Origin of the sequence: Marinitoga sp. 1154 (assembly GCF_013363285.1) — a bacterium.
Classification (GTDB): Bacteria; Thermotogota; Thermotogae; order Petrotogales; family Petrotogaceae; genus Marinitoga.
Map to the genome: position 1 here is coordinate 1 of NZ_LBFB01000022.1, position 41,827 is coordinate 41,827.

A 41,827-nucleotide genomic window follows, 5' to 3' on the forward strand; every position below is an offset into this window, starting at 1 on the left:
AAATAAGATATTATGCTCCTTTACATGATATAGGAAAAATAATGATACCAAAAGAAATATTATTGAAAAAAGGTCCTTTAACAGAAGAAGAATGGAAAGTTATGGAAAAACATACAATATATGGTGGTGTTTTAATTGGAGATTCTCCAAAATTCAGAATAGCAAAGAACATTGCAATATATCACCATGAAAAATATAACGGTGAAGGTTATCCATATGGACTAAAAGGAGATGAAATTCCAATATGTGCTGCAATTGTTTCTGTTGTTGATGTTTATGATGCTCTACGTTCAGAAAGACCATATAAACGCGCATTTTCTCATGAAGAAGCTATAAATATAATATTAAATGGAGATAATAGAACTAACCCTCAGCACTTTAACCCTGAAGTTTTAAATATACTGAAAAAATACGAAAAAGATGTTAAAGAACTCTGGAATATTATTGATAAAAAATCTTCTAAACTATTAGAACTTTTAAAAAATATTGAAAAAATATGATATAATCCCATGTTAAATAATATTAAAAATTGGACGCTAAAAAAGGAGGATAAAAATGAAAAAAATCATAACACTTATTATTATTATCTTAACTACTTTAAGTTTTGCAACTATATCAGATATTTCAAAAGTTCGGGAATTAAAAGACTTACAAACTGTAACAATCAGGGGAATAGTAACCGTTGAACCTGGCCCTTTTGATGTCAACATCATTTTCTTACAGGATAAAACAGGTGGAATTAATCTTTATTTTAGAGGTGGCCAGTTTGAAAACGTAGAAAGAGGCGATCTTGTAGAAGCAAAAGGTTACTTATGGACACACAGAAACAATAAAGAACTTGTTTTAGAAAAAGATAATTCTTCACACTATTATAAAATAATATCAAAAAATAATCCTTTACCAGAACCAATTAAAATAAAAACTGTTGATATTAATAACGAAAATTATGAAGGAATGTTTTTAAAGGTTAAAGGAAAAATTGTTGAAATTGATAAATTCGATATGAGAAAAATATATATTGATGATGGTAGTGGTAAAGGTATGGTATTTATTAGAGAAAATACTGGAATAAATCCATCATTTTTTAAGGTTGGAATAAACATGGAAGCTGTTGGAGTATTAGGACAATACATGTCGTATTATGAACTCTGGCCAAGAAATATGAATGATATACATGTTGATGATGTATTTCCACCTGAAGTAAAAACATATGCAATTAAAGATAATTATATTTATGTTGAATTTAACGAACAAATTTTTGAAAATAGTATTATCTTAAACAAAACAGTTAGAGTTTTAAAATCAAATATTTTAGAATATGAATTGAGTATGGATAATAAAATTCTAAAATTAAAATTAGATTCATTAAATAATGCTTCAAAATTGGTTTTAAGATCAATTTCAGATAAAAATAATAACAAAATGGGAATGAAAATTATAAAGTTGAATTTAGAAAAAGATTCATATGCAAATAGAGTATTATTTGACAACAACCATGGTCAAACAGCAGGAAATGCAGATTGGGTAATCAATGGTGGATATTCAGATTTTGCAGATGCAGCAAAAAATCTTGGTTTAAAGGTTGAAGAAATAAAAGAAGATTTCAATGAAGATATTTTAAATATGTATAAAATTCTGATAATTCCAGAACCAAACAAACCTTTCAAAGATTTTGAGATATCAGCTATACTGAAATTTGTAAAAAATGGTGGATCATTATTTATAATATCCGATCATGGAAATTCAGATAGAAACGGAAATGGATGGGATTCGCCAAAAATTTTCAACACATTCGTTGAAAATTTTGGATTTAAATTTGCTGGAGATGATTTAGAAGAAGCACCATTAGCTTATGTTTATAATCATGAAATAACAAAAGGAATTAAAAAAATAGGTGTATGGAATGGCTCATCAATAAAAGTATTAAATGACAAAGTGAAAGTGTTAATTGCTAATTCTGAAAACAAACCATATATGGTTGTTACTACATATGGAAAAGGAAAAGTGGTTGCAATTGGAGATAGCTCTCCATTTGATGATGGAACTGGAGATACCGGCGACTTGCTCCACAATGGCTGGCAATGGGGAGATGATGCACAACTTGCTATTAATACAATTAAATATCTAACAAAATAACAAAACAAAGTTTCTCCAGTTCGCTTGAAGAATAAAACGTATAAATTAAAGATATAATACAAAAAATCCCCGTTTTCGGGGATTTTGTTATAAGAATTTATCAATAATTTCATCAATTAACTTTCATCAAAAATGTTTTCAATTAGCTTTTAATACAGCTAATGCCAATGATGCTAATTTTGATTCTGCGGTATCAGCCCTTGATACTATAACAATAGGCGCTTTTGCACCAAGAACAAGTCCAGCTATTTTTCCATTTGCCAAATATACTGCAGATTTTCCTAATACATTTCCTGCATGTATATCAGGAACAACTAATATATCAGCATTTCCGGCAACATCACTTTTTATCTTTTTAATTTTAGCTGCCATTTCACTTAAAGCATTATCAAGGGCTAATGGACCATCTACTAAACATCCTTTTATCTGCCCTCTTTTATTCATTTGAGTTATTATTGCAGCCTCAAGCGTTTCTGGCATGTCTGGATTAACTACTTCAACAGCAGCTAATAAAGCAACTTTTGGAGTTTCTATTCCCATGGAATGAGCTAATTCTACTGCGTTATTTATTATAGCAACTTTCTGATCTAATGTTGGTTTTATTATCATACCACCATCGGTAACTAATTTTAACGAATTCAATGCGTCTGTTTCTATTAATGCTACGTGACTTAATACACTACCTGTTCTTAATCCCCATTCTTTGTTTAATACAGCTTTTAATAATTTAGAAGTTTTTATTAATCCTTTCATTACTATATCAGCTGCACCAGAAGATACCAATCTTACTCCTTGTTCTGCAGCTTCTTCTTCTGTTTTAACATCAACAATATCAAATTCTTTATTTAATTCTTTTAGATGTTTTTCAATAATTTCTTTTTTACCTATTAATACAGGATCAATAAATCCCTCATCATATGCATTTGACACAGCTATTAATGCTTCTTTATCTTCTGCACCAACAACCACTACCTTTTTTTTACTAACAGTTTTTGCTTTTTCTATTACATCCTGTAATGTTTTCATTTTTTTGCCCCCTTTTATTCACCAATATATAAATTTATTGTTGTTATATTAGAATTTAACGTAGTTGAACTTTCAGAAATTAAAACAGAGCTGACATCAACATTTTGATTATCATCTAGACCAACATTAGTGTTAGACTGTAAAACCCCTATTTCTAAATTTTTTAATGGATCCAACTTTATTTTATTAAATTTGAAATAACCATCTTTATCTGTTATCGTTGAATATAATAATAATATTTTATTTAAGTCCTGTTTTTCCATAATTGCTACAACTCTATTGGGTTGTCCAATTTCAGAATCTTTATTGTTATATACATATCCGTCTATATCTTTATATGCTGCATTAGAATCTAAAACCATCCAGGTTCTAAAGAAGGGTGTGAATTCAATATTACCGTTAAGAGATACGCCCAAATCAAGATCTATAATAATATTATACTCCCTACCAGAAAGGACGTCTGTTGTATCTAAATCAATAGAAATTCGTGTGGAGTTTACTGAAATTTCTTTATTTCCTATATCTATTGTTGAATCCAGAGTTATTTCTATCTTTGAATTTTTTAACACACTTCCTTCATAAATTGAAATTTCTTTTAATTTTTTCAAATTTCCAGCAAGTGTTAGAAAGTCTATAGTTTCATTATTAAGTAAATAAATGGTTGTTGAATCTGAAGTTAATTTTATTTCTTTTACTAATATTTCTGCTTTTGAAATATTTTCATCTGGAGAATCTGTTAAATAGAATGTTATTTTTGATATTTTATCATTTGAATATGTTTCAAAACATGCTGTTAAAACAAAAGAAATTAATACTAACAAAATTATGAACAATTTTTTCATAAAATCATCCCCTTATAATATTAAACTGGTTATTATATTAAACTAAATAATATTGCTAATATTAATACTAATATTATTATAACATTAGCATATTGTGTATAAAAAGTTTTTGTATTTTCTGTCTGAACATAAAAATTTTCATTTGAATATGTTTTAATAGGAAGCGTTTTGACGATTCTACCATATTTATCGATTATTCCAGTAATACCAGTATTTGAAACCTGAATAAATGTTCTTCTATTTTCAACAGCTCTAAATATACTCTTTGAAAAATGTTGAATTAATGCTGTTTTATGACTGAACCAACCATCATTTGAAATTGCTATTAGAAATTGTGCACCATTTTTTACAAAGTTCCTTGATATTTCAGGAAAATAAGTTTCAAAACAAATTTGAACACTAAATCTTTTATTTTTTATATTTAGTGTGGAAAATTCCTTACCTGGAGTATAATAATTTACCAGTTTAAAGAATGAAAATATTCTAAATACACTTTCATATGGCAAAAATTCTGCAAATGGCATTAGTTTTATTTTATTATATATCTTTTCTATTTCACCATTTTTATTTATATATAAAGCACTATTATAAAACTCTCTTTTTTCAATATCAACAGTTGGAAAACCTATTATCCAATTTTTATTTGAAATTTTTACAGCTTCCTGTATTATTCTGAATATATCGGAATCTCTAATATCTCTTATAAATACGGCTTCGGGCAAAATTAGCAAATCAGTTTTATCATTATTTTCCTGTAAATAATTTGATATTTCAACATATGAGCTCCAAGTATTATCAGAATATTTTACTTCCTGTGGAACATTTGTTTGAAAAACACTAACCTTTATGTAGTTTTTATCTGTTTTTATCAATGGTAGTTTTTCGTTTATAGAAAAATTTATTATATATAATATACCTATTATTACAATTGCATATTTTTTTCTATTTCTATTGGGAATAAAGGCTATTATAGAATTAACAGTCAGTATTAAAATGGTTAATCCGATTGTACCTGTATATGGTAAAATTTGTAAAAATCCAGTATGTAAATACAAAGCATCCGAAAGGTTCCCCCCTGTAAAAGCAAAATCACCAAATTCTTTTAATATTTCTGCTGCTGCATATGAAAAAACTGAAAACAATATGAGCGATTTAAATTTTATAACTCTCGATTTTCTAAAATATAATTCACCTAAAAACCAGATAATATAATATGGCAATGTTAAAATAAATATCATTAGAAGAAAAGAAAGAAAACCTATATATCCTGGAAATGAATTAATTACCTCTGGAATATTTTTTGTCAACACAGGTATTTCCCACCATAATGTGGAAAACATTAAAGAATATGAATATAAAAAAACTTTAAATAATCTTTCAAAGGTACCTTTAGATTTTGAAAATGAATATAAAAATGGGGCTACAGAAAACCAGATAAAAAATGAAAAAAGGTTTCCGGGCATCGAAAGACCTGTTAATATACCAGAAATTAGTGGTAATAAATAATTCAGAAAAATCACTCCTCTATAAAACGAAAATCCGCAACATGAAATGTAGATAATCTATCATTTTTAGATTTTTTCCATAATATTTTTATTGGAGCTGCGAATTCTGGTTGCAATCTTCCTTTTTCTATCCAATATTTTGACTCTTCATTTCCATATATTCCTGGATTTGCAATAACGGTTAATTCTATGGGTTTATTTACATAATATACTTCATCTATGCTTTTTTCATTTTTTAAAATCTCTACAATTTCATCATATATTTCTTTAGGAGGATGTGGCTTGATGTTTATTAAAGCTATATTTTTTGATAAAGGTCCTATTATTTTTACGTTGGCAATTTCACGTTTATAATCATATTTATCTAAAATATCATGAATTATTTCATTTGCAAAAGAAACGGCTCTTCCATGATAGTCCATATTAACCAATAATTTCAATAAATGTTTTAATTTACAACCCTCTCTGTGAGCGTTTTCACCAACACGTCTTATATTTAAATTATATTTTTTCACTATCATTCTCAATTCATCTTTTGTTAATCCAATAATAGGTGAATATAGATTATTCATAACTTTTATGCACGTTTTACCCCATGAGTCTGATTGATTTGCTCCGGTTGCAACCAGATTATTTTTTGCAATATCCTTTACGCCAGACATTTTTAACTGTTTTGTACATTGATTGCAATTTGGCCCCTTTTTCATTATTTTGTATTGAGCCTGATGTTTGTCTGAAAATTCTATTTCTAATCCTAATTCTTCAGCGGTTTTTAATACAGACTCAACACTTTTTGAATATGCAAACGGACCAAACAAAACGTTTACCAATTTAACTTTTTCTGGGCCAAGTGCTTCTTTTGCTAAAAAAGCTGCTATGGTACTGTCCATTCCTCCAGAAAAAGCTACATATAAAGTATTGTCTTTTACAATTTCTTTTATTTCAGCTTTAATCTGTTCTATTTTCAAATTTAAACTTGCATCCATTTTAATGATATCTCATCACTCCTTATATATAAATTTGCATAACTCATTTCACAAAAAGCACCTGGATTTATACATCTTATCCCATTGATAATTATATCGCTTTTTCTATGTGAATGACCATAGATAAGGATATCAATTTTTTGAAATCTTTTTATTAATTTTTCAGGATCGCCCCAACCAGCTTGATGACCATGAATCATACCTATATTATAATTTCCTAATCTTATAACCCTTTTTTCCGGTAAAGCATATTTTATATCATAATAATCAACATTACCAAAAACTCCATAAAATATGGGTTTTTGTGCTTGGAAATAAAACAAAACATCTTCCTCTACAAAATCACCTGTTGCTATTACATAATCATATTCAGAAAAATTAATTTTCCCTAAATTTTCGTATCTATTTCTTGTTGGAATATGTATGTCGGAAATCAATAGAATTTTTATCATATTATCACCCATAGCTATTATACCAAATTTATTTAAAAAAATCATTCATATTTTGAATAAAATATAAAAATTTTTCTTAGGGACTTGATTAAAATACAATTTTAAAGTATAATATATGTTGAGACGCACCTGTAGCTCAATTGGATAGAGCGTCGGACTTCGGATCCGCAGGTTGGGGGTTCAAATCCCTCCAGGTGCGCCAATTCCACTAATACACGTAGAAATAGTAGTAAAAAAAGGGAGGTAAGATTTATGGCAGAAGTAGAAGTATTAAAAGTTGCTGCGAACTCAAAACCTATAGCTATAGCAGGAGCATTAGCCGCAATTATAAGGGAAAAGGGGAAAGCCGAAATTCAGGCTATTGGTGCAGGAGCAGTTAACCAGGCAGTTAAAGCTGTGGCAATTGCAAGAGGTTATGTTGCGCCAAGTGGTATTGATTTAGTATGTATTCCAGCATTTGTAGATGTTAAAATCGATAGTGAAGAAAGAACTGCTATTAAATTTGTTGTTCAACCAAGATCATAACAATTAAAAAAAGTGCCAGCTGGCACTTTTTTTAATTGGAGACTTTAATATATAAGATACAAGGTCATTCTTGTTCTGTTGTATTTTCTTCAAAGAAAAACCTTGTAATTTTTTGTACAGTTTCAAAAACATCTGCCTCTTCTTTTTCTAACTCAGTATCTCTTGATATAACCAGAATATATTCTAAAATGCCATTTTTTAAATATGGCATAATATATTTTATATTAAATACTTCATAATATGCTTTTTGCTCATCTGTAAAATTAAATATATTAAAAGCCTTTCCATCATTTAAATTCTTTTCCATATTTTCGAAAAGTTCTAATTCATCTGGAAGGCTTAATTTTCCGAATTTTTTTAGCAATTTTTTATCAGTAGAGTATAAACCGGCTGTGGAAAAAAATATTTCAGAAATACTGCTTAATAATGTATCCATAAAAATTTTTTCGTCCATTTTTTTTGATAGCATTCTTACAATACTTTCTATACCGGATAATTGATATGAGAGTCTGTCAACAACCATTTCTAGTCTATATTTTTCATATAATTCTTCTTCTTTATCAAATAGCATACTTATCATTCGTATCATATTTTTATCCTTAAATTTTCCATCAAAAAGAAGATATGTGTTAAATGGGAATCTTAATATATTAACTTCTTCAAGTTTTAGAAGTAATTCTTCAAATGTATCATAAGACAATTGTTCTGGATTATATCCTTTTGAATCAAGAATAATCCATTTATCCTTTTCTGAACGTACAATAACCATTTTTGTACTTTTTGATTCTTTTAGTAACAAATCCCCAAGTATATTATAAAATGAAGGTGTTCCAAGATATATGGCTAATTGATATACAATATTATTCATCAATATTCCCCCTTTATATATTTATACCCTCAAAATTATCATAAAGAATTTTTATATAACTACCGATTTTATCAACCTCTTCTAATATTTCTTTAGTATTGATTAAAAAGTTTTGTATTGAAGCACTTATTTCCTGTGCTGTTGCTGCACTTTCTTCAGATATTGCAAGTAAGCTTTCTATATTTTGTGTGGTGTTTTCTAATTTTGATTCTTCCTCTTTTAACCTGGATATTAGTATGCTCATTTCAGATGAAATTCTTGAAATTTCTTCACTTGCAACTTTATTTTCAGTTGAATTATGTTTTAACATTTCCGATTGTTTTTTCATTTCATTGAATTCATTTGTAAGTTTTTGGGTTAAATCGTTTATTCCTGCTGAAACAGAACTTAAAAATTCTGATATATTATTTGCTGATTTTTTCGATTCTTCTGCTAATTTTCTAATCTCATCAGCAACTACAGCAAAACCTTTTCCTGCTTCGCCCGCTCTTGCAGCTTCTATTGCAGCATTTAAAGCTAATAGGTTTGTTTGTTCTGCTATACTCATAACAGCTCCGGCAATTTCTTTTATTTGTTCGGCTTCATTTTGAAGTTTATCTCCAAGATCAACCAATTGTTTAAATCTATCACTCATTTCCAATATACCATTAGAGGATTCTTCAACGTTTATAGATGAATCTATTATTGACTTTACAGCATTATTCAAAGAATTTACCATTTCGTTCTCTTTCTCTACTATTTCAGATAATGTTTCAACATTAGAATTTATAGCTTCAGATACATTTTCTGTATCAGAACTAATCTGTACTGATGTATCTGCGACCTGTTGTGCAAGGTCCTGCATAGTATCAATTAAGTCCTTTAAATTTTGAGCAGAGTTTGTTACAGAATTTACAGAACCCTCAATTTCCTGAACATCTCCGGTAACTCCAAGTAAAATTTTTCTTAATTCATCGGTTAATACATAGAATTCATCGGTAATTTCAGAAATTTCTTTTGCACCTTTTACTACAACAGGATAATCAAAATTTTTATTTTTATAATTTTTAAATATATCTTTTATTATATTTCTACCTTTTCTATAATCAAAAACACCTAAAAAAGTTAAAATTCCCATAATAATAGCTGTAAATAATCCAGCGAATAATTTATTATCAATAAATGTAAAAGAAAAATAAGATATTATAAATGCAAAAATAGGCATTAATACCACGAACAACTTTTCAAATGTTTTAAAAATACCTAAAGATAATATATTAAAAATAGACATTTTTTCAATTTTTACATAAGGCTTTTCACCAATAATTTTAACCTTTAAAACATTTAAACCCTCTTCCTGCTTTTCTTCAACTTTGATTACTTCAATTTTTTCATTAAAATAATCAGATACTCCTTCAATTAGTCCAAGAAAATACGGAGAAAAATCCCTTTTAGATTTATAGGTTAAATAAGCACTTTTTTCATTTATTGGTTCATAAATAATGCGTGGAGGAACTAATCCTTTCAATCTTCTTGTTAGTAATAAATGGACAGTATCCATTGCTGCTAAGAATGATAATGCAGATGGTTTTTTAAAGAAAAGAGGATACCATCTTGAGAAAGTATTTATATTTTCTCTACCGGTTTTTTTCATCATTTCAAAACGAGATATTCCTACTGAGTCTGCAATATCTTTAATAATCTTTTCCAGTAAATTTTCATCAAAATCAGCTAAAGGATTTCCTTTATCGGTTTTATCAATATTATTTTTTTTCAATACTTGTTCTATTTTATCTTGACCAAAAAGATTTTCCCATGTTTCAATCCATGTAAAAACTAATAATTTTTTCATGGTATCAACTCCTATTATAAAATTTAAATTAATTTTCATATTAAATTATACCACATTTTTTATTTTATGTTATAATATAATTTGTATATCGGGGAGTAGCGCAGATGGTAGCGTGTCAAATTCGGGATTTGAAGGTCGCCGGTTCGACTCCGGTCTCCCCGACCAAAATGGCCTGGATAAAATCCAGGCATTTTTAATATAAAAGATAAAACCGGAATTACCCGGTTTTATCTTTTATACCCAGTTATATTTCTTAAAAATTCATATCTTTTCTTTTTATCTTCTTCTCCTTCAACTCCTAATGGCGATTGTCCATCAACAACTCCAATGACACCTCTTCCTAAATCTGTTTCAGCCACCAATACCTGCAGAGGATTTGCTGTTGCTGCAAAAATATTTACAATTTCCTGAATTTGTTTTAATCTCGAGAGTATATTTATAGGATACCCGTTTCTTATTATCAAAATAAAAAAGTGTCCTGCTCCAACATTTTTAGCATTTTCTATAGCAATCTCTATTAATTCTTTATCATTTCCATCAAATCTAACCAATCGTGGTCCGCTTGCCTCATTGAAAGCAAAACCAAATTTCATTTGTGGAACTGTTGTTACGATAGTTTCATATATATCTTCAACCGTTTTTATAAAATGAGATTGTCCAACAATAACATTACAATCAGATGGAAATTTGATATCAACAGCCTCAAATTTTAAATTCATTAATGTCACCTCCGAATTTATTTATTTTTTCCCAAATATTATTTATTTCTTTATTATGTTTTTCAAATAATTTTAATATTTCTGGAAGGAAATGTTCAGGCATTGTTCTATTATCTCCTTTTAATATAATTTGAACAGTTTTTTCGTGAGAAAAAGCTTTTTTATAGGGTCTATTATCCCTTAAAGCATCATAAATATCAGCGACTTTAACTATTAAGGCTTCAATAGGGATTTGATCACACTTTAAACCAAATGGATAACCACTACCATCACAATTTTCATGGTGATATAAAGCTATATTTAATGCTTCTTTAAAGTAATCGTCGCCAGATAATAATTTTTTTGAGTATAAAGGATGATTTTTCATCTCTTCCCATTCTTCATCGGTTAGTTTATCTTTTTTAGTAAGAATTTCATATGGAATATATACTTTGCCAATATCATGAAGTGGTGCAAATTTTCTTATTTTGTTGATAAAATTTTTGTCGTATCCCATTTTTTCTGCAATAAAAGCGGATATTTCTCCTACTCTATATATATGTTTTCCTGTGATATCATCGTGTCCTTCAGCTATAGAGGCTAACTTTTCTGCAAATTTAAAATAAATATTCTCTATTTTAGTCATTTCAAATTTTTTGTTTAAAAATATTTTTGCAAGATTTGCATAAGCTTTAAATATTTTTTTACTTTCATTTGAAAAACCTTTTTCATCGGGTGTTTCCAATGAAATAAGTAATAAGCAACCTTCTAATTTTGAAGAATATAACATTGCATATTCAAATTTTTTTGTAGCTTTTTTTAAACTATTATAAATTTCTGTATCAATATTTTCTTTGTCTATTTCAAATATTTCATTGTAAGTTATAATTTTTACTGCTTCATAGAAATCAGAAAAATCAAAATTATTAACAGGTATATTTAATGATTTTAATATGTTAATATCATGTCCAACAGCAGCTATATATTCCCATTTATTATCTTTTAAAATTGACATACTCCCATATTTTGCTTCTTTTATATGAAGAATTAAATGTTCTAAAACAGATTTGAAATATTCATCTATATTTAAATTTTCATTATCTATTTGATTTATTAAAGATAAAAAATTATAAAAAGTTTTATTAATCTTTTCATTAGTGGAATACATCAACTTTAGCTGATTATTTAGCATTTTTAAATTTGTAATAGAAGCTGTTACGCTACTCAACAGTTTGCTATAAGATATGCTTATTTCATTAATTTCTTGGAGATTTGATGTAGGTAAAATAAAGCCTTCAAATTTTTGTTTATTAAGATTTAATGTAAAATCTTTTATTATTTTGGATAATGCGTTTATAGGAGATATAACTTCTTTTATTAAATACCTTTTTAAAAGATAAAGAATAATAAATATTATAATGAGAAAAGATAAAAAGTACGAAATTGATCTTATAAAAGCCTTTTTAATAATATTTTTATCATCAAATTGATAGACTAAATAAATATTATTTATTTTAGCATAATAAAAAGTTTTTCCATTTTCCTTTATTGAGCCAAAATCATTTATCAAACCTTTTTTTATTAAATCATTCATTTTTTTTACATTTGAATTATTAAAAATAACTTCCCCATCATTATTTATAATATATAAATTTTCATTTTCTTTTAAATTAAAAGTTTTTAATATTTTAAGTAAATTATCATATTTTAAATCAAAAGCTAAAACACCAATTAATTTTTTGTTTTCATTAAATACAGCTTTAGATATAGTTATAACTATTTTTGTCTTTTCAATATCAGCATATGAATTTGTAAGAGAAAACTCTTCTTTTAAAGCATATTTATACCATTTTTTATCTTTAAAATTAAAATTTTTTGGAATACTGATTTCAGGATAAATATATAACTGTCCAGATTTATCGGCAAAAAATATGTATTCTATATCTGCTTTATAAAATTCGTATGTTGTTTTTAATATTTCATTTATATTAACATTATCGCTGCTTTTTATTTTATCAGAAACTGTATTTAATAAGTTTACTTTATTTTGAAGGTTTAAATTTATTATTGATTTTAAATCTATTATTTTTGTTTTTATTAAGTTGGTTTCATTTCTAATATTCATATAATAAATTTTTGCAGAAAAATATGTGGATAATAGTAAAATAGGAATTAAAAAATATATGAACCCAATTTTTATAAAAGCTTTTTTTATATTATTCATTACTTTCACCACCAAGATGTTTATTACTTTAATTATAACATAAAAAATGCTTTTATAATAAATATAATTTGAACAAGCTGAAGTTTATTAAAATAAAAAAGCTCCCTACGGGAGCCTTTTTATTTAATCTTCTAATTTTTTATAAACAAACCACCAATCATAACCTTCATAATTTTTAAGTCTTTCTTCTGCTGATTTCATATTAGAAGCAGGTGGAATAATAACTTTCTCTCCTATTAATTCATTATTTGGCCAATTTGCAGGCATTGCAGCTTTAGATTTATCAGATAATTGAAGTGCTTTTATTGCCCTTAAAATTTCATCCAGATTTCTACCTAATTCTGGTGGATAATAAATAATTGCTCTTACAGTGCCATTTGGATCTACAATAAATACAGCTCTAACTGTGTGTGAAGCTGAAGCGTGAATTAATCCTAATCTTTCTGCGGCCTTTCCCCTATCATCAGCTATTACAGGATATTGAATTTCTACACCAAGTTTTTCTTTTATCCAGTTAATCCAACTGATATGAGAAAAAACCTGATCAATACTTAAACCTATTAATTCTGTGTTTAACTTTTTAAACTCATCATATCTTTTTTGGAATCCTACAAATTCTGTTGTGCAAACAGGTGTAAAATCTGCTGGATGACTAAATAATACAAACCATTTTCCTTTAAAAACTTCTGGTAATTTCATCTTTCCATGTGTTGTAACAACTTCTAATTCTGGGAATTTTTCTCCTATTAATGGTATATTTGCCATTTAAAACACCTCCATGATATTTTTATAAAATTATAATGATTTCATTTTTATTATAACTCTTTTTTTGGTTTAAGTCAACTATAAAATATTAAAAAACATTTGCAAGTATATTAAAAAAAGCAGCTGATTTCTCAGCTGCTTAATTATAATTATTCTGGTTTATTATTCAATATTTTTTCAATTTCTTCCATTATTTCATCTGTAAGTTTTTCTTTTATTTCAACTGCCTTCATATTATCTCTAACCTGTTCTACTCTGCTTGCACCAGTTATTACAGTACTTACATTTTTGTTTTTCAACAACCATGCTAATGCTAATTGAGCCATAGTTGCATCTAAATCTTTTGCAATTTCAGATAACTTTCTAACTTTTTCAATATTTTCATCTGTTAATAGTCCTTTTTCTTTTAAATGTGAAGCTAAATGAGAAAATTTTGACAATCTGCTATCTTCAGGTATTCCGTTATTATATTTACCTGTTAATATACCGCTTGCCAGAGGGCTCCAGGTTGTCAATCCAAGACCATATTTTTCGTATAATGTTTTAAACTCTTTTTCAACCTTTTCTCTTACAAACATATTGTATTGAGGTTGTTCCATGGTCGGCGGAATACAATTTAATTCTTTAGCTGCTTCAAATGCTGCCTCTATTTGCTCTGCACTCCATTCCGATGTTCCCCAATACATAGCCAAACCATTTCTAATTATGTAATCCATAGCAAAAACTGTTTCTTCTATAGGAGTTTCTGGATCAGGTCTGTGACAGAAAATTAAATCTACATAGTCTAATTGTAATCTTTTTAATGAATTCCATGTTCCTTCTAATAAATGTTTTCTCGATAATCCTCTATCATTTGGTCCATTTCCACCCCAGAAAATTTTTGTAGAAATTACTAAATCTGTTCTTTTATATTCTTTTAAAGCCATACCCATTAGAGATTCAGATAATCCATTTGCATATGCTTCAGCATTATCGAAAAAGTTAACTCCGTGATTAAATGCTTCTTTCATACAGGCTTTTACATTTTCAACATCTAACTGATTGCCAAATGTTAACCATGAACCAAAAGATAATTCACTTACCTTTATTCCAGATTTTCCAAGTCTTCTATATTCCATAAAATCTTCCCCCTTAAATTTAGTTTGTTATACTAATTATAACATATTTATTTTTAATATCAAAATATTTTAGGAGAGCGATAGCTCAAAAGTTTTTTATTAAAAACCAATTTTTTAATTTGAGACTTTTTTGACATCCCATATTTTATGATTATAGGTATATTATAAATGCACCAAATATTAATAGAATAGTTCCAAAAACTCTGATAGCAACTTTTTCTTTAAAAATAACTTTTGCAAAAAAAGCTGTTATTAAAGATGAAGTCATTGATATAGGTTCGGCAATGCTAACATCAATATATTTGAACATATTTAGCAAAGCAATATATGAATATGCATTTGAAATACCGCCGCTTATTAGAGAAGAAAATTTTTTATTAATTATAGAAATGTGAGGTTTTATTGATTTGTATTTTATTATTGTTATAATGAAAAAATATACGCTTACTATTAAGTATATAGAAATAGAATAACTTAAAGAATTTGTATTTTTTATAAAATATCCATCAATTGTTCGACCAATTGCCATTAAACCTGAGGATAGTAACATGGCAACAGCGCCTTTACTTTTAAGAATATTTTTATAGGATTCTTTCAAATTAATGTCCTTTTTTAAATATGAAACGCCATATAGCATTAATAAACTACCTGAGATTTTTGTAATTGTAATTTTTTCATTTAAAAATATTGAGGTTGTTATTATCAGGAAAATAACATTCATATTATACAGCGGTGCAATAACAGAGGCATCTTCATTTGCCAATGCATAAACGTATAAGAAAAAAGATAAAGAATATATGCTGCCACTAAAAATAGCAGCTTTTAAAGAAAATAACGTTATATAATTAAAAAACGGGAAAAAAGATAAAAACGAAAAGAAGAAAAATGCCCATGAAGAAAGGATTGCATCTTCATTATCAGCTATTTTTTTTCCTGCTATTCTTTCATATCCAAGCAAAGTTATTCTTATAATCATCCATAAATAAATCATACCTGTAACACCATCACCACATCTTATCCAAGAGCATTGTCAAGTGTCATCATTACAAGAAAACCAATGATTAACGAAAAGGTTGCAGCTCTTTCATAACCATGAGAATGTGTTTCTGGAATAATTTCATCACTAATAACATACAACATAGCCCCCGCTGCAAGAGCAAGGAAAAACGGTAATGCTGGTTTCATTAAAACAATAAATCCCGCACCGACTAAACCTCCAATTGGTTCAACCCATCCTGAAAAAGCAGAATACCAAAAAGCCTGCTTTTTAGAATATCCTGCTTTCAAAAAAGACACAGCAGTTGCTGTTCCTTCTGGAATATTTTGAACACCAATGGCTGTAGCAACTACAATACCATTTTTTACCATTTCAGTAGTACCTCCACCGAAACTTACGCCAACAGCCATACCTTCCGGAAAATTGTGAAGTGTTATAGCTATAACAAAGAGCCACACTTTTTTTACAATTGCCATATTCGAACCTTCATGTCCTTTTAAAAAATGTTCATGTGGAGCAAACGTATCCATTAATTCTAAAATTATCGCTCCTACTATTATACCGATGACAGTAATCGTTACACCACCTAAATCAATAGCCGGAACTATTAAAGAAAACATTGTGGCAGCAAGCATTACTCCTGCTGCAAAGCCTAATGCCATATCAAGTTGTTTTTCTGTCATTGTTTTTTTCATAAAAAATATGGGTAATGCCCCAAGTGCGGTAGCACTACCGGCGATAATACTAGCCAAAACGCCATATGTGAAAATCTGACTTGACGTTAATTCCATATACTCACCTTCTTTCTAAAATTAGTGTTATATTTAATCTATCAGATTATTTACAATTATACGATGTCTAAAAAGTAAAACAATCGAAATAGACATTCTATTTTATTGTATTATATCATATCTAAAAATGAATTTTTTATTTATTGATTAAATTATGATATAAATTAAAAAAATGAGGCTTTCGCCTCAAAACTCATATTCTCCCAGAATAAACGGAATTGGATAAAATTTTTTTCTTTCATAGGCTTTTTTACCTGCACTTAATGGAAGTATAAAATTACCGGATAATGCAATATTAAGTTTATAATTAGTTATGGGTATTGAATATTTTGCACCAAATCCTGCTAGATATAATTGTTCATTTTGATAAGGAAAGACTATTATTGCTCTAATGTTTGTTTGGAGTAAAAAATCATCAGTTAAATAATATCCAATATTTATTGATGGTGAAAATAAGAAATTCCATTGTGTGGAAATTTTATCATTTTTAGCACATATAAATCCAAGAGATCCACCTAATTTGAGTTTATCCATATTATAATAAACACCTATGAAGGGATAAAAAGTTCCTGAAAGTTCTAAGCCAAATGAATAAGTGAAATTGTTGGAAAAAGAATAAAGAGTTATAAATACAATGACAATAATCAATAAAACTTTTTTCATTTTATTCACTCCTTTCGAAAAGTTTGAAATCCCATAAAAATTATGGGAGTACCCACCAGTGAATATGTTAGAATTCTTATGTAATCTATTTTATTTTTAAACATGATAATTGTGAAAAATATCGAAGCAATAAAAAATAATATTGAACCTATAAACCTGTATTTAATAGCTATATGAATTATTATTAATAAAAATAACCATGGCAACATTTGAATTATCATATTCTTTGTAAAACCATTTGAAAGCAATGTAAAAACAGTTAAAACAATAAACATTGTATAACCTGTTCTTTTTATAACTAAATCTCTTTCATATAAATATCCAATATAAAGTAGATTTTTTAATAGTAGTGGAAACAATGTATAAAAGAAAAATATTTCTTTTATAGGAATTTTTGAAAGGGTCAGAAAAAAAATAGAAATAATTATAGATGTGTATAATGTAATATTTGAAGTTTTATATCTTAAAAAACGTTCCATTTCATCTATTTTTTTTGAAAATATATCTTTATATATTTCTATTCCTATTATTATTATATATAAAATACTGAACCATTTGTTTATTGCAACTAACTGAGTAATGAAAAATATTAAAAATATTTCAAAAATAAAAAAATATTTTTTCACTTTAATTCACTCCTTTCGTTAAAGTGCTTTCATTTAAATCTTCTTTTTCTAAAACAAATAAATCCTCCACTTTACAGTTAAAAAAATATGCTAATTTTAAAGCTAATGATACTGATGGAGAATATTTACCTTTTTCTATATAATTAATTGTTTGTCGTGAAACCCCTATTTTTTTTGCTAATTCCTCTTGAGTTATATCAAACATTGCTCTATATACCTTTAATTTATTTTTCATAAAACTCCCTCCTATTGTAATTATAAAACTTACTTGACAAAATGTCAAGTTTTTTTGATATTTAATATTAATATTGCATTTCTAAATAGATACAATTTTGTTTAGTTATAGATAAATATGATTATTTTACAAATGAATTATCGAGTTTCAATCTTGAGTTATTCAAAGATAGTGTAACATTTTTTCTAATTATAAAAATGAATTAAATACATTTTTATATTAATATTAAGCAATAATTACATGTCAATTCTTTACTTTTGATTTACTATAATGTAATTTAATTGAAAAACTGTTTTTATTTAATTTTAAAAAAAATTAACATTTGAGTTAAAAAAATTCATATATCGAAAAGAGGGATGTTAGTTGAATTATAAAATAAACTATCTTTTATTTATTATATTTTTTATTATCACAACATCCTTTTCTGAAAACTTAATAATAGGAGTATACAATAATCCACCTTTAACTTATTATGAAAATAATGAGTATAGCGGGTTTGTTGTTGATTTAATATCAGAAATTTCAAAACGTGAAAAATGGAAAATTACATATAAATTTGATGCTTTTGATAGTTTATATAAAGATTTAAAAGAAGGGAAAATAGATATTCTTGTTGATATTGCGTATTCAAAAGACCGTGAAAAAGATATAACATTTAATAACGAGACTGTTTTTGCAAATTGGGGTATTTTATATACTAATGATGGTAACTTTAATTCAATATTGGATTTAAGATATAAACCGATAGCCGTTGTAAAAGATGATATTTATTATACAGGAAAAGATGGAATTAAAAACCTATCTAAAAACTTACGTTTACATATAAATTTTCTTGAATATTCTTCCTATAAAGAAGTTTTAGAAGCAGTAAAAAGGAAAGTTGCTTATGCTGGTGTTGTTAGTAGAACTTACAATGGAAAAGTTTATAATCTTCAAAAAACTTCAATCTCTTTTTTTCCTGTTGACATAAAATATGGGTTTAAAAAAGGTATAGATCCGAATATTATACAAATAATAGACCATTATTTAAATAAATGGAAAGACGATGAGTCTTCTATTTATTATAAATTATTAAATAAATACTTTTTAAATATTACAAATGAGATCCCTCAGTGGATTTTTTGGATATTATTTATAGGAATTTTTATTTTATTTATAACCCTATTAATGATTTACATATATAGAAAATCATTATTAAAAGCTACCAAAGAATTAAGAGAAAAGAATGAAAAATTAGAATCAACAAATGAAGAATTAATAGCAATTACCGAAGAGTTAGAAGATTTGTATAAGAAAAATGAGGAATTTTCAAATAATATTATGAAAATGATAGAAATTATGTCCAATTTGAAACCATCAAATTCAATAAATGAATTCTACAAACAAATTTTAGATGTTGCAATAAGTATAATACCTGAAGCAGATTATGGAAGTATTATATTAATTGATATAAAAAAGAAACAAACAAAGTTTATTGCTGCTCGAGGGCATGATATTAATAAATTAAAAAAAATAAAATCGTTAATAGGGAATATACCAAACAAAGAAAATATAAGGATTGTTAAAAATATTCTTTATACTGAAAAAAGTGAATATTTTTCTGAAAAAGATATTGAACTATTGTTAAAAGCAACTGTTCCCATAAAAGAAACTTTGGTTAAAGAAATACAATTAAACAAAGATTTATGGATTAAAATTTCATTGGATATTGATAAAAGTAGCAATAAACATTTTTCTGAAAATTCATTTAAACTTTTAGATGGATTTGGAAATTTAATAAAGGCTTTTTGGATGGAAAAATCTTTAACAAGAGAAGTAAAAAATGCGTATTTAAGATTTGCAACAAAACTTTCAATAATAGCAGAAGCACATGATGATATTACAGGTAATCATATATACAGAGTTGGAAAAATTTCAAGATTTATTGGTGAAAAATTGGGATTAAATGAAGAAAAATTGGAAGAAATAGAAAGTTTTGCTCCTCTTCATGATATCGGAAAAATATTCACAGATAGATCGTTATTAAGAAAAACAGAAAGTTTATCAGATGAAGAGTTTGAAGAAATAAAAATGCATACAATATATGCCGTTAAATTATTAGATGATCCATATTTTGAAACAGCAAAAAATATAGCTCTTTATCATCATGAAAAATATGATGGAAGTGGTTACCCATTTGGATTAAAAAATGGCGAAATACCAATAGAAGCTCAAATTGTTTCATTAGCTGATATATACGATGCTTTACGTTCAGAAAGAACATATAAAAAAGGATTTTCACACGAGACTGCTTATAGAATAATAACAAAGGGTGATGGAAGAGTTGAACCATCACATTTTCATCCGAAAATTCTTGGGATTTTTAAACAATATCATTTGGAGATTAAAGAAATCTATGATAGTTTATCAAGTAAAACCCATTTTCATAAAATTCATTCAAAGGGGGAAGGAAGATGACATTAAAAGCAAAAATTTGGTTGTTAGTTTTTGTATTATTAATATCTCAGCTAATTATTTTTTTAATTAGCAATAATGCTTTTTCTGTTGTTCAAAATAATGAAAATATTCTAATGAGAGCTTCGGATAACATGAAAAATATTGGACAATATTCAACAGATTTTATGGAAGCAAGAAAAAATATAGCAGAATATTTAGCATTTAATGATAAAAATCTAAAAAATAATGCTCAAAATAAATTAAAAGAGATTATTGATAATATATCAAAATTAGATTTGGATGAAGATTTGAAAAAAATACAAAAAGAAACAATTGAAAATATTAATTCATACTTAGATTTATTGAAAACATATGCTTCTGTTGAAGCAATAAAAAAAGATTCAAAGAATTTTAAAGATGTTGGAAATAAAGCTATTCTTTCTTTTGAAAAACTTCAAAAATCTATAGATGATAAAACTGAAGAAATTGTAATAAATAACGAAGCGATGATTGAAAAGTCTAAGAAATTTGGTATAACAGTAATTGTAATTTCCTTAATAATTGGCATATTATTCTCTATAGTATTGATAATGTCTATTTTAACTCCGCTAAAAATATTAATGAATTATGCAAAGAAACTTTCTGAAAAAGATTATACAGTTAAAATTACAGATATTAAAGATAAAAGTGAATTAGGCCAATTGATAAATATGTTCAAAGAAATGCATAAACAACTTAAAAAAGATATGCAAGACTTAAAAGAAGAAAGCATCACTCTTATATCTTCAATGAAAGAAATTACAGATACGTTAGAAGTATCAGCAGAAGCTACTCAAGAAACAACAACAGCAATTACAAACATTGCTTCAGAGATGGAAAATGTTACAGCATCTATAGAAGAAACAACAGCATCGGTTCAAGAAATTTCTTCAACTACAAAATTAATTGCTGATAGTGCAACAGAAGCTGCTCAATTTGGGCATGAATCGACAGAAGAAGCTGAAGAAGCAGGAAATACTGTAAAGAAAGCTATAGATAAAATGGCAGAAATCACAGAAACCACCTTTGAAATTGAGAAGGTTGTAAGGGAATTTAATGATAGTGCAATAAAAATCAAAGATTTTGTTGATACAGTTACAAATATAGCAGAACAGACAAATTTATTGGCATTAAATGCTGCGATAGAAGCGGCAAGAGCTGGCGAAGCAGGTAAAGGTTTTGCGGTAGTTGCAGATGAAGTCAGAGTTTTAGCAGAAGAAAGTAGAAAAGCAGCGGATGAGATCAGAGAAGTAGTAGAAGGTGTTCAGGTTGTTTCAACTGAAGCGATGAAGGTTTCAAGTGTTATAAATGAAAAAGTAAAAGAGGGCTCAGAACTTTCAAATGATGCAGGTAAAAATTTAGGTAAAATATTAAAATCAATAAAAGAAATTACCGCAAAGTTAGAGAGCATAGCTGCCAGTGTTGAGGAACAAACAGCATCTGTTGATGAGATTGCAACAGCAATGACAGATTTGTCTGAAAATGTTACGAAAATAAATGCATCTGTGCAACAAATAAATGCAGCGACTGAAGAACAAACAGCAAATATAGAAAACATTTCATCTGAAGCCCATCAAACAACTGAATTAGCTAAAAGGTTAGAAGATATTGTTGAACAATTTAAATTAAATTAAAAAATGTAGTATAATGTAAATGAGTAAAAAAGTAAATAAAATTTAAAAGGTGATGAGAAAATGCCACAATATATAAGTATTATTTTAGATAAAGAAAAATATGCAATACCTATGATTAATGTTCAAGAAGTTGTGAAATATGAAAATATTGTAAAAGTTCCGGGTTCTGATAATTACATAATAGGGGTTATTAATTTAAGAAATAAAACTATACCTATAATGAATCTTAAAGATAAACTTAATCTTGGAAACACTATTTTAAGTGATTCAAAAATTGTTATTTTAACAAAAAAAGGAAGTAATTTGGGCATTATAGTTGATGATACTTCTGAGATAATAGATGTTGAAGATCAGGAAATAGAAAAAATAAATAATGATAAATTTTCAACAGTTATTAGAAAAAATGAACATTTGTATAAAGTTATAGAAATAGATAGACTTTTTGAAGGTGATTTTAAAGATTATAAAAAAGAAACATTAGATAAACATATAAAATATAAACATGAGGAATTAATTCAAATTTTAAAGTTTAAATTAGGAAATGAAATAATGGCTATTCCAGTAGAAAATGTGCAAGAAATAGTAAAAAAACCGATGATTTACTCTGTTCCAGATATGCCTAATTTCGTAAAAGGAGTTATGACATTAAGAGGTGAAATAATACAAATTATAGATTTAAATGCGTTATTTAAAAAAGATAAATTAGATTTAAAAGAATTAATAATTATAAAAATCAATGGTATAAAATTTGGACTTCATGTAGAGGAAGTAAAAAATATTACAAGTGTAGAAATAGGGTCTATAAACAAATTGCCTGTAACTTCTAAAAATTCAAAAATTACAGGAGTAATAAATTTAAATGGTGAAATAATTACACTTTTAAATTTAGAAAAAATTTTTGATGAGTTGGGAATAGAAATAGAAAAAATTGTATTAGACGAAAATGAAAAAGACGAGGAGACAATTGATGAGTCAAAATTGTTTTTAATTTTCAAGTTAATTGATGAAGATTATGCAATAGAGATAGAAAAAGTAAGAGAAGTTACGGTGTTGGAAAACGGGAATATTAACGATGTTGTGAACATTAGGGGTGAAATAATACCTCTGATAAATTTAAATGAAAAGTTTAATAATAAGAATACCAATTCAAAAAATATAATAATAATAAGAGGAAAAGAAAAAGATTTTGGATTAATTGTAGATGAGGTAAAGGAAATTACAAGAATAAACAAAAGTAAAATAGAAAAGGTACCTGATGAGGTTATTTCAGATACTTCTGCAGGGGAATATTTAAAAAATATTATCAATCAAAATTCCAATTTGACTTTTATTATTGATACTGAAAAACTGGATATTTAGGGAGATAGTAGTATTGAAAAATTTTTTGAGAGTTATTTTTATAAAAATATATCTTTGATTCAAAAAACCAAATATCCAAATAGGATATTTGGTTTTTTATTATTCTAAAACAATATTTTAAATTCATGTTGATATTAAGATAAAAAAATTAAAATAAAGATATTATTACGATGTCTAAAAAGTCAAATTCACTCAGGCAGCTCGATTATCCTTAAAATTATTCATTCTCAGCCGTCGCTCAGATTTTTCATCCATGAAAAAGCTTCACTCAAAAAAAACGTCCTGTTTTTTTGACGGCTTCCATTTACGCTTAGATTTTTTAGGTATAAAAAATCTAAGGGAAAAGGCGAGCGATAGCTCAAAAGTTTTTAATCCAATGCCCTACCGAAGGTATGTTATATGGAGGTGAGCCATGAGAAAAAAAATACCATATGGGGAACAAAATTTTGAAAGAGTAATAATGCAAAATTATTATTACATAGATAGAACAGAATATATAGAAAAATTAGAATCATTAAATGAAAAAAATATAGTGTTTTTAAGGCCAAGGAAATTTGGAAAAACATTGTTCTTAGATACACTTGCAAAGTATTATGATATCAATTATGCAGAGAAATTTGAAGAATTATTTAAAAACTTATACATAGGAAAAAATCCAACACCATTAAAAAACAGTTATTATATATTGTATATGGACTTTTCTGGAATACAAACAGAAAATAAAGAAAAATTAATAAATAGTTTTAAAAATAAAGTTATACGTTCTCTTGATAATTTCAAATATGAATATAATATAAAAACCAAAATAGAAAAAGAACTAACAGAACCAGCAGATATTCTTGGTTCATTTCTTGATGGAATAAAGAATGAAATAAGAAAACCAATATACTTATTAATAGACGAATATGATCACTTTGCAAATGAATTATTGAGTTTTAACCTTGATTTATTCAAAGACAGCGTAACGAAACATGGATTTGTAAGAAAATTCTACGAAGAAATAAAAAAAGGAACACAAACAATAATAGAAAGACTATTCATGACAGGAGTAAGTCCAATAATGCTCGATTCATTAACCAGTGGATTTAACATAACAATGAATATAACATTAGCACCAGAATTCAATGAAATGCTTGGATTCAAAGAAGAAGAAGTAAAAGAATTATTGGAATATTATGACATATATTCAGAAAAATTATTAAAAGAAATGCAGGAAAATTATAATGGATATAGATTCAATATAAAAGCCAAAAACAGGGTATATAACCCAGACATGGTATTTTATAATACAATATCTAAGAGAACAGATGCCACCAGAAAAAATAATAGATGATAACATAATGAGTGATTACAAAAAAGTACAGAATCTATTTAGTCTTGGTGAATTACTTGGAGTAAAAATAGACAAAGAAGAAACCAAAGAAGAAAGAGAAAAAACAACATCAAAAAAAATAATAGGAGAATTATTAAATGAAATACTATTAACAGGAAAAACAGAATTAACAGAACTCACAACAATGTTCAATCCAAGAAAAAGGATAGAAATAAAAGATATAAAATCATTATTATTCTATCTTGGGTTCATGACATTTGAAAAAAAAGGAATAATAACATATTTAAAAATACCAAATTACTCAATGAAAAAAATATTCTCAGAATACTTCACAGAATACATAGAAGAAAAACTAACAGAATACATAGACCCAGAGCCAATAGAGATAGCAGTAAGAAAGATACTATCAGATGGAGAAATAAAAAGCTTTGCCAAAGAAATAGAAAACCTATTAAGCAAAATGGACAACAGAATATTCATGGGATTAGATGAAAAATACATAAAAGCGATAATGTATAGTTATCTAATACTAACGCCATATGCAATGGTAAAAATGGAATATCCAGTAGAAAATGGGTATATAGACATAGCAATGTTCAAAAGATATGAAGAAGTGCCATATGAAGCGATAATAGAAGTAAAATACATAAAGCAAAAAGAATACACAGAAGAAAAATTAAAAATGAAAATAAAACAGGCAAAAGAACAAATAGAAAAATACAAGAAATCATATAAATTAAATACAAAAAATGAAACGATGAAAAAGTATATAATTGTCTTTGTTGGAAAAGAAGCAAAATAAAAGTAATAACCGAACGGAACTATCCAAAATTCTGTGCAAATTGATAATAGTTGATTAATGGAGATTATTATAAAATATTACTAAATATAGAGTTTTTTCTCACATTTTCAAAAGTTTTATATGTTTTATTAATTTTTAATAAAAAGTTAAAATTTACACTGAAATTATTTTATAATAGTTTTTTTCATCAATACCAAGTGCTGATAGTTTTCCACCATACACACATCCTGTATCTATATCTATACTTATAATTTTATTTTTTTCATTTTTATGAAAATATATTTCATATTTTCCTGTTATATTGAAGGTTGGTGTGTGTCCATGAATTATAATATAAAATTCATATCTTTTATTTTTCATATAAAATTCATCTCTTATCCAGAGTAAATCTTTTTCATTTTGATCTGCTAATTTTATTCCATATCTAACTCCACCATGAACAAATAAATATTTTTGTTTATTTATTTGTTCCATATGATATAATTTTAAAGATTTTATAAATTTAATATATTTTTCTTCTATATTATTATTAAAACTTTTTAAGGTGGCTGATGCCCCATTTCTAAACCATACACCTTCTGCATATTTTCCTTTTTTTTCTATATAATCAATCATCATATCTTCATGATTACCTTTTAAAAAAATGGCTCTATTTTTTAATTTCATCAACAAGTCGAGGACCTTTTTTGAATCAGGTCCTCGATCAATATAATCACCCAGGAAAATTATCCTATCATTTTCCGATATTTCATTTAATATACCAAGCAAATTTTCATACATTCCATGTATATCTGATATTATCCATATCATCTTAGAAAATACCTTTCATAATCAACAGCCAGATAGATGATATTATAACACCATAAACAGGTGAAAAAATCCATTCTTTAGATTTTTGTTTTACGATAAAAAATCTATATAATAAACCAGCAAATATTGAGATTAATACCCATTCTATTTTAAATTTACTGAGAAATATATATATTGCCAGTCTTTCAGAAGCACCTGCTGTATCTTTTATCTGTTTATCAATGATATTATATGTTCTTTCAATAAATGAACCAAAACTTGTGGCAACCATCATTCCAATTAAATAATATATAAATTCATTTGAAATATATGAATTCATATAAACTTTATAAAATATTAGATTAATAATCAAAGCACCTATAAGATATAAAATTTCTCTTTTTAAATTTGTTCCTTTTATTCTATATATATCAATAAATATATGATATGTGATTAAAACTAAAAAAGCTATTATCCCAAAAGGATTTTTTAATGAGTCAAATGTAAATGCTAAAATAGATATAATACTCCACGCTATATGTGTTGTTAAATTATTCTTTGATTTTAATTTTTCAGAATATACATTAGAAAATGCATGATCTGCAACAAAATGAGATAAAAATCCATGTAAAGGTATCATTATTTCACCTGCTTTTTTGCCACCATTTGTTCTATAAAATATTGATGAACTGAAGGGTCATCTTCTATTTCTGGATGAAATGAGGCAACTAAAATATTATCCTGTCTAACAAGAACTGGTGCATCCTTGAATTCTATTAATCTTTCAATATTTTCTCCATATTTTACTATTTTTGGAGCTCTTATAAATGTAACTTTTATATCTTTTCCTTGAAAACTTAAAATCTCCTCAAAAGAAAATACCTGTCTTCCATATGCATTTCTTTCAACATATATATCTATTAATCCCATTGTTTCTTGTTGGGGATAATTAGCTATCCCCTTAGAAACAACTATCATTCCTGCACATGTTCCAAAAACTGGAAATCCATTCATGGCTTTTTTCTTTAATTCTTCCCATAAACCAACTTTTTTCATCAGTTTTGATATAGTAGTACTTTCACCACCAGGTATTATTAAACCAGCAACATTATTTAAGGTTTCTATAGATTTAACTCTAACGGGTGTATGTCCTATTTTTTCAATCATATTTGCATGTTCACGAATATCTCCCTGAACACCCAATACACCAATTTTCACCTTACCAACCTCTTTCCTGTAAATGAACATCCAATTGGTCTATTTCCAATCCCTCCATAGCTTCACCAACATCTTCGCTTATTTTTGCCAATTTCTCTGGATCATCATAATGTAACACGGCTTCAACTATAGCTTTTGCCATTTTTTTAGGTTCTTTTGATTTAAAAATACCTGAACCAACGAAAACCCCATCTGCACCTAATAACATCATTAATGCAGCATCTGCCGGTGTTGCTACACCACCTGCTGCAAAATTAACTACAGGTAGTCTTCCTAATTTCTTAACCTCTGCAACTAAATCAACAGGAGCTCCAATTTGTTTTGCATAAGTTACCAATTCTTCCTCTGGCATATTTTGAACTAATCTTACTTCATCCATGACCTGTCTCATATGTTTAACCGCTTCTACAACATTTCCTGTTCCAGCTTCACCTTTTGTTCTAATCATTGCAGCACCTTCTGCTATTCTTCTTAAAGCTTCACCTAAATTTCTTGCTCCACAAACAAATGGTACTTTATAATCATGTTTGTTTAAATGATATTTATTATCAGCAGGAGTTAAAACTTCTGATTCATCTATAAAATCCACACCTAAAGCTTCTAAAATTCTTGCTTCAGCAATATGGCCAATTCTAACCTTTGCCATAACTGGAATTGAAACTGCTTCCATTATTTCTTTTATTTTAGAAATGCTTGCCATTCTTGCAACTCCACCAGCTTTTCTAATATCTGCAGGAACTCTTTCAAGTGCCATAACGGCAACTGCACCAGCTTCTTCAGCAATTTTTGCTTGTTCTGCTGTTGTTACGTCCATAATAACACCATTTTTAAACATTTCTGCAAACCCTTTTTTTACCACCCATGTACCTTTTTCCATTTTATATGCCTCCCTTTTCTTCCCAATATTTTTTTGAAATTGTAGTTAATCGGGATAAATCACCTTTTTTTCTTCCAACCTTTGCACAATGTTTTCCGTTAACCTCAACGATATCTGCTGTAAAATCTATTTTTTCTTTTAATAATTTTGAACCAACACCATAACTATCTACGGGAACATCTAACGTTTCAAATAATTTAATTTTTTCAGCATCAAATCCTCCAGAAACAAGTATTTTTAGATTTTTTAACCCATTGCTATCAAAAATCTGTCTTGCTCTCCATACTAATTCCGGATTTACTCCTAATGATGATCTATCTTTTGGTATTACGCTTTTATCCCGGAGACTTCCAGATGTATCAAATCTAACTCCCCATATTTTATTTTTCCCTTCACCTATTATTATAGATGGATCTGTAATACCTGGCTTAAATGTTTTTCCAGTAATATATTCATAAAATTTCGATACTAACTTTAATGTTGTTCCAATAACATCATTATCCCAATCTACAAGTACTATTCGATTTACCTTTTCATCGATATGTTTATCAAAAGCTATAGCTGCTTCTGTTGTATCGCCGTCATATGATGCAATTAATGCATGAGGAATTGTTCCCATTGATTCAACACCCCAATAATCTGCATTAGCATCTGTTGACACACCAAATGCACCAGCTTTTAAAGCGGCGTAACCATCAGTAGCTTGTACCCAGAAATGGTCGAATCTTGCACTGAAAAATAGTATAGGCTTCCCATTCGCAACATCTACGACTTTTTTTACAGCTGTTGCGGTTGATGTAGCCCTTGCAAGTACTCCGAGTAATATTGTTTCTAAATATCCAAAATAAGCTGGATCTCCTTCTATAGTAAGAATTGGTTCCATATTATTTGCAATATCGCCATCATATAAGGCTTTTACTTCTATTTCATTCCATTTATCTACCCATAAATCATTTAGCATCATTCTTAAATCCCATTTTTTTGATGTTATCTTCAAAAGTTCATCTTTATCCATATTATGTGCTGCATTTTGAAGTGCTTTTTCCAGATTTAAAATTTGGTTAAATAAATCATTTGCTTTTTCTTCATTCTTATAATATCCTGTTCCAAAACGTAAAATTGCTAATGCTTCATCAATCCCAACCACAACACAGTCTTTTCTTGGAAAATATTGGTAAAGCACGTTAACGTGCTTTTTGTCTTTTTTCAAAACCTCAACATATCTCGTAAAATATTTATCGGAATAATACCCCATTCTTATTCTATCAATAGGGACTTTAAAAACTTTTGGATGTAGTCTTTTTGACAATTTAATCACCTCAAATTAATTATATATTTAAATTTATTCTTAAATGTTTTATATTCGTTAAAGTTTGTTATATGAAATTATTCTGTCATTTTCTATTATTAAACCTTCAAGTCTTAAAAAATATTTTTTTAATTCAGATTTTCCGCCATAATTTCCAAGAATACCTTTATTTTTTATTACACGATGACATGGAAATATTAAAGGTAAAACGTTTTTAGCCATAATACTACCAACTGCCCTCGATGCGTATGGATGGCCTGACATTATTGCTAACTCTTTGTATGAAACAACATTTCCAAACTTCACTTTTTTTAAAGCGGTAAGAACATCTTTTTCAAAATCACTTTTATAATGTATTTCATATGGAATTTCATTTAAGACATCTTTTCCGGACAAATACTCTTTAATTTTATAATAAAAATCTTTCGTGTATGCATCATAATACTCTTTAGCTGCTGCAGAAAATTCTATTTTAAAAATTCTATTGTTTTTCACAAATCCTATTATACTACTATAATTAACATTTATAACAAATTTATTCATTTTATCATCTCCATTGTATACTTTTATTGTAGTATACCAAAAAATCTTTGATATTCATATACTAATATATTTCAAATATAGACAAATAATCCTTAATATTAATTAAAAATTTTTAATTATGAAATTTTTTTCATGGTTATATATTTTAATTGAATATTAGTTTTTTAAATGAAATAATGTTATAATTACAATAATAGAATTATTTAAAAGGAGGAGTTTTATGACTACAGGATTTTTAGGTACCTTATTATGGTGGATTTTTATTTTCTACATATTAATGGGACCACAAATGAAGTTTGCACAATTAATCGCCGGAAGAAAAGCATTATTATCCTCTTTATCAAAAAAAAGAAACTCTACTGTTATTACTTTAATTCACAGACAGGAAAGTATGGGTTTTTTAGGTTTTCCTTTTTATAAATATATAAATGTTGAGGATAGCGAAGAAATTTTAAGAGCTATTAGAAAAGCACCAAAGGATAAACCTATTGATTTAATTATACATACTCCAGGCGGACTTGTTTTAGCAGCTACACAAATAGCTAAAGCTTTACATGATCATCCAGCCGAAACAAGAGTTATTGTTCCACATTATGCTATGAGTGGTGGAACATTAATTTCTTTAGCTGCAGACCAAATTATTATGGATAAACATGCTGTGTTAGGTCCTGTTGATCCACAATTAGGTCAAAACCCTGCACCAAGTATTGTTAAAGTTGTAGAGCAAAAAGGTGTGGATAAGGTTGATGATCAAACATTAATATTAGCAGATGTGGCAAAAAAATCTATATCTCAAGTTCAAAGATTTATTTTTAATGTTTTAAAGAATAATATGGATGAAGAAAAAGCTAAAGAATTATCTCGAACATTAACTGAAGGAAGATGGACACATGATTATCCAATAACAGTTGAAGAAGCTAAAGAACTTGGATTAAATATTTCAACAGATATGCCTGAAGAAGTATATGCACTAATGGATTTATATTCACAACCAATTAGACAAAGAGGAACTGTAGAATTTGTATCTTATACAAATAAAAAATAGAACATCTGGTTTTAACTTTGAATAATAGGTTTTAATCACTGCAATTATAATAATATAGTATTAAAATTTTAAATATATATATGTGTAATATGTAATAATATAAAAGTTCTGAGGATATCCCTCAGAACTTTTCGGCATAGTCGACAACTTCGACAAGTTTCGACTATCTTCGACAACTTTAATTTATATACAAATATTTACTTTTTCCTGAAAGTCTGTAAATTCCATTTTGTTCAATTATTATCCCAGTTTTTAATAATTTATCAAAAATAGAATATGCTGTAGATCGTGGAAATTTTATATTTTCTATTGCTTTTTTTAATATTTCTTCTTTCTTACCTGGAAACAAATCTTCGTCTATCATTAATTTTTGTTTTTCTGTCAAAGAAATTTCATTTAAATATTCATTTACAATATTCTTTATTGTTTCTTCAGCAAATATTTTGTCAATTTTACTTAATTTTTTGGATAATGCTTCAAAAACTAACTTTTGAGTTATCCAAAAAGCATCTCTTGGATTACCATCAGAATAATCTACAATTAGGTCTATTACACTTTCATTAAAATAATAAATAAATTCTTTTATTCTTTTTATAAGAATTTCCTTTATTTCGCTATTAGTAAATTCTCTTAAGTATATAATATCTTTTATCACATTTTCTAAATTTCCGCTCTCATTTCTATGTATTCTATCAAATTTATATTCTCTATAAATAGAATATGGTAATGAAACCATAACAACAAAACCTTCCTTTTGTAATTCCAATTTTAAATTATCTAAAACTAATAAAACTTCTTTTTTGCTTTCTTTATCGAGTTCATCAATTATTAAAACAACCTTTTTATATTTTTTTATCAACTCATCAGTTAATTTATTCAAATATTCTTTAGCCTTAAAATAATTAAACCTTGGAGTTTTCTGTTTTTGATTAGATATATCACCATTACCAAAAAATTTAACTCCTATTGCAAATCCTTTTATATAAGATATTTCCTCTAAAATCCATTCTTTTATTTCACTGGATATTTCTATATCTTTTTCTGTTTTTGCAGATATATTATATAAAATATCGTATAATATTGTATCCTGACTTTCTCTTTGAGATAAAGAAATTTTTATAGTATAAAAATCTGTATGTATGTTATTTATAACTGTGGTTTTGCCAATACCAGTCTCTCCACATATTCCATATATTCCATATGGTTGATAATTTATAATCAAATTAATCAACTCAAATTCTTTATCTCTATTAACAAGTAAATTTTTATTTTTTTCATCTAAAGGTTTATCTATAAGTCTTTCTATTATTTTTCCTAATTCCATTATTACACCTCTTTGTATAATATTATAATTTATTATTTACATATATTATACCATATTATCTTCGACATAGTCGACAACTTCGACAAATTTCGACTATCTTCGACAATATAAGAAACTCTCAAAAATGGAGTTTCAAATTTTACTGTATCATATAAAAAATAAATAAGACCAGGAAATACCTGGTCTTATTTATATATCTTATGAATTTATTGAGTTATTTTCTCAGGATCAAGAACAAAAATCAATAAATCTTTTTTATTAATAATATTTTTTAAATACTTGCCGCTTGATGTAGATGATTGAATTTCTTCTGGAACAGATTCTATCTCATGAATTTCTGCCCTTTTTATTTCATCAACTTCATCCACAATTAAACCATAATCTTTATTCTGCCCTTTTATTATCACTACGTTTTTAGAATTATTGTTTTTTTTATAAAATATCTGGTTTAAATCTATCAGGTGAATTACTTCACCTCTTATATTTACAACATCTGTTGTTTTTTCGACTACCGTAACTTCCCTTACTTTTTCTATTTCTATGGCATAATGCTCTTTTAAAAGTTTGAAAATTAAATATAATTTTGATTCTTCACTCTTTTCAATAATTTTTTCTTCTTTTAATAAATCTTCTTTTATTGTTAGTCCAAGTTCATCAAATATTTTTTCTAAATTTAATAGAGCAATTATTTCATCACGTAAATTTATTACACCAATTATTTTAGAATTTTTTGAAGTTATGGGTAATTTGTTTATATCTTCCTCTTTTATACTTACGATATTTTTAATCTCTTCAACGTGCAGTCCAAATTTTATCCCATTTATTTTCGTTATTATTAACTCTTTTAAATTAATATCCCTTTTTTTAAATATGGAATTTAAATCTATTATCTGTATAATTTCTCCTCTTAATGATGTAACTCCTTTTATAAATTCTGGCATATCTGGTACTGTATATATTTCTGGTTTTTTAACTATTTCCTGTACATTCTCCACAGGTATTGCCATTATCTCATTTCCTAATTTGAATTTTAGTATCTGAATTAAATTTTCATGAATTTTTTCTTTATCCTTTTCATCTTTTTCTACAAGATTTTTTAAATTAATATCAAATATTTTATCAATATCTATAACCTTATATACATTATTATTTGCTCTAATAACATTTGAATAAAATTCGGAATTTTTAAGTTTTTCTATATTCTGTTTTTCTACATTTATTATTTCTGTAGTATCGTCTACTATAACTCCAAGTTTATTTCCTTTTTTTGTTAAAATTACAATTTTATAATCATCTGTTATAACGCCTTTTAAATTTAATTTATTTTTTAGATTCATTATAGGGATTGTTTTATCTCGAAGATTTATTATCCCAATAATATAATCATCTGCTCCTGGAATTTTTACAATATTATACTTTTTTATGACCTCCTGTACATTTTCCATATTTAACGCATATTTTTCTTTGTTTAATATTATCGTTATATATTGTGGCATCTCTTCACCACCTTTCATTCAATTTATTAATCTTATATTTATATTATACAACAAAATTTGTTATTTTTCATAATATAAGTTATAATATTATTGAGATCAGTATTGGGGGGAAATTATGATTGACATGATTAAAAAGTTTATTGTAGAAAATTTAAAAAAATACAATTATAATGGAGTTGTTATAGGCATTAGTGGAGGTATAGATTCAGCAGTTGTTGGAAAACTCTGTGTAGAGGCCATTGGAAATAGCAATGTGATGGGCTTAATTTTGCCAGAAAGGGATTCATCACCTGAAACTGTTAATGATGCAAAAATGGTATGTGAATTTCTTGGTATAAAATATAAAGTCATAAATATTTCTCCAATATTAAAGAAAATTGGAGTTTATAATTTAGAACCTTCCACATTTTTTATTCCAAGAAAAATTCAGGAAAAATATGTGAGAAAGGAATTTAAAAAAAGAAACTATACAGATGATTTAATGAATAAAGGTGATAAGGATTTTTTGAAAGGATTGGCTTATTATAGAATAAAACATAGAATAAGAATGGTATTATTGTATTTTTATGCAGAGCAAATTAATTATGCTGTAATTGGTACAACAAATAAAACGGAATTAAAAGTAGGTTTTTATGTTAAATATGGAGATGATTCTGTGGATATAGAACCAATAATGCATTTATATAAAACACAGGTATTTGATTTGGCAAAAGAATTAAATATTCCAGAAAAAATAATAAGCAAGTCGCCATCGCCAGATTTGATTCCCGGAATTACTGACGAATACGCCATAGGTATATCTTATAAAGATTTGGATAGGATTTTGTTAAAAATAGAGAACAATAAGGATTTATCTGATGAAAATTCAGATATGGTAAAAAAGGTGAAAATGATTTTAAAAGCTGCAAAATATAGAGAAATTAAAAATATTCATATGGATTTTTATTAAATATTTATAGATAGCATGTCTAAAAAGTCTAAAATGAAATGAAGGCTCGAAGATTGCCCTTACACGCTACCGCTCTCCTTTTCCCTTAGATTTTTTATACCTAAAAAATCTAAGCGTGAATGGAATCCGTCAAAATTACATGGATGTAATGCCGCGAAACAATACACGATGTATTGTTTGAGCGACGGCTGAGAATGAATAATTTTAAGGATAATCGCTGTCTGAGTGAATTTGACTTTTTGGGCACTCTTATAATAAAAAATTAAAATGAGTTTCTAAAAGCGTTTCTCCATCTTTCTATTTTTGCAAATGAACATTTTAAAATTTCTTCTATTTCTTTTGTTGAAAAAGGTTTTAATATATAATCATCTGCACCAGCTTCTATGGCTTCAACAACTCTTTCCATTGTAGAATTTCCTGTAATCATTATTATATGAATTAAAGAGTTTAAATTTTTTACTTTTTTTAAAAATTCAAAAGCATCTAATCCTGGCATTACAATATCCAATAAAACAACGTGAAATTGATCTTCATTTATTTTTTTTAGAGCAATATCAGCATTTTCTGCAGTTTCTATTTTTGTGTGTTCGAAATTCATTTCAATATAGTCTTTTAAAACTTCTCTTATTCCAGATTCGTCATCAACTATTAAAATTTTCCATGACATAACTATTCCTCCTTTACTTTTGGAATTTTTAAAATAAATTTTGTTCCCTTTTTAAAATTACTTTCAACATTGATTTCTATATTATGCTTCATACAAATATTATAAACAAAGAATAATCCATATCCCATACCTCTTTTGGATTTTGTAGTGAAAAATGGTTCAAAAATTCTGTTTATATTTTTATCTGAAATTCCAATGCCATTATCTTTTATTGTAACAATATAAAATGTAGGTAACTTTTCAAGTTGAATATTGATAATTCCATTTTTATTTGTTTCTTGTATAGCTTCAATTGAATTCTCTATGAGATTTGAAAAAACTATCATTAACTCCTGTTTATTTCCGTATATATAATATGAATTATTTTCGTAGTTAAGATTTATTTCAATTTTTGAACCGGCTTTGTATCTCATGAATTTCACAACACTTTTTAGTATATCTATTAAATTAAGTCTGGATTTAATTTCAGTTCTTTTTACAAGACTTCTGAAAAGATTTGTTATTTCAATTATTTTGTATAGATTATCAGAAATTAATTTAATATCCTTTTCATATTTTTTATCAATATTTTTTGAAAGCATTTCTGTTTTCATTAAAATTACAGATAAAGGATTATTTATTTCATGAAACATCCCAATAATAAGGTTATTTGCTATATTTAGATAATCAAAATCTTTTTGATGATGTATATGTTTAAAGGTGTATTCAAGTATTGATGAGTGTGTATTTATCATTTTTATAATATATTCTTTTATATTTGTTGGAATATTGTCATCTATATTATAGTAATATTTGTGTCCAAATATATTAAATTGATATTTTGATTTTTTATATATCGAATAACTGGAAATAAGTTTATAATCAACTAATAAGCTGATAAAATTATCAATTATTTCACTCTTGTTGAGTGTATTTAAAGAAATATAAAGTGAAGAAATTTTTAGTGAAAAATCGAGTAATGACTGAAGAATCTCCGAATTATTATTATTTTTTAAATTCATAAAAATCACCTTTATTTTGAAAAATATAGTATATAATTTGGAGTTTCTATGTTCTAATTTTTGTGATATAATTTAAATAAAGATTAATAATATATATTATATTATACTATTTTTCAAATAAAAAGTAAAATTTATATCCGGTATAATCATAAGTTTGGTATTTATAATAATAGAGGTGACTTTTATGGAACTTCATACTATGCTTTATTCAAAGGACAAAAATGAAGTTTTAAAAGCTCTTAAAATTATAGAAAATGAAAAAAGAGATGTCTTTGCAAAGGAACTTTTAGTTATATTAAAAAATGAAAACGATATCATCATACAAGAATCCATTATTTATACTTTAAAGCATTTAAATTTAGACAGTATATCGGATGATATCTTTCTGGAATTATTGAAAGAGGAAAATTTATTACTTAAAGAGCTTATGCTCTCTCTTTTAAGTTTTTCAAAAAAAATGAAGGTTTTAAGTAAATTGTTAGAATCGGAAGATAAGGATTTTAGAAAATATGCATTAGATGGTTTATATAGAACAGATGCAAAAGAAGCTATTCCATTAATTGCAAAATGCCTCGATGATTCTGATATAAATAATCAAATAGCAGCTGTAGAATATCTGGGATTGCTTGGAGCGAGGAAATATGCAGAAAAAATAGCATTAAAATTGTCGAATACAAAAAATTTATTTTTGATTTCTACAATCTTAGAAACGCTATCTATTATTGGTAATGAAAATACAGATAGGATAGTAAGCGAAAAGCTTAAAACCATTAATAGTACATATTTGTATATTCCATATGCAAAATATATATTTAAAAGAAAAGATATGTATGAATGTGTGGAGTTTTTCAAAAGATCAGAAAAAAAGGAGTTAATATTAAAAGAATTTTTGGATTTTCTTTCAAAACATGCAAAAAAAATCTACATTTACTCTAAATTAAAAAAAGAAATATTAGATATTTTATCGGAACTCTTAAAAGAAAATATTCCAGATGAATATAAATATGATATATTGATAATTTTAAATAATCTTTTAGAAGATGAAATTGTTGAGATATTAAAGAATAATATAGTGCATTTAAAAAATGAGGGATTAATAGCTGCGGTAGAAATTGTAAATGAAAGAAAAATAATTTCACTGAAAAAAGAAATGCTAAATAAGATAAACGAACTTCCTGAACAAATGAAATTTATGGCGGAAGAAATATTTAAAGATTTGGAGATAGAAGAATGATAGATGTGTTAAACTTTAATCAGTTGAGGGATTATATATATGAAAAAACAGGAATATATGTCGAAGATAAAAGAATATATTATTTTAAGAATCGAGTTCTCAGAAGAATGAGAAAATTGATGTTAGATGATCCTGAAATATATTTTAATTTTTTAAAAAACAGCGAATATGCAGATATTGAAATGGCGAAACTCATTAACGAAATTACAGTAAATGAAACATATTTTTTTAGAGAATTTCTTCAATTGCAAACTTTTGCAGAATATGCATTGAAGGAAGTTTTAGAACATAAAAAGAATAAAACAATAAAAGTTCTTTCAGCAGGATGTGCTTCAGGAGAAGAACCTTATACATTGTCTATAATTTTAAACGAAATGCTTGATTCAAATTATTCATTTAAAATTGATGCTCTTGATATTGATGGTAATATGGTAAAAAAAGCAGTGGCTGGTATATATGGTCAATATGCAATTAGGGATGTTCCACAGGTATATTTGAAAAAGTATTTTGAAAAACTAAATAAAGGATTATACAAAATAAAAGAAAAAATCAAAAAAAATGTAAATATTTATAATTTAAATTTAATTGAAGATGAAACTTATAAAAAACTTGATAATAATTATGATTTTATTTTTTGTAGAAATGTATTTATTTATTTCACAGATGATATTCGAAGGAGAATAATTGAAAGATTTTATTTAATGTTGAATGATGGTGGATACATATTTCTTGGGCATTCTGAATCTATAAACAGGATAACAAACGCTTTCCAAATTGTTAAAGCTAATAATTTTATTTTATATAGAAAACCTGTTAGGGAGGGGACAATTAATGCGCAAAATATTAATAATAGATGATTCTAAAATGACGAGAAGTTATCACGCTAATATTTTAAAATCTGCAGGATATGAAATATATGAAGCTGAAGATGGAGCTAAAGCTTTAGATATTTTATATAGAGAAGAAAAAATAGATATAATTTTAACTGATTTGAACATGCCTAATCTTGATGGATTCTCTTTAATTAAAAAGATAAGAGAGGATGATAATTATAAAGATATACCTATAATAATAATAACAACATTAGATAAATCAACAGATAAAATGAAAGGTTTTGAGGTTGGTGCAAATTTTTATATTGTAAAGCCATCTGATCCAGAATCATTGGTAGAAAGTGTGAAATTAGCATTGGGAGATGGCTAAAGTGAAAATGCATTTTGATAAGAGTTTTATTGAAAGTATATTGAATGATTTTAAAGAAGAATTAAATGAAAATATAAATCTTGCTGAAAATGTGATGATAGATTTTGAATATAACCAAAATTCAAAATCTATAAATTCGTTAATGAGAGCATTTCATAGTATTAAGGGTGTTTCGAGATTGCTTTTATCTATGGATATTCCTAAAGAATATATTGAAAATGCAAAAAAAATAGAAAAAGTTTCGCATTTTCTTGAAGACTATGTATTGGAATTTGAAAGAAATCCAGAAAATATAAGAAATATTGATAAAGTATATGAAGGTATAGATATATTGAAAAGTTTGACAAAATCTTTTGAAGATATGGATAAATCAATAGATATAACTCCATTCTTAAATAGAATAAAAAATAATATTGAAGAATTAGAAAAAAATAAAACAGATGCTAAATTAAAGGTTTTTTTGAATATATCTTCACAATTTTTCGAATATTTAGAAAATGCAGAAAAATATGATGAATCACAATTGAAAAGAATGGCATATCCGGCTTTTAATGCTTTAAAACGCCTTAAAAATGAAAATTTAATACAGAGTTTTCAGAAAATAATAGATAATGCATTAAATCATGACAAAAAACTGGTGAGAAAGTGTATTATTGATTTTAATAATATATTATTTGTTAAGTCAAAATCAAATAATATATATGAAATAGACTATAAACCAGAATTTTCAGAAACAATTAGAATTGATATAAAAAAATTAAATAAAATTATGAATTTAGTAGGTGAATTGATTACTTTAAAGAATTCTTCTTATTTTCTATTAAAAGAATTATTAAATATTTCTTCAAACTTATATAAAGAATACAAAAGTATTGTCTTAAATCTCGAAAAGATAACTATGGAGCTACAGGATCAAATAAAAATGATAAAAATGGTGCCAATAAAAGAATTGTTTTATAAATATAAAAGGTTGATAAGAGAGCTATCCAAAAACAGGAATAAAGAAATAAATCTTGAATTAATAGGTGGAGATGTTGAGGTTGATAGACAAATATTAGAGCGATTAATTGATCCATTAACGCATTTGATTAGAAATGCTATAGATCATGGAATAGAGCTGCCAGAAGAAAGGGTAAATATTGGAAAAAGGAAAGAAGGATTAATCAAAATTAAATCATATTATGAAAGCGGTTATGTTTTTATTGAAATAAGCGATGATGGAAGAGGTATAAATCCAGCATTAATTAAAGAAAAAGCGAAAAAAATAGGATTAAATGTAAATTTACCAGATGAAGAGATAATATATTATATATTTGAACCGGGTTTTAGCACCTCTGAATATGTAGACGAAATATCTGGTCGTGGGATTGGGATGGATATAGTTAAATCAAGTATTGAGGAATTAAACGGGACTATTACAGTTGAAACAAAAATTAATGAAGGAACAAAATTTATTCTAAAAATACCAAGTTCTTTTTATATTGTTAAAGGTATTATGTTTTATAGCGGAGAGGAAAAATATATATTCCCTTTTGATGATTTAGAACAGATAATAAAAGTAAGTAAAGATAAATTACATAATTTTTCAAATATTATTTTTATGGACTATAACGATGAGTTAATTCCTGTTTATGATTTAAGGGGGATTTTAGAAAATAAAAAATATGAATATGAAGACATTCTTCAAAGAGAATATGAATATGATTTAATGCCTATGATTATTCTAAACTATAACAATGAAGAAATAGCTATATTAGTAGATAAAATAATTGAAGAAAACGAATTTTTGATGAAGCCTTTACCAGAATATTTAAGACACGATTATATATTTGGCTCTACAATTTTAGGAAATGGCGATGTTGTTTTAATACTTAAACCAACTGAATTGGTACTATAATGAATGAAATTATTGTGTTTGCTAATAGAAAAGGTGGTATCGGTAAAACAACATTAGCCTTTGAATTGAATGAAAAGATTTCATTACTAATTAGTAAGATAGAGCGAATTCAATTTAGAGAGAGGCAATCCAGAAAACAAAGTAAAAAATAAACCAGAGGAAAGAAAAGGGGACAAAAAAGTAGAAAATAAATATGAAAAGTGAAATAAAGACAAAAACAATCAATGAGAAATACAAATGAGAGTATATGCTTAAATTAAGTATTGTGTAAAAATATGTATATATCAAAGAAAGAAATACAAATAATGGAAAAAACTAAAAAGAACTAAAAAACTTAGACGCTTTAATTTTAATAAATTTGGCAGACTTAAAAATATAAATAAA

Annotated in this window: 40 protein-coding genes and 2 tRNA genes; 16 read left to right on the plus strand and 26 right to left on the minus strand. The window is 26.5% G+C overall.

The window, feature by feature from the left end; translation table 11 throughout:
* Positions 1-500: HD-GYP domain-containing protein (locus XO12_RS08995; protein WP_175420153.1), on the plus strand; the 500-nt coding region annotated here is incomplete at its 5' end.
* A 55-nt stretch (positions 501-555) separates the two neighbouring features.
* Positions 556-2,136 carry a DNA-binding protein gene (locus tag XO12_RS09000; protein WP_175420154.1) on the plus strand — a complete coding sequence of 527 codons (1,581 nt, stop codon included), beginning with the start codon at positions 556-558 and terminating at the stop codon, positions 2,134-2,136.
* A 138-nt stretch (positions 2,137-2,274) separates the two neighbouring features.
* On the opposite strand, the gene XO12_RS09005 is transcribed toward XO12_RS09000, so the two are convergent.
* The 5 genes from XO12_RS09005 to XO12_RS09030 are packed head-to-tail and all read right to left on the minus strand — an operon-like array spanning position 2,275 to position 6,947.
* Positions 2,275-3,162 (minus strand): bifunctional enoyl-CoA hydratase/phosphate acetyltransferase, encoded by an 888-nt coding sequence (locus tag XO12_RS09005; RefSeq protein WP_047266855.1) that lies wholly within the window; start codon positions 3,160-3,162, stop codon positions 2,275-2,277.
* Positions 3,163-3,176: 14 nt separating this feature from the next.
* On the minus strand, positions 3,177-4,004 hold the full coding sequence (locus tag XO12_RS09010; RefSeq protein WP_047266854.1) for a DUF4382 domain-containing protein: 828 nt from the start codon (positions 4,002-4,004) through the stop codon (positions 3,177-3,179).
* 32 nt (positions 4,005-4,036) lie between these two features.
* Positions 4,037-5,467, minus strand: coding sequence for an apolipoprotein N-acyltransferase (lnt, locus tag XO12_RS09015; RefSeq protein WP_254867717.1), 1,431 nt, complete (start codon positions 5,465-5,467; stop codon positions 4,037-4,039).
* 53 nt (positions 5,468-5,520) lie between these two features.
* On the minus strand, positions 5,521-6,495 hold the full coding sequence (locus XO12_RS09025; protein ID WP_047266853.1) for an ExsB family transcriptional regulator: 975 nt from the start codon (positions 6,493-6,495) through the stop codon (positions 5,521-5,523).
* Positions 6,480-6,947 carry a metallophosphoesterase family protein gene (locus tag XO12_RS09030; RefSeq protein ID WP_175420157.1) on the minus strand — a complete coding sequence of 156 codons (468 nt, stop codon included), beginning with the start codon at positions 6,945-6,947 and terminating at the stop codon, positions 6,480-6,482. Before XO12_RS09030 ends, XO12_RS09025 begins: the two co-directional genes overlap by 16 nt.
* Before the next feature lie 125 nt (positions 6,948-7,072).
* On the opposite strand from XO12_RS09030, the gene XO12_RS09035 reads away from it, so the two are divergent.
* Positions 7,073-7,149 (plus strand) — tRNA-Arg (locus XO12_RS09035).
* Between the two features lie 50 nt (positions 7,150-7,199).
* Positions 7,200-7,472 (plus strand): stage V sporulation protein S, encoded by a 273-nt coding sequence (locus tag XO12_RS09040; protein ID WP_047266852.1) that lies wholly within the window; start codon positions 7,200-7,202, stop codon positions 7,470-7,472.
* A gap of 64 nt (positions 7,473-7,536) precedes the next feature.
* Here the strand turns inward: XO12_RS09040 and XO12_RS09045 are convergent, their stop codons facing one another.
* A complete protein-coding gene (locus tag XO12_RS09045; protein ID WP_047266851.1) occupies positions 7,537-8,340 on the minus strand; it encodes a hypothetical protein in 804 nt (267 codons plus the stop codon).
* A gap of 13 nt (positions 8,341-8,353) precedes the next feature.
* Entirely contained in the window at positions 8,354-10,171 is a 1,818-nt protein-coding gene (locus tag XO12_RS09050) for a heme NO-binding domain-containing protein (RefSeq protein ID WP_047266850.1), read from the minus strand.
* Between the two features lie 89 nt (positions 10,172-10,260).
* Between XO12_RS09050 and XO12_RS09055 the strand changes: the two genes are divergently transcribed.
* A tRNA-Pro gene (locus XO12_RS09055) sits at positions 10,261-10,336 on the plus strand.
* 62 nt (positions 10,337-10,398) lie between these two features.
* Here XO12_RS09055 and XO12_RS09060 read toward each other — a convergent pair.
* The 9 genes from XO12_RS09060 to XO12_RS09100 form a co-directional block, all read right to left on the minus strand.
* The gene (locus XO12_RS09060) at positions 10,399-10,890 is read right to left on the minus strand and encodes an adenosine-specific kinase (protein ID WP_047266849.1); all 492 of its coding nucleotides are present in this window, start codon (positions 10,888-10,890) and stop codon (positions 10,399-10,401) included.
* Positions 10,874-13,093: an HD domain-containing phosphohydrolase gene (locus XO12_RS09065; protein ID WP_175420158.1), complete on the minus strand. Its 2,220-nt coding sequence runs from the start codon at positions 13,091-13,093 to the stop codon at positions 10,874-10,876. Before XO12_RS09065 ends, XO12_RS09060 begins: the two co-directional genes overlap by 17 nt.
* A gap of 123 nt (positions 13,094-13,216) precedes the next feature.
* Complete coding sequence (locus XO12_RS09070) at positions 13,217-13,858, minus strand: peroxiredoxin (RefSeq protein ID WP_047266848.1); 642 nt, start codon at positions 13,856-13,858, stop codon at positions 13,217-13,219.
* Positions 13,859-14,007: 149 nt separating this feature from the next.
* Positions 14,008-14,976, minus strand: a complete 969-nt coding sequence (locus tag XO12_RS09075) for an aldo/keto reductase (protein WP_175420159.1) — start codon at positions 14,974-14,976, stop codon at positions 14,008-14,010.
* A 151-nt stretch (positions 14,977-15,127) separates the two neighbouring features.
* On the minus strand, positions 15,128-15,952 hold the full coding sequence (locus tag XO12_RS09080) for an EamA family transporter (protein ID WP_254867714.1): 825 nt from the start codon (positions 15,950-15,952) through the stop codon (positions 15,128-15,130).
* A 38-nt stretch (positions 15,953-15,990) separates the two neighbouring features.
* Complete coding sequence (locus XO12_RS09085; RefSeq protein WP_175420161.1) at positions 15,991-16,764, minus strand: ZIP family metal transporter; 774 nt, start codon at positions 16,762-16,764, stop codon at positions 15,991-15,993.
* Between the two features lie 186 nt (positions 16,765-16,950).
* On the minus strand, positions 16,951-17,427 hold the full coding sequence (locus XO12_RS09090) for a hypothetical protein (protein ID WP_047266844.1): 477 nt from the start codon (positions 17,425-17,427) through the stop codon (positions 16,951-16,953).
* Positions 17,428-17,432: 5 nt separating this feature from the next.
* A complete protein-coding gene (locus tag XO12_RS09095) occupies positions 17,433-18,053 on the minus strand; it encodes a hypothetical protein (RefSeq protein WP_047266843.1) in 621 nt (206 codons plus the stop codon).
* Position 18,054: 1 nt separating this feature from the next.
* A complete protein-coding gene (locus XO12_RS09100) occupies positions 18,055-18,288 on the minus strand; it encodes a helix-turn-helix transcriptional regulator (RefSeq protein ID WP_047266842.1) in 234 nt (77 codons plus the stop codon).
* 363 nt (positions 18,289-18,651) lie between these two features.
* On the opposite strand from XO12_RS09100, the gene XO12_RS09105 reads away from it, so the two are divergent.
* From XO12_RS09105 to XO12_RS11350, 5 genes are all read left to right on the plus strand, one after another.
* Positions 18,652-20,745 (plus strand): HD domain-containing phosphohydrolase, encoded by a 2,094-nt coding sequence (locus tag XO12_RS09105; protein ID WP_175420162.1) that lies wholly within the window; start codon positions 18,652-18,654, stop codon positions 20,743-20,745.
* Positions 20,742-22,397, plus strand: coding sequence for a methyl-accepting chemotaxis protein (locus tag XO12_RS09110; RefSeq protein WP_175420163.1), 1,656 nt, complete (start codon positions 20,742-20,744; stop codon positions 22,395-22,397). Before XO12_RS09105 ends, XO12_RS09110 begins: the two co-directional genes overlap by 4 nt.
* A gap of 60 nt (positions 22,398-22,457) precedes the next feature.
* A complete protein-coding gene (locus XO12_RS09115) occupies positions 22,458-23,756 on the plus strand; it encodes a chemotaxis protein CheW (RefSeq protein WP_175420164.1) in 1,299 nt (432 codons plus the stop codon).
* Positions 23,757-24,168: 412 nt separating this feature from the next.
* The gene (locus XO12_RS11345; RefSeq protein WP_254867715.1) at positions 24,169-25,089 is read left to right on the plus strand and encodes an AAA family ATPase; all 921 of its coding nucleotides are present in this window, start codon (positions 24,169-24,171) and stop codon (positions 25,087-25,089) included.
* Positions 25,064-25,891, plus strand: a complete 828-nt coding sequence (locus tag XO12_RS11350) for a PD-(D/E)XK nuclease domain-containing protein (protein WP_254867716.1) — start codon at positions 25,064-25,066, stop codon at positions 25,889-25,891. Before XO12_RS11345 ends, XO12_RS11350 begins: the two co-directional genes overlap by 26 nt.
* A gap of 153 nt (positions 25,892-26,044) precedes the next feature.
* Here the strand turns inward: XO12_RS11350 and XO12_RS09125 are convergent, their stop codons facing one another.
* The 6 genes from XO12_RS09125 to XO12_RS09150 all read right to left on the minus strand — a co-directional run bounded on the left by XO12_RS09125 (position 26,045) and on the right by XO12_RS09150 (position 30,627).
* A complete protein-coding gene (locus tag XO12_RS09125; protein ID WP_175420165.1) occupies positions 26,045-26,701 on the minus strand; it encodes a metallophosphoesterase family protein in 657 nt (218 codons plus the stop codon).
* Position 26,702: 1 nt separating this feature from the next.
* Positions 26,703-27,320, minus strand: a complete 618-nt coding sequence (locus tag XO12_RS09130) for a hypothetical protein (protein WP_047265980.1) — start codon at positions 27,318-27,320, stop codon at positions 26,703-26,705.
* Positions 27,320-27,898 (minus strand): pyridoxal 5'-phosphate synthase glutaminase subunit PdxT, encoded by a 579-nt coding sequence (pdxT, locus tag XO12_RS09135; protein ID WP_175420166.1) that lies wholly within the window; start codon positions 27,896-27,898, stop codon positions 27,320-27,322. The genes XO12_RS09130 and pdxT overlap by 1 nt, the downstream gene beginning before the upstream one ends.
* Before the next feature lies 1 nt (position 27,899).
* Entirely contained in the window at positions 27,900-28,775 is an 876-nt protein-coding gene (pdxS, locus tag XO12_RS09140) for a pyridoxal 5'-phosphate synthase lyase subunit PdxS (protein WP_047265981.1), read from the minus strand.
* A gap of 1 nt (position 28,776) precedes the next feature.
* On the minus strand, positions 28,777-30,030 hold the full coding sequence (locus tag XO12_RS09145) for a nicotinate phosphoribosyltransferase (protein ID WP_047266015.1): 1,254 nt from the start codon (positions 30,028-30,030) through the stop codon (positions 28,777-28,779).
* A 111-nt stretch (positions 30,031-30,141) separates the two neighbouring features.
* Complete coding sequence (locus tag XO12_RS09150) at positions 30,142-30,627, minus strand: methylated-DNA--[protein]-cysteine S-methyltransferase (RefSeq protein WP_052913212.1); 486 nt, start codon at positions 30,625-30,627, stop codon at positions 30,142-30,144.
* Positions 30,628-30,847: 220 nt separating this feature from the next.
* Between XO12_RS09150 and XO12_RS09155 the strand changes: the two genes are divergently transcribed.
* Complete coding sequence (locus tag XO12_RS09155; protein ID WP_047265982.1) at positions 30,848-31,672, plus strand: ATP-dependent Clp protease proteolytic subunit; 825 nt, start codon at positions 30,848-30,850, stop codon at positions 31,670-31,672.
* Between the two features lie 178 nt (positions 31,673-31,850).
* On the opposite strand, the gene XO12_RS09160 is transcribed toward XO12_RS09155, so the two are convergent.
* Positions 31,851-32,996, minus strand: coding sequence for an AAA family ATPase (locus tag XO12_RS09160; RefSeq protein WP_175420167.1), 1,146 nt, complete (start codon positions 32,994-32,996; stop codon positions 31,851-31,853).
* A gap of 206 nt (positions 32,997-33,202) precedes the next feature.
* The gene (locus tag XO12_RS09165; RefSeq protein WP_175420168.1) at positions 33,203-34,492 is read right to left on the minus strand and encodes a chemotaxis protein CheW; all 1,290 of its coding nucleotides are present in this window, start codon (positions 34,490-34,492) and stop codon (positions 33,203-33,205) included.
* 115 nt (positions 34,493-34,607) lie between these two features.
* Here XO12_RS09165 and nadE point away from each other — a divergent pair, with 115 nt between their 5' ends.
* Positions 34,608-35,441, plus strand: a complete 834-nt coding sequence (nadE, locus tag XO12_RS09170) for an NAD(+) synthase (protein ID WP_175420169.1) — start codon at positions 34,608-34,610, stop codon at positions 35,439-35,441.
* Positions 35,442-35,703: 262 nt separating this feature from the next.
* Here the strand turns inward: nadE and XO12_RS09175 are convergent, their stop codons facing one another.
* Both XO12_RS09175 and XO12_RS09180 read right to left on the minus strand, forming a co-directional pair.
* A complete protein-coding gene (locus XO12_RS09175) occupies positions 35,704-36,108 on the minus strand; it encodes a response regulator transcription factor (RefSeq protein WP_047265986.1) in 405 nt (134 codons plus the stop codon).
* Between the two features lie 2 nt (positions 36,109-36,110).
* Positions 36,111-37,109 (minus strand): sensor histidine kinase, encoded by a 999-nt coding sequence (locus XO12_RS09180; RefSeq protein ID WP_047267299.1) that lies wholly within the window; start codon positions 37,107-37,109, stop codon positions 36,111-36,113.
* A 184-nt stretch (positions 37,110-37,293) separates the two neighbouring features.
* Between XO12_RS09180 and XO12_RS09185 the strand changes: the two genes are divergently transcribed.
* Genes XO12_RS09185 through XO12_RS09200 form a run of 4 tightly spaced genes read left to right on the plus strand, consistent with a single transcriptional unit; the run spans position 37,294 to position 41,443 of the window.
* A complete protein-coding gene (locus XO12_RS09185) occupies positions 37,294-38,343 on the plus strand; it encodes a HEAT repeat domain-containing protein (protein ID WP_175420170.1) in 1,050 nt (349 codons plus the stop codon).
* Entirely contained in the window at positions 38,340-39,200 is an 861-nt protein-coding gene (locus XO12_RS09190) for a protein-glutamate O-methyltransferase CheR (RefSeq protein WP_175420171.1), read from the plus strand. The genes XO12_RS09185 and XO12_RS09190 overlap by 4 nt, the downstream gene beginning before the upstream one ends.
* The gene (locus tag XO12_RS09195) at positions 39,175-39,546 is read left to right on the plus strand and encodes a response regulator (RefSeq protein WP_047265990.1); all 372 of its coding nucleotides are present in this window, start codon (positions 39,175-39,177) and stop codon (positions 39,544-39,546) included. The genes XO12_RS09190 and XO12_RS09195 overlap by 26 nt, the downstream gene beginning before the upstream one ends.
* Positions 39,539-41,443, plus strand: a complete 1,905-nt coding sequence (locus tag XO12_RS09200) for a chemotaxis protein CheA (protein ID WP_084822663.1) — start codon at positions 39,539-39,541, stop codon at positions 41,441-41,443. The genes XO12_RS09195 and XO12_RS09200 overlap by 8 nt, the downstream gene beginning before the upstream one ends.
* The last annotated feature ends 384 nt before the right edge of the window (positions 41,444-41,827 follow it).

Excerpts from the sequence above, each read along its gene's own strand:
- XO12_RS09000 (WP_175420154.1), top strand. The coding sequence starts at position 556 with ATGAAAAAAATCATAACACTTATTATTATTATCTTAACTACTTTAAGT.
- XO12_RS09005 (WP_047266855.1), bottom strand. The coding sequence starts at position 3,162 with ATGAAAACATTACAGGATGTAATAGAAAAAGCAAAAACTGTTAGTAAA.
- XO12_RS09010 (WP_047266854.1), bottom strand. The coding sequence starts at position 4,004 with ATGAAAAAATTGTTCATAATTTTGTTAGTATTAATTTCTTTTGTTTTA.
- lnt (WP_254867717.1), bottom strand. The coding sequence starts at position 5,467 with ATGCCCGGAAACCTTTTTTCATTTTTTATCTGGTTTTCTGTAGCCCCA.
- XO12_RS09025 (WP_047266853.1), bottom strand. The coding sequence starts at position 6,495 with ATGGATGCAAGTTTAAATTTGAAAATAGAACAGATTAAAGCTGAAATA.
- XO12_RS09030 (WP_175420157.1), bottom strand. The coding sequence starts at position 6,947 with ATGATAAAAATTCTATTGATTTCCGACATACATATTCCAACAAGAAAT.
- XO12_RS09040 (WP_047266852.1), top strand. The coding sequence starts at position 7,200 with ATGGCAGAAGTAGAAGTATTAAAAGTTGCTGCGAACTCAAAACCTATA.
- XO12_RS09045 (WP_047266851.1), bottom strand. The coding sequence starts at position 8,340 with ATGAATAATATTGTATATCAATTAGCCATATATCTTGGAACACCTTCA.
- XO12_RS09050 (WP_047266850.1), bottom strand. The coding sequence starts at position 10,171 with ATGAAAAAATTATTAGTTTTTACATGGATTGAAACATGGGAAAATCTT.
- XO12_RS09060 (WP_047266849.1), bottom strand. The coding sequence starts at position 10,890 with ATGAATTTAAAATTTGAGGCTGTTGATATCAAATTTCCATCTGATTGT.
- XO12_RS09065 (WP_175420158.1), bottom strand. The coding sequence starts at position 13,093 with ATGAATAATATAAAAAAAGCTTTTATAAAAATTGGGTTCATATATTTT.
- XO12_RS09070 (WP_047266848.1), bottom strand. The coding sequence starts at position 13,858 with ATGGCAAATATACCATTAATAGGAGAAAAATTCCCAGAATTAGAAGTT.
- XO12_RS09075 (WP_175420159.1), bottom strand. The coding sequence starts at position 14,976 with ATGGAATATAGAAGACTTGGAAAATCTGGAATAAAGGTAAGTGAATTA.
- XO12_RS09080 (WP_254867714.1), bottom strand. The coding sequence starts at position 15,952 with ATGATTATAAGAATAACTTTGCTTGGATATGAAAGAATAGCAGGAAAA.
- XO12_RS09085 (WP_175420161.1), bottom strand. The coding sequence starts at position 16,764 with ATGGAATTAACGTCAAGTCAGATTTTCACATATGGCGTTTTGGCTAGT.
- XO12_RS09090 (WP_047266844.1), bottom strand. The coding sequence starts at position 17,427 with ATGAAAAAAGTTTTATTGATTATTGTCATTGTATTTATAACTCTTTAT.
- XO12_RS09100 (WP_047266842.1), bottom strand. The coding sequence starts at position 18,288 with ATGAAAAATAAATTAAAGGTATATAGAGCAATGTTTGATATAACTCAA.
- XO12_RS09110 (WP_175420163.1), top strand. The coding sequence starts at position 20,742 with ATGACATTAAAAGCAAAAATTTGGTTGTTAGTTTTTGTATTATTAATA.
- XO12_RS09115 (WP_175420164.1), top strand. The coding sequence starts at position 22,458 with ATGCCACAATATATAAGTATTATTTTAGATAAAGAAAAATATGCAATA.
- XO12_RS11345 (WP_254867715.1), top strand. The coding sequence starts at position 24,169 with ATGAGAAAAAAAATACCATATGGGGAACAAAATTTTGAAAGAGTAATA.
- XO12_RS11350 (WP_254867716.1), top strand. The coding sequence starts at position 25,064 with ATGCCACCAGAAAAAATAATAGATGATAACATAATGAGTGATTACAAA.
- XO12_RS09125 (WP_175420165.1), bottom strand. The coding sequence starts at position 26,701 with ATGATATGGATAATATCAGATATACATGGAATGTATGAAAATTTGCTT.
- XO12_RS09130 (WP_047265980.1), bottom strand. The coding sequence starts at position 27,320 with ATGATACCTTTACATGGATTTTTATCTCATTTTGTTGCAGATCATGCA.
- pdxS (WP_047265981.1), bottom strand. The coding sequence starts at position 28,775 with ATGGAAAAAGGTACATGGGTGGTAAAAAAAGGGTTTGCAGAAATGTTT.
- XO12_RS09145 (WP_047266015.1), bottom strand. The coding sequence starts at position 30,030 with ATGGGGTATTATTCCGATAAATATTTTACGAGATATGTTGAGGTTTTG.
- XO12_RS09150 (WP_052913212.1), bottom strand. The coding sequence starts at position 30,627 with ATGAATAAATTTGTTATAAATGTTAATTATAGTAGTATAATAGGATTT.
- XO12_RS09155 (WP_047265982.1), top strand. The coding sequence starts at position 30,848 with ATGACTACAGGATTTTTAGGTACCTTATTATGGTGGATTTTTATTTTC.
- XO12_RS09160 (WP_175420167.1), bottom strand. The coding sequence starts at position 32,996 with ATGGAATTAGGAAAAATAATAGAAAGACTTATAGATAAACCTTTAGAT.
- XO12_RS09165 (WP_175420168.1), bottom strand. The coding sequence starts at position 34,492 with ATGCCACAATATATAACGATAATATTAAACAAAGAAAAATATGCGTTA.
- nadE (WP_175420169.1), top strand. The coding sequence starts at position 34,608 with ATGATTGACATGATTAAAAAGTTTATTGTAGAAAATTTAAAAAAATAC.
- XO12_RS09175 (WP_047265986.1), bottom strand. The coding sequence starts at position 36,108 with ATGTCATGGAAAATTTTAATAGTTGATGACGAATCTGGAATAAGAGAA.
- XO12_RS09180 (WP_047267299.1), bottom strand. The coding sequence starts at position 37,109 with ATGAATTTAAAAAATAATAATAATTCGGAGATTCTTCAGTCATTACTC.
- XO12_RS09185 (WP_175420170.1), top strand. The coding sequence starts at position 37,294 with ATGGAACTTCATACTATGCTTTATTCAAAGGACAAAAATGAAGTTTTA.
- XO12_RS09190 (WP_175420171.1), top strand. The coding sequence starts at position 38,340 with ATGATAGATGTGTTAAACTTTAATCAGTTGAGGGATTATATATATGAA.
- XO12_RS09195 (WP_047265990.1), top strand. The coding sequence starts at position 39,175 with ATGCGCAAAATATTAATAATAGATGATTCTAAAATGACGAGAAGTTAT.
- XO12_RS09200 (WP_084822663.1), top strand. The coding sequence starts at position 39,539 with ATGGCTAAAGTGAAAATGCATTTTGATAAGAGTTTTATTGAAAGTATA.